Origin of the sequence: Psychrobacter sp. 2Y5, assembly GCF_051847375.1 — a bacterium.
Classification (GTDB): Bacteria; Pseudomonadota; Gammaproteobacteria; order Pseudomonadales; family Moraxellaceae; genus Psychrobacter.
The window spans coordinates 173,015-228,453 of the sequence record NZ_JBPYDA010000005.1; the positions used below are offsets into that span (position 1 = coordinate 173,015).

Genomic DNA, 55,439 nt, shown 5'->3' on the forward strand with positions numbered 1-55,439 from the left:
CACCAGCCGCTGCCCTCAATCACTGTGCCATCGGTCGCGACTCGGCTGCCTTGTTTGGCGCGTAAGATATCGCCCATCTTCACCTCAGCTAGCGGCAGCGCTTGAAAACTGCCATCCGCCTGCTGTAGCTCGACCTCATCTGGGGTTAAAGATAGCAGTAAATCAATGCTATTCAAGCTATGCTTTTTGGTACGCTCCTCTAGGTATTTACCGGTACGCACAAAGGCAATGACCATCACCCCAGCTTCAAAATAAACGCCCAAGCTGTCTGCACCATGACCGCTAGCATGTCCACTTTGCAATAAACTATTTAATGTTCCATCGCCATGTGTCAGCCACAGATAAGTAGAATATCCCCAAATGGCTAGAGTGCCGATGACGACTAGCACATCCATATTAGCTAAGCCGCCTTCGATCGACGCCCAAGCGCTACTATAAAAAGGCAGTGCTAGACCAAACTGGACGATAGTTGCAAGTATAAACTGTATCCAAACCGGCGGCATCCACGCCATACCAAAGCCTGTCAGCATACCCGCCATGCCGACTAAAAAAGGCGCTAGACAGACCCAAAGTGCGATTAAGCGCCAAGGCCATTTAGTCGCGGTGTCTTCATCGGTTTTGGCAAATAAGCTATCGCCTGCCTGCAAATTGGCAACAAACCCAGTCTTATTGACCCATTCAGTGATTTGCTCAGGCGTGGTCTGCTCCGGGTTATAATCAACGTTCGCCGTCTCGCCAGCAAAGTTGACATTGACCTCGTAAACCTCATCCCTTTTATTCAGCACCTTTTCAATACGTGAGGCACAAGCCTGACAAGACATACCATCAATCGCCAGTTGCAAATGCGCGCGCTCTGGCTGCAAGGCGGTATTGGCCTGAATATCAGTATCTACTTCATAAGGCTCATCAGTAGCGGTGCGGGAAGAATCAATCATGGGATCACTCATTTAGCGATAATTAAAGAATAAGTATATTGTAGTGGTTATGAGATTAGGCTTTTTAGACTATTTTCAAGTGACATTAGGCGGTTGAATACCCTCAGTCGCTTAGCACTAAGCGCTTAGAGACGAGACGGTTTAATACAAGGTATAAAACAGTGAGCTATAAAAAAACCAGCTATCTAAAATAACTGGTATTCCTATCAATCAAAACTATACTTATGAATTAGCGACGGTAGCGTCAAATCCAGCATCATCGATAGCGCTAGCAATCTTATCAGCGCTAGTTTTTGCATCATCAAAAGTAACCGTTGCTAAGTTATCTGCTAAGTCAACCGCGATACTTACTACCCCGTCCATACCGACAGTCGCACCGTGTACGCTCTCGACACACTTCTCGCAAGTCATGCCATCGACTTTAATGATTCTCGTTTGATTTGCCATGTTAGGCTCCTTGTTATATTTGATTAATTATATTTGGTTGATTATTTTTGATTCATTATCGTTTGCTATTTTCCGGCTCATTATTTAAATGAGCTTTCGCTATCTACGTTAAGGGTTATCTTTGTTAACTACAAGAACAGTTGGTTATCAATTTATTAAGCGCTTAATAACTTGTCAGCTCAAAACAGCTAAACTAAACAAATCCTGGCAGTATTTAAAATAACCAATTGCTCAATCTGCTTGCAATCAGTCAGCCACTAATCCAAGTTGCGCGGATTTTGCGGCGCATCGATAGGAAAGGGCTGAGTAACGTAGTCCACCATCGTAATCGCTGCTGTCAACGCATGAATGCTAGTATCAGTATCTTCATAACTTACCAAAGCGGTTTTGGCCGCCGCATCAAGCTCGATTGCGGTAACCCCATGGATGTTTTTGAGCGCGGTCATTACCCCATCGATACCCTCTTGATCATCAATATTTTCGATACTGACTTTTGCGACCTGAATAGCCATAACCTTATCCTTCTAAACGGTTGAATAATTGACGTGTGCCTTATTGAGTATCTAATATCGCAAAGCCTTTGACCAATTCATCAATCTGCTTTAACTGACGCAAGAACGGCTCAAGCTGACTGGTACGCAGCGCGCAAGGGCCATCGCATTTAGCCGCCTCAGGATTGGGATGGGCTTCTAAGAACAGTCCAGCAAGCCCTGTCGCCATACCGGCCCGAGCTAACGTGGTTATTTGCTCACGGCGACCGCCTGCGCTATCACTACGCGCGCCCGGCTGCTGCAAACTATGGGTGACATCAAAAAATACTGGCACATCCATCTGCTTCATGGTATCGAAGCCCAGCATATCGACGACTAGATTGTTATAACCAAACGCGCTACCGCGCTCACATAGGATGAGCTTGTCGTTGCCAGCTTCCAAGCATTTATTCATAATATGGCGCATCTCATGCGGCGCGAGGAACTGCGCTTTTTTGATATTAATAATAGCGTCCGTCTTGGCCATCGCTTCGACTAAATCCGTCTGACGCGACAAAAAAGCAGGCAGCTGAATGATATCGGCCACCTCAGCGACAGGCTGCGCTTGATACGGCTCATGCACGTCAGTGATGATTGGCACTTGGTACTTTTCTTTGATTTGTCCGAGCCAATCTACGCCTTGCTCGAGACCTGGGCCACGAAACGAATGTAGGCTTGAGCGGTTGGCCTTATCGAAGCTAGCTTTAAACACATAGCCAATCCCTAGACGCTCGCAAATATCGATATACTGCTCAGCGATCTCAAACGCTAGCACCTTGGATTCCAAAACATTCATGCCACCAAATAATACAAACGGCTGATCGTTGCCGATATTAATGATGTCGTTATCACTTTTTTTAAGCTCGATATGCGACTGCGCAGTTAATAAATTATCCATAAAGTCGTTACCCTCGTTATTGTTATCTCTAGCTCATATTGTAACCGATAGCACATTAAAGAAAAGTGCTTGATTGCAACAGATAAACTTTAACCACAAAATAAAAGCTACGTAGCTAAATATAGTTCATTCACTTTGAAAACGATACAGTGCGGTTGGGATGGATTTTGCGCAGCATCGAAAGATAACAGCACGCAAGGAAAATTGATACCAACTACACGATAACATTAGGGTGTCGATTTTATTTCGAACTGACTATAATACATATGCTCTAATATAGGTCATAAAAAAAGACCAATCCGAAGATTGATCTTTTGGTCAAGCCTATATTTAAACCATTATTTGCTAGCGCTGTATTTCTTCGAGGCATTCACAAAGCTATTAAATAGCGGATGACCACCGCGTGGCGAGCTAGTAAATTCTGGATGGAACTGTACAGCAATAAACCAGGGATGCTCGCTAATCTCAACCGACTCTACCAAATGCTGTTTGGCTGAATAGCCTGAGATCGTCATGCCTGCTTGCTCTAGAGGCTCGATATAGCGATTGTTCATCTCATAACGATGGCGATGACGCTCGGTGATCATATTGGCACCATAAATCTGGCTCAGCTTGCTACCGGCAACCAATTCCGCTTGCTGCGCGCCTAGACGCATAGTACCACCAAGGTCGGAGTCGTCAGTACGAATTTGTAGCTCGCCGCGCTCATCCATCCATTCGGTAATTAGGCCGATAATCGGTTCGCTGCTTTTACGATCAAACTCAGAGGAGTTGGCATCGATGCTCATGACATTACGCGCAAACTCGATCACTGCCAACTGCATACCTAAGCAGATGCCAAGATATGGTACATGATTTTCGCGCGCATAAGTGATCGCTTTCATTTTACCCAGAGTGCCGCGCTCACCGAAGCCGCCCGGTACTAAGATGGCATCCGCTTTTTTTAATTGCTCAAGAGCGGTGTCATCATCTTCTAAGCGCTCCGCATCGATATAGTCGATATTAACCTTAGTTTGATGGGTAATGCCGGCATGGAGTAAGGCTTCGTTGATAGATTTATAAGCATCAGGTAGCTCAACATATTTGCCGACCATAGCCACAGTGACCGTAGATTCTGGATTGAGCTGTGCTTCAACGACTTTGTCCCAATCACTTAGATCTGCTTCTGGCAAATCCAGACCAAAGCGCTCACAGATAAGATCATCGAGATCTTGCTCGTGCAGAGTACGCGGGATTTGATAGATGCTTTGGGCATCTTCACACATAATGACCGCGCGCTCTTCCACGTTAGTAAATAGCGCAATCTTACGGCGATTGTCAGGTGAGATATGATGATCTGAGCGGCAGATTAAGATATCAGGCTGCAGACCGATAGAGCGTAGCTCTTTGACCGAATGCTGAGTAGGTTTCGTCTTAGTCTCGCCAGCACTTGCAATATAAGGCACTAAAGTGAGGTGCATAAGCATAGCCTTATTACGGCCTAACTCCACCTGCATCTGACGCACCGCTTCCATAAAGGGTAATGACTCGATATCACCGACGGTACCGCCAATCTCAATGATGGCAACATCATAGCCTTGACCACTGGCAATAATCTTGCTTTTGATCTCATCAGTGATGTGCGGAATCACTTGTACGGTACCGCCTAAATATTCGCCGCGGCGCTCTTTATTCAAGACGTTCTGATAAATACGGCCACTAGTGAAGTTGTTACTCTTACTCATCTTCGAGCGACGTAAAAAACGCTCGTAATAGCCCAAGTCCAAATCAGTCTCAGCGCCGTCTTCGGTGACGAACACTTCGCCGTGTTGGAATGGGCTCATCGTGCCTGGATCGACGTTGATATACGGATCCATCTTAGTCATAGTGACATTGACGCCGCGCGCTTCTAAGATAGCAGCCAAGGAAGCCGCCGTGATACCTTTTCCTAGTGAGGACACTACCCCACCGGTCACAAATATAAACTTGGTCATAGTACTCATCAACAATTGGTAAAGAAGGATTTTACTAAAAATACGCCATAAAATATAGGGCAAAAGCTAAACTCAGCTAAATTCTCAAGTTTTGCGAGCCGCTTATGGACTATTGTCTAAACAAATAAAAAAAGCTCATCCATAAGATCAGCTTTAATGCGCTATCGCCAGCTTAAAATAAATACTCTAAACCCGCACCAACGGCAAACACTTCAATATCTGCTACAGAATTAGTTGGATCAGTGGGACTGGTATAATCTGCCCTGTTCTGACCGATATAAGCATGAGCAATCATATTGTCTTTGAAATTATATTCACTACCGATTACGATCTGATCAGAATCATTATTGCTAATGCCATTGAGGTTATCGGTTTTATTATACTGAATGTATATCGAAGCTGGATGAGATAGGTGGTTTAGACCGATTTTGCCACTGAGTATCAGGCCCTTTTCTTTATCAGAACCTCTAAAATCATAATCCGCTTGCTGATACACCGCTCCTAAAGTCAACGGAGTCGCTATGTCTAGATAGCTATCTACATCAAGCGTTAGCGTCCCACGAAGGGCGTCACCGCCATAACTAATACTTTCAATATTATTACCCTCATTCACAAGGTCTAAGGTATCAATACTACCGCTAGCTTCAATATCTTTGCTGTAGGCAATACCTGCCGTATAACCCGTGCCTTTATCAAACTTTAGCGCTGCTCCATAGCCATTATCGCTACTCTCAAAGCTCTCATCAGCAGCATACTGCATGATTAGCTGCAGACCTTGATACTTAGGTGCAATCCATAGTGCCGAATCTTTTGAGCGCGTATAGTCGAGCATGTTTAACGCGGCGACGTTCTCATTATCACCAAGCGTTCTGGTTCCTAGGTTATCCCAGTATCCTCTATTGACAATAGGACCATACAGATAACTAAAAACAGATGAGTTATGACCAAGCCGTAGCTCGCCGTAAGCTTCGTTCTTTAGACCTAAATAGGTATCACGGCTTTGCAAGATTTGACTGTCGTCGCCATCGATATCTGCCCCATACTCTAAACGATAGATAACGTCTGTGCTGTCCGTAATGGCTTCGGTTCCTCTCAAACCTATACGTGAGAAATGCGAGTTAATCTGCAGCGCATTCTTATCTGCATCCTTTGGAGTATTGTTTTGGTCCTCATAGTCCGCTTGTTGATCCACATAGTCAACCATCATAAAAGCCTTGCCGTAGATCTCCGGAGCCGCTTGTGCCATAGGAATATATACAACGGAACTCACTAGAATAAATAGTACTTTTTTCATAATAGACCTTCACTTCAAGATCAGCTAAGAATAATATTGAAAGGGTTTTAAGGATTAATTGCTATATCTACCATACAAAAAAACTCACCCCGAAGGATGAGTCTTTTTATAAGCTGTGTCAGATGTCGATATTAGAATAAGTATTCTAGACCTGCACCAATAGCTAATACATTAGAATCGCCTTTACCAGCAACACGTACAAACTCAGAGTCGCCTTTACCAACCTCAGACTCTCTCACAAAGAAAGTGTCGTTGTCTAAGTCAGCAGAGTTATAGCCCGCGTAAAGATGCGCAATCATATTGTCTTTAAAGAAGTACTCACCGCCGACTACAAACTGATCCGAGTCATTGCCGTCAAAGCCGCTTAAGTTTTCTGTTCTGTTGTACTGAGCGTAAACAGTGGCCGGACGAGCAAAGTTGCTTAAGCCCATTTTGGCACTAACCATTAGACCGTCTTCTTCACCAGCATTGTCATAATCCGCTTGCTGATATAACACACCTAATGTTACTGGATAAGCAACGTAGTTGCTTAGATCAACACTAGCAGTACCACGAAGGATGTCACCGTTGATACTCATATCTTTATCCAAAGCAATACCAGCTGCGAAGCCTGTACCTGGATTGAAGTTTAACGCTGCGCCATAACCTGTATCACGATCATTGTTGTCGTCAACGAAAGTCTCATCAGCACCATACTGCAACGTTAGTTCTAATGGTAGATCGTTGTATTTAGGGGCAAACCAAATGATAGAGTTATTGATACGGCCGCCATCAGTTAGCGTTAAAGCTTCAGCTGCTGAACCAGTATTCAGGCTGCTTGCACCAATATTATCCCAATAGCCTTTAGTGACAGGTACGCTATTAAGAATATAATCGGTTACTGAGTAGTTGCGACCAAAACGAACTTGACCATACTGCTCATTGGCTAAACCAAGATAAGTATCACGACTTCTAAAACCTACGTTGTCATCGCCGCTATCATCGATGTTAATGCCATACTCTAACTGATAAACCACGTCAGTATTAGCAGTGATAGCTTCAGAACCTTTGAAACCTAGACGTGAGATATTTGAGTTAATTTGTAATGAGTTTTTATCTTCATCGATGTTTTGGAATTCACCATTAACACCTACCGCTTCTTGAACGTCCAACTCTGCGTTAACGTAATCGGTAGTGATGAATGCTTTACCATAGACTTGTGGCGCGGCATTAGCTGCAGATACAGATAGAGCGGCAATGGCTGTAGCTAAAAGTAACTTTTTCATGGGATATCTCCACTTTACAATTTTAGTAATGAGCGTGCTTTGATTAGCTTTTACTCATAAGGGTATCGTCACAAATCCTCAAAGATATAATGTGTAACTGGCTACCAAGTTTAGTCAGAAACAAGTATGGCGAAGTTTTATTACCGTAATATGAAAAAACCCTAACTTACATATAGAAAGCATTAACGTAACTTGTAATGTAACTACCATGTAAACTTAAGTCTTATGCGTCCTACTGCGTAACATCCGTTACCAAACTCATACTTCGAGTACAAGCATAACAACTTTGACATAATTTGCAACATTTTTTTGACATTTAGTCTTAATTCTTTCAATTTTTATTCCAATGCTTATGAAGATAAATTCGAGGATTCTAGTTCAGAGTTAGCGAGGATTAGGCAGTCATTTAAAGCCGTTGGTTGAGAGATAAAATAGCCATAAAAAAGCACTCCTATAGTGTTGATAGGAGTGCTTTTAATAGCGATTTAACATTATAAGCATTAACTCCCCTACTCATCTCATTGAGCGACTAGGAGGGTTATTAAAGCGTCACATAGAGTGATTAACCTAAGAGCTTATAAAGCAGCTTTTGACAGCTTTGATTAACAAGTGCTGCTAGCTTTTAGATCACGGCGCGCTTGATGCAATAGCGGCTCAGTATAGCCACTAGGCTGCTCGCGACCTTTGAATACTAAATCACAAGCTGCTTGGAACGCATAAGAGTTATCGAAATCAGGTGCCATATTTTGGTAGCTAGGATCGCCCGCGTTTTGCTCATCGACCACTTTAGCCATACGCTTCATCGTTTCCATGACTTGCTCTTCGCTCACCACATCGTGATGCAGCCAGTTAGTGATATGCTGGCTTGAGATACGTAGGGTCGCGCGATCCTCCATTAGGCCGACGTCATTGATATCTGGCACTTTTGAGCAACCTACGCCTTGGTTTACCCAACGTACGACATAGCCTAAGATACCCTGAGCGTTGTTCTCGAGCTCTTGACGCTTCTCTTCCTCACTCCAATTAGCTTCACTGGTCAAAGGAATAGTCAAGATATCATCGACATTGGCGCGGCTACGCGATTTTAGCTGGTCTTGTACGTCTTTGACGTTAACTTGATGATAGTGCATGGCATGTAAGGTTGCACCTGTTGGTGAGGGTACCCAAGCGGTGCTAGCGCCTGACTGCGGATGCGCGGCCTTAGTCTCCATCATCTCTTTCATCTCATCAGGCTTAGCCCACATGCCTTTACCGATCTGAGCGCGGCCTTGCAGACCTACCTCAAGACCGACATCGACGTTCCACTGCTCGTAAGCAGGCTGCCATGCTTGCGACTTCATCTCGCCTTTACGTACGAATGGCCCTGCATTCATACTGGTATGCATCTCATCGCCGGTACGATCCAAGAAGCCGGTATTAATGAAGATGACGCGCTCTTTGGCTTGACCAATAGCGTTCTTTAGATTGACCGTCATGCGGCGCTCTTCGTCCATGATACCTATCTTTAAGGTATTACGCTCAAGACCTAACAAGTCCTCAGAGGCGTTAAATAAGTCATTGGCCATCTTCACTTCATCAGGGCCGTGCATTTTTGGCTTAACGATATACATAGAGCCTTTACGTGAGTTTGACAGCTCAGTCTTGCCTTTTAGGTCATTTAGGCTTAGTAACGGGGTCACTAAAGCGTCCATGATACCTTCAAATATCTCTTCTTGACCGTTTCCTAAGTCAACTAAGATGGCTGGGTTTTGCATTAAGTGTCCGACGTTACGCAGTAGTAGCAGTGCACGACCAGGAAGGACCAACTCGCTGCCATCAGGCGCAGTATAAACGCGGTCTGGGTTTTGCTGACGGGTACGAGTCTTGCCGCCTTTCTCAAAGGTCTCTTTCAGATCGCCGTTCATTAGGCCAAACCAGTTGCGATACACTTCGACTTTTTCTTCAGCATCGACCGCGGCGATAGAGTCTTCACCATCTTGAATGGCGGTGATAGCCGATTCGAGTAGCACATCTTTGATACCGGCCGCATCGTCTTTACCGATTGGGCTATCTTTATCGATTTGAATCTCGGCGTGCAGATTATTGTTCTTGAGAAGCACCGCCGTTGGACTGCTTGCATCGCCCATGTAACCTGCGAATTGCTCTGCATCTTTGAGCTCAGTGCTACTGTCGCCTTGATTGATTTGTAGCTTGCCATCAACCACTTCAAAACCAGTCACCTCAGTGTAAGAGCCAGATGCTAGTGCAAAGTTCTCATCTAAGAATTGCTTGGCGTAAGCGACAACGGCAGCGCCGCGAGTAGGATTGTAACCGCCTTTGGCCTCTTGACCGTTTTCATCACTGATGACGTCCGTACCATATAGCGCATCGTATAAGCTACCCCAACGCGCATTAGTTGCGTTCAAGGCGTAGCGAGCATTACGAACTGGGACAACTAACTGTGGCCCTGCGATATGAGCGATCTCGTCATCGACATTCTCAGTTGAGACTTGAAAGTCCTCGCCTTCTGGTAACAGATAGCCGATCTCTTGTAAGAACTGCTTATATTTTGCAAAATCCACTTCGCCGTTGCTAGTGGGGTTGTCTAGATGCCATTGATCTATTTTTTCTTGCATCTCATCACGAGTAGCAAGTAGGGCTTTATTACGCGGAGTGAATTCTTTGACTACCTTTTCAAATCCTGACCAGTAGCTTTCTGAATCAACGCCTACTTTTGGTAATACTTCGTTTTCGATAAAATCATACATCTGCTTATCGATAGCAAGGCTGCCTTTTTGAATGCGATTGGCGTTTGAATCCTGACTCATAATGATATCCTTGTAATAGGTTTAGTGAGGCGCTCGAGCAATAAAGGAAGGTTAACTGATATTATCGTTAGACCTTTATAGCTAACAAGCATTTAGAAGTCTTATAATCAATGTTCTTATAATGAATTATAGGCTCATGCTAAAATAATCTATGACATAATTATTCTAAAATCAAAGATTATCCTACTATCAAATCAGGAAATTAACAAGAATGCACTATTTAGTAGCTAAATAGTCGCCTTGTACAGATATGATAGCCTTTACTAGGGCTTGTTTAACTCGTATAAAGAAGCGCTAGGGCGCTCATGACTTATGAGTATGATTAAACTGTAAGTAATCATTTCTGCTGAACGAAGCTGGCAATGATAAAATCTACTGAACTATCCACTTTACATGATTAGACTATGACTGATACCGAAACCAAATCAATAAACGAAGATGCAAAACTAAATAAAACAGCTTCTGTAGCCAAGATGAATAATAGCGCTAGCTTAAATCCCCAATACACCTCGTCTGCTCAGACCTCAACTTTAAATATCGATCTATCAGCGATTTATGCGTTTTTATCAGGTCGAACAACACGCGCGTGGATAGATACGGCAATCAACAACTTGCCTATTATTATTCAAGATCATGCTAACTGCGAAAAAAAAGCGGCAGGTACCGCAATGAATCTAATGTTTCGCTATGAGTTCTCGCATGACTTGCAATGCAAACTGGCCCAGTTAGTCCGGGAGGAGATGCTGCATTATGAGCAAGTATTAGGGATTATGAAGGAGCGTGGTCAAGAGTGGCAACATCTAGGCGCAGGCCGTTATGCAAAAGGCATGCTAAAACACAAACGCACCTATGAGCCTGCGGCAATGGTCGATGTACTCATTATTGGGGCTTTTATAGAAGCGCGATCGTGTGAGCGTTTCGCTGCGCTTGCAGAGGTAATAGAAGATGAGCGCTTGGCCAAATATTATCGTTATTTGCTCAAGTCTGAGAGTCGTCATTTTGAAGATTATTTACAGTTAGCACAGTCACTAGCGACCGAGAATATCGATGAACGCGTGGCTTTTTTTAGAGCGGTAGAGGCTGAGCTTATTACCAGTCCTGATAACGAGCTACGCTTTCATAGCGGCGTGCCTGATTAGTCTTTAGTTTCAGTAACATTGGTATCGTGCTGTTTATGCTCTTTGGCAATATTATGCGGATCATGATCGCTCGAAGCTTGCTCAGCAGCGGCTGGATTTACCTTTTGTAGCGCATCATCTGGCACGATACCTTCATTATCATCCGCGTCTTTTAACTTATAGTCTTTGTTATCATTTTTCATGAATAATCCTTTTCAATAATTTATTTTAAACCCTAATGCTAGAGCATATCTTCGATACAGATAAATGAGCAATTCAACTACTCAACTTAATAATACGCTCAAACCTTATTGGTAAGACATTTAATCTTTTTCATCAGGATTCAAAATGCGAGTTTGCGCGTTGTCGATGCTTGCGTAACGGTTCATATCGTTAAGCTCTTCGCTCTGAGGCGCTTCACTACCCACCGTTTGATCGTTGACGCCTTCATCAAAAGCGCTACTGCCATTCTGATCACGGCGATCCGGTTGACGCGCTGGATTATCGCCATCATTGACGTGTTTTGAGTCTACAATCTCATCTTCAAAAGTATCGGTACCTTTATTAACAGTGGTATTGCGCTCAATATCTTCATGGTTTTCTACGGAACCTTCACGAGGCACATTCGCATCATCCCTGACAGTAGCAGCGCCATCTGCTCTGTCACTAGCACTCACTGTCTCATCCATCTGGCGCTGCTCGCGCTCAGAATGTTTAGGATCTTTGTTGTCATTTGTATTTTCGACCATTTCACTTATAGCGTCATGGCTACTAATAGGTGTCTTAGTTAGAGCTGGATCTTTAGTTTGCATGGTTTCATCCTTTGTTGTAATTATAGATGTGGACGTCGTTTAAATAAGTAAGGTAAAAGCCTTCTATACAGCTATCTATACAAGACAAGCGAGTACAAATTAAATTTGGTTATTGTCTTTACTTAAGTCGTGCGCATTTAGGTCAGCTACATTTTTGCCACCTGCCGGAAGGTTCTCTTCTCTGCGAGGGTCGGCATAGACTTCATCAGTTTCCTGTGAGGCTTGTTCAGGACCATCTATATTTGGCTCATGCTTCCGGCCTTCATAGCTATCAGTTGGATTCTCCCGCTTAGCGTCTACTGGGTCATCGATAGGAACGATCTCTTCGTCGTTAGGCCCAATATTATCCACTGCCGTTTGTGTTTTATTATCCGTAATCGTTGATTTGTTAACCATGATATTTCCCTCTATCGATTATTTTGACGACTCTCTACTCCTTTAGCAGCTCATTACTTATCAGTGCGAGTTTGGTCATCTATAAAGGAAGTTTTTTCATTTTCTGATAACTCTTCGGGTGTCCCTGAAGTGTTATCTTGCTCTAAATTTTTTTCAATTTTGTCAGCGTCAGCTTTATTTGCGGCTTGCTGAACATCAGATTTATTATCGTTAGTGTTACTCATAGTGTGATTCCTATTCTTATAATTGAATGGTAGGTAAGAACTACCTTTGATTATAGAAAAAAGCACAAACCATGCACCAGTGTACTGCCGTATCAATATGTGAATAAATGTGAGGTTACAAGACAGTTTGTAACCTTTACAGGATAGAAGAGCGTGATTAGTGTTTATTCATCAACGTGATTGATGACATTGAGTAAATGGTTTTGCGCAATATGCGGCAGAGCGTTCTGCGCCGGACTCAACTGCTGCCAACGACCGTCTCCTGCTAGCGTCCAAGCTTGTACATTATCCTTAAGGTAGTTTTGCAGACCGTCTTGATAAATTTGCGCGAAGAGTTTCTTATCCTCAATAGGATAGGCAACTTCGACGCGGTGAAATAAGTTGCGATCCATCCAGTCGGCACTGCCCAAATACAAACGCTCATCACCGCCATTATGGAAGTAATAGATGCGCGTATGCTCCAAAAAACGTCCCACGATTGAGCGCACGGTGATATTTCCAGATAGCCCTTTGACTTGCGGACGCAGACAGCAAATTGAGCGTAAAATAAGCTCGATTTTGACCCCAGCTTGTGAGGCATCGTAGAGCTTGCTAATCAGTCGGCGCTCGGTTAAGGCGTTGACTTTGATAATCATATGTGCGCGTTTGCCTGCTTTGGCATGAGCGATTTCATCATCAATAAAGCTCATCAATTTATCATGCAAGGTAAAAGGTGCGTGTAGCAGTTTTTTGAGAGTGGCAGGCTTACCCATTCCCGTCAGCTCTTGGAAGATTTTATGCACATCCTCTGAGATATCAGGGTCAGCAGTGAATAGCCCATAATCCGTATAGACTTTGGCATTAGCAGCGTGATAGTTACCCGTACCAAGATGCACATAACGACGAATGCGATCGTCTTCGCGGCGGACGATAAGCATCAGTTTGGCGTGGGTCTTGTAGCCGACGATACCGTATACAACGACCGCGCCCGCTTCTTGTAAGAAGTTTGCAACCGCGATATTGGAGGCTTCATCAAAACGTGCGCGCAGCTCAATCACCGCCGTCACTTCCTTGCCATTACGAGCAGCAGCGGCTAAGGCTTGGACAATCTCAGAATTGGTGCCTGAGCGGTACAAGGTTTGCTTAATCGCTAATACTTTAGGATCGCTTGCCGCTTGCCATAGCAGATTCACAATCGGCGAGAAGGCATGAAAAGGATGATGAACGAGCACATCCCCTTTACGCATCGCGCCAAACATACTAGTCGATCTATCGAGCTTATCGAACTCACGGCGAAACGGCTTGGGTACGATATGGGTAAAGGACTGATAACGCAACTTGGGAATATTAAAATCAAATAATAACCGCGTTAAGTTCACTGGGCCATTTACCCGGTACAGCTGATTATCATGCAATTCAAATTCGTTCAGCAGATAATCGCTGATAGGCGTTGGGCAATCGGTAGTGACCTCAAGCCGAACTTTATCACCAAAGCGGCGGTTTTCAAGCTCGCCCTCCAGTGCTTTGGCAATATCATCGACATCGTCCGCAAGATCGAGATCGGCATTTCGAGTCAAACGAAACTGATGGCAGCCGGTGACATTCATACCGGGGAAGAGCTCGCCCACATGCTCATGGATGATGGCTGAGAGCATGACATGGTGCTCTTTGCCGTCCGTCAGCTCATCAGGCAGGCGGATGACACGCGGCAGACTACGCGGCGCAGGTACAATCGCTAAATTGATATCGCGGCCAAAGGCATCTTTGCCCTCTAAAGTAGCAATAAAGTTAAGGCTTTTATTAACTAGTCGCGGGAATGGGTGCGCCGGATCAATACTAATCGGAGTCAGCACCGGCGAGACTTGCTCAATAAAGTAGCGCTTCATCCACGCCGATTGCTCGGCATTCAGCTCATCACGGCGCAGATAGCGAATATCCTCTTTTGCTAGCGCTGGCAGGATATCTTGGTTCAAGATACGATACTGCTCATCGATAGCCTCATGAGCCACCGCTGATATCTCACTTAGTATCTCACTTGGGCGCATACCATGCGGGCTGCTAGGGACATCGCCTATATTGAGCTTTTGCATGATGCCCGCCACGCGAATCTCAAAAAACTCATCCATGTTTGAGGAAAATATGATCAAAAAGAATAGCCGCTCAAGGAGAGGATGACGAGGGCTTGCCGCTTGCGCTAAAACGCGTAGATTAAACTGCAATAAAGACAGATCCCGATGAATGTAAGCGCTCGATGAATAGCTGCCATCATCAAAGCGTTGCCAGTTTAGTTCAGTGAGGTGATCATTGGCTGAGCGCTCGTGGCTTAGTGTCGTGGTTTGCTTTTTATCAATGGCATTACGAGTATTTTTTGCTTCGTTGGGATTATCAGCCATCTCACTACTCCTTGTTGTGATTAAAAATACTAGAACGCCTTTATATTAGCGTCAATAAATAGCTTTATTAGCCTTGTACTAAAAGCTTGTAAATCATTAATAGCGGTTATGCAACTTGTGGTAATACGGCATTTTTCATTCGGTTTTTGATAATGCGCTGCTTATTACGCAGACGTTTATTGCCCTGATTGTCCTCATAATATTTTGGATTGGTCAGCATACTAATGAGAAGTGCTGACTCATCACGATTGAGATCAGCGGCAGATTTACCATAATAATGTCTAGCTGCGGCTTCGATACCGTAGATACCGTTACCAAACTCGGCGACATTTAAATAAGCGGTCAAAATGCGCGGTTTGTCCCAAATCGTCTCAATCATCACGGTGATGACCGCCTCATCGGCTTTACGCACATAAGAGCGATGCGAGGTCAAAAATAAGTTTTTGGCCAATTGCTGAGTAATCGTCGAACCACCAGCAGTCGCCTTACCTGAAGCTTCATTCTTTTTTTGCGCCTCTTTGATACCTTTCATATCGAAGCCATTGTGTTGACTAAAAGTCGAGTCTTCACTGACAATAGCCGCTTGCTTAGCGGACTTAGCGATTTGATCATATTCTACCCACTCTTGGGTGACCTCCCCGCCGGTCAGACGATGAGTCAGCATAAACATACTATTGTTAATGGGCTGGCTCTTCCATACCAGTAGCAAAGCGGCAACTAGTATATGAAAAGCGACGATTATTAGTATAATCGCTCCTAACAATCGTTTAAAAAAACTAGCAAAACTTGTCATGCGCAAGATATCCGAATAAGTAAGGATGAAGCGTTATAAAAATTTACCAAAACTAAAAAAGCTTGAAATTGTCACTCAAAGCATTCATTTGCATCTGCAATCTAAATCGTCAGCGAGCAAGCTATCTTACCCAATCTCACAATCGCTGTCACGGCTACTGTTATTATAGGCAAGATTTCTCTATCATATGACTATTCTCTATCTTATACCGCTAAGGGCATAAGCTAACCTAAAGCCCAAAAATTTATGATGTTTGTAAAGTTAAATACAAAGATGAGTCTAGCTATGCCCAATGACGACCTACAACACTATCAAACAGACAATGACGATAATAGTTACAATAATAATGCCACTCACCATAAAACCATCAATGCGCTCAGAGAACGTTTGATAGAAGCGTTACCCAGACTTTCCAGTAACGACATCCGTCATCAAGCATGGTTACTCGGCACGACAGGCTGTCACTTGTGTGAGGTCGCTGAGAGCCTAATGAATCAGTTAGCAGCGGTGCAGCCTGTCACTTATCATTATATAGATATCAGCGACTTAAATGAGACGCTGATGATGGACTTTGCCACCACTATCCCCGTGGTACTCACGCCTCTCCAGCGCTTAGATTATCCTTTTTCAGTATTGGATTTGCAGCAGTTGTTGAGTGAAGAATCGCTTAAAACTAACGAATAATAAGCACCATAATAAACAGTACCTTACTATCGAGACTACGATGAAAGACTTATCTAAGATAACCGAAATCGAAGATCTGCGCCGCGTTGCCGAGCGTAAAGTGCCGCGAATGTTTTACGATTATGTCGATTCAGGCTCATGGACGCAAACCACCTATCGTAATAACGAAACCGATTTTGATCGTATTAAGCTGCGTCAGCGCGTGCTCGTCGATATGGAAAACCGCTCGCTTGCGACTACGATGATTGGTGAAAAAGTCAAAATGCCGGTCGCCATTGCGCCTACTGGCTTCACCGGTATGATGTGGGCGGATGGTGAGATACAAGCCGCCCGCGCTGCGGAGAAATTCGGCGTACCATTTTCGCTATCGACCATGAGTATTTGTTCGATTGAAGATGTGGCTCAAAATACTAATACGCCGTTTTGGTTTCAGCTCTATGTGATGCGTGACCAAGAGTTTATGGCCAATTTGATTCGCCGCGCAAAAGATGCTAATTGCTCAGCGCTGATATTGACTGCCGATCTACAAGTGCTCGGTCAGCGTCATAAAGACATCAAAAATGGACTCTCTGCGCCGCCAAAGCCAACCCTCGCTAATATCCTAAATCTAATGACTAAGCCTGAGTGGTGCCTAAATATGCTGGGTACCAAAAGACGTACCTTTGGCAATATCGTCGGTCATGCCAAAAATGTCGAGGATATCTCCTCCTTATCGGCATGGACAGCGGAGCAATTCGATCCTGGCCTAAGCTGGAATGATGTGGCGCGCATCAAAGATCAATGGGCCGGCAAGCTGATTATCAAAGGTATCATGGAGCCTGAGGATGCTATCTTAGCCGCGCGTAGTGGCGCTGATGCTCTAGTAGTTTCTAACCATGGCGGTCGTCAGCTCGATGGTGCGCCCTCCTCTATTGCCGCACTTAGCGATATAGTACAAGCGGTACGAGCGGAAAATAGCCAGATTGAGATTTGGCTCGATAGTGGTATTCGCTCAGGACAAGATGTGCTCAAAGCGATGGCGTTAGGCGCTAACGGCACGATGATCGGAAGAGCGTTTCTCTATGGACTGGGCGCTTATGGTGAAGACGGTGTACGCCGCGCACTGGAGCTGATCTATAACGAATGCGATATCAGCATGGCATTCTGTGGTCATACCGATATCAATAAAGTCACCGAGGATATCTTAGTGAACGGCACTTATGAGCAGCTCAAATCAGCTCTGCCTTATCTTGCACCGATGCGTTGGTAGTAAGGATGCGTTGATAGCATCAAATATAGGAGCAGTTGATAGTATAAATAGTATTCCTAGTTGCCAAAGCTAAAGACAGCGCTTAGATACATAGGTATTCTTTTTTATAGCAGCGCAAACCTTTATACTGCTCATCCTTACTTATCATCAATATAACTTCATTTATGACTATTAAGCAGCTCTTTAGCACCGCGCCTGTCACCACTATATTGCTTATCAGTTTTATCGGTCTGTTTGTTATACAACTACTGACTGGAGTGGATGCTAACAATCCCTCTACAGAGGCGCTACTCAATTGGGGCGCGAATGCTTTGCCTTATACGATGGGCGAAGATCCTTGGCGCTTAATCAGTAGCGGATTTTTGCATATTGGCCTGATGCACTTGCTGTTTAACAGCTTTGCGATGTATTTTTTTGGTCAAATCGCTGAGCCGATGTTTGGCTCCAGTAAGTTCTTGGCGCTATTTTTACTAGCGGTAATCGGCGGTAACGTCCTCAATAACCATGTGACTTGGCAAGCAATTATAGATGGCAGTGGTCAGCCTGGTCTATCCGCTGGCGCATCAGGCGGTATCATGGGCATCGGTGCAGCGTTACTAGTAGCAGCGTTTTTTAAGATGTCAGTCAATGGCATGATGATCAATCTAAAAAGCCTAGTCATCATTATGGGTATCAACTTAGTGTACGGATTTGCGGTTCCTGGCATCGATAATGCCGGTCATATCGGCGGCGCGATTACCGGCTTGCTCATCGCGCTGCCTATTGCCTTCGCTTATCGTCAGCGGGAGCTAGCACAGCAAGCGGCTATGGCTGGTGCGCAACAAGCTTATCAAAACGCGGTTCAAGACAGCTATTCAAGTAACCATCAGCATAGCTATCAAACTAGCCTGCAAAACACTCATCGCGATAATCCGCCCCTTACCAATATATTTGCTGATAATGATAGCCAAATCCCTGTAAACTTAAATAATAACGCAGATAGCGCTAATTTAGAGCGAAGTGGTGACTATATTAATCAGTATCCCACTTATATTGATCCAAAAAGGTTTGTGCCAGAGCCGATTAAAATTAGCCTCATTTGGCAATTACTGCCTTGGATAGTCATGCTTATTATCACGGTTAGTTTCATCTGGTGGTGGCAAGATATCCATAACCAAATACTGCAAATATTGGCAGCTACTGAATAACAAATTAAGTTAATATTAACGTAATCGATAACGCTAAACCAATTCCCGACCTTACCTTCCCTGCTCATGAGACACGACTATGTTTAAACTATCCGCTCCAAGCATTACCTATCGCGCTGTACTCACCACCTTCGCAGCCACGATGCTCTTGAGCGCTGCTGGCACAGCAAGCGCTGCTCCTTTCAAAAACCTGGCTGCCGATCAAGACGCTCAGCTCAGCGTAGGCGTCAACGTGCTCTATTCCAATAGTGCTTATGATTTGGACGACAACGAAGTGCGGGTATTACCGGGCGTATTTTATGACAATAATAAAATCTACGCGCGCGGAGCTAGTGCTGGCGCTTATCTGATTAACGATGGCACCAACCAGCTATCCGCCTACGCTCAATTAGCAGGCAATTCATTCGATCCTGATGATGCCAATGGCGCGCTGCAAGGTCTCGATGAGCGTAAGATATCTGCCGCAGCCGGTATCACTTATCTACGTCGCACCCCTGTTGGCGGTTTCCGTATTCAAGCCGCTACTGATATCTTAGATCGTAGTGGCGGTAATACTGCTCGCTTAACCTATCTAGCGCGTATTACTAAAAATAAGCTCACCGTCTATCCAAGTATAGGTTTTGAATATTATGATGACGACTACAACGAATACTATTATGGCGTCAGTGATAAAGAGTCAGCTAAAACAGGCGTCGCCGCTTATAAATCCAATTCAAGCTTGAATCCTTACATTAATATTAGTGCCAACTACGACATCAATGAGCGCTTTGCAGGATTCTTTAATCAAAGCTTAAGCTACTTGCCGAATGAGCAATACGATAGCCCGATGGTTGACTCGCGTACTGATGCTACAACCACGCTTGGTTTGCTTTATAAGTTTTAGTATTTAAAAGTTGCGAAAATTTGATATAGGAAAGCTGAGCATTTTGCTTGGCTTTTTCTGTTTTGAATGGGATGAATGTTAGGGTCGTATGTTGCACATCAGTTGTAGAAAAATGAAACTGATTTTGAATTTATATCTTATGTCACTCATTCTTTATAAGCTCTTCTCTTCTATTGCCAAGAGGATGTAGAACTGAGTTATCTCCTTGCTCTTTAGCTTTGCGATACCAACTTAATGATTTTATATGATCGAAATTAACGCCTAAGCCATTTAAATACATCCAACCTAAATTTACTTGTGATTTTGAATCACCTTGTTCAGCAGCAGTAGTGAACCATTTTATGGCTTCAGAATAATTTTTTTTGACTCCTTTACCTTCAAGATATAACAAACCTATGAAGAATTGAGCATTAATGTTGCCTTGTTCAGCAGATTTTCTAAACCACTTCGATGCTTCTAGATAGTCTGAATCTATTCCTAACCCTGAGCTATAGATTGAGGCCAAGGCATACTGAGCATTTGGCTCTCCTTGATTAGCAGCTTTCAGGAACCATTTTCTAGCTTTAGTATAATCTCTATCAACATTTACACCTTCAAAATAAAGTGCTCCTAAAATGTACTGAGCATCAATATCATTTTGATTGGCGGCTTTCGTAAACCAAGCAATAGCTTGATCATAGTTCTCAGCAACTCCTTCGCCATTTAAGTACATTGCACCAACAATGTATTGTGAAACTGCATCACCGTCATTTGCTGATTTAAGATACTTGTGAACTCCTTCTGGGAAGTTTTGTTCAACCTCATCACTTGACTGGTACTCTTGCTTAATAGAATAATCTAAATCAAAAGCTTGTTGCGTTTCAAGTGCTTCAGTAGTCATTGCAATTTGCGCTGAGGCTAATGTAGAGAGTCCGATCAATAAAAATATTAATAAACTACTCTTCGTAACTATTTTAACAAATTTATAATTTTGAAGCATAAAAATCCTTAATGGTTCGGCCATTTTATCAGTCAAAAAAGTAGCTATATTAAGCTAAAGAACTATCCACAATTTATTAAACATACTCAATATCGTCTAAAAACGCTAAGTCATCGGTCTCAACTAAACGTAGCTCATAAGTAGATTGTAAATTTAACCAAAACTGCGGGCTATCGCCAAAATACCTTGCCAATCTCAGCGCTGTATTAGCGGTAACACCTCGCTTTTCACGTACGATTTCGTTTATACGTGCAGGAGTAACCCCAAGCTTATTTGCTAGCGCATAGGCACTCATGTCTAGTGGACCAAGAAAATCCTCTTCTAAAACTTTAACGGGATGAATGGGACGCATACCGTTTTTGATCATAGTGTTTCTCTTTAGTGCTCAATAAATTTTAAAGTTTAGATAACTTGTAGGGTGCCGCCCTGCGCACCGATTCTAGGGATAGCTCTCAATCATGGTGCGCGGGGCGACACACTACCAAGACCTCTTTAGTTTAACTTCTCATCAAAACTTTATAGATTAATTTTTATTACTTCATTTATATTTGTCAAATCATTAGGTGTCGCAAGCTCCACACCAACCTACGAATTGAGCACTTTTAAGCTTTATAAAATATTAAAGCTTGAACTACAAAAGCTCTACGCAAAATCAAGATGTCGCCGCTAGCCCTGATTGCAGCGGTATCCTGCTGGTTTGGGTGAGTTGCGGAAGCTAGGTTTTGGAGTGGCTCGCGGAGCAAGAGACACCACAAACCGTAGCCACCGCCTCAGCTAGACTAGCAGATACAAGCACAAAGCGGGAATAGCTCCCAGCTCTAAAAACAAAAAAACCTTGCCATATAACATGACAAGGTCTTCTTAGTTGAAATCAAATCGGTGGCGCTTCGCTAACCACACCCTACTCGCTAGCCTTTAATCTTCACAATAGAAGCCACTTCACAGCCTTTATAGACGATTTCGCTCTTAGCGTTTTGAATGTTGGCTGATGAGGTGTGGTAATTATTCAGACGCAGTGGTCCGGTCATAATACTAAAGTTGTCTTCATCGCCAAACACGGTTGAGACGTTATCCGTACGAGCTAAGTTAATCGGTAAAAACCTTGTTTTACCGTTTAGAGTAGCCTCAGCAAAGGTAGGCAAATACTGCTTATTAAAGCCGTAAGTCACGCTGATTTTATTATTATTTTGGCAAGTATAATTCACTTGTCTATGCTTAATCGCGGTGTCGTAACTCTCACTTGGTTCCATGACGTTATCTGAGTAAGCCAATGCAGAACCCGAGCCCAACGCTGCCATCATAATAGCCGCTGATGATAATGCTACAGTTAAATTTTTCATGATAGTACCTCTGTAATTTATTAAAATAGTTATAGATAGTCAGAAAATAGCCCTAAAGATTTTATTTAGTGATTATTTTTGTTTTATTTTGAGACTTTATAGCGCTTTTATCTTGATCGTCATCTATCCCTCTAGTCTAACTGAAATAGTATTCTTAGCTGTTATAACGATGAGTGAGCTTGTTGTCAGAGCGTAAGATATTGTTTCGCGCGTTGGATTGACTTCACATAATGGATAAAAAAAAGACCTTGTCAAATCCTGATATAAAGGACGACAAGGTCTTTTTATTAATCTTAAGCAGTAAATCTAAACTAAGAAGGATGCACCATATCCTCTGGCGTGACCCACTCATCAAACTGCGCTTCGGTCATTAGATCAAGCTCAACCGCAACTTGCTTAAGGGTTTTATTTTCTTTATAAGCAGTCTTAGCGATTTTCGCGGCGTTCTCATAGCCAACATGACGATTCAATGCGGTCACTAGCATGAGCGAGTTATGCAAGAAGTCATCGATTTTTTCTTTAACAGGCTCGATTCCTACCGCGCAATTGTCGTTAAAGCTATTGCACGCATCGCCTAATAACTTAATAGATTGCAGTAAGTTAAAGGCAATCACAGGCTTATAGACGTTCAGCTCAAAGTTACCTGATGCGCCTGCCATGCTGATAGTCGTGTCATTACCCATCACTTGTGCCACAACCATAGTCATGGCTTCTGACTGAGTTGGGTTGACTTTGCCCGGCATGATGGATGAGCCTGGCTCATTCTCTGGAATAGTCAACTCGCCGAGGCCACAACGAGGGCCAGAAGCCAACCAGCGCACATCATTAGCGATTTTGTTTAAGCTACCCGCTAAAGTTTTGAGGGCACCAGAAGCAAAAACTTCGGCATCACGCGCGGCTAGTGCTTCAAACTTATTGGGTGAAGTAACAAACGGCAAGCCTGTTAGCTCTGATAATTGCTCAGCCGCTTTTACCGCGTAATCAGGGTGAGCGTTGAGACCTGTACCAACTGCTGTACCGCCTAGTGGCAGCTCATATAGGCCTTGTAACGCGTTATCAATGCGAGTCAATGAATGGTCAAGCTGACTGACATAACCGCTGAACTCTTGGCCTAGCGTTAAAGGTGTAGCGTCTTGTAGATGGGTACGACCGATTTTAACGATGCTATCGAATTCTTTGGCTTTAGCATCTAGGGTATCGCGTAGGGCTTTGACCGCTGGGATAAGTAGGCTGTTAATTTGACGAGCAGCTGCGACACGGATAGCGGTTGGGAAGCTGTCGTTAGTAGACTGAGCATGGTTGACATGGTCATTGGGATGAATAGGCGTATAGCTACCACGATCGTTTCCTGCAATTTCATTAGCACGATTCGCCAATACTTCGTTCATGTTCATGTTCGACTGTGTACCAGAACCCGTCTGCCATACGACTAATGGAAACTGATCTTGCAGACCGCCATTGATGACTTCGTCAGCTGCCTGCACGATCAAGTCGCGCTTATCGTCTTCGATACGCTCTAGGCTAGCATTGGTAATCGCAGCGGCTTTTTTGACTAGCGCCATTGCTTCAATCATCGGACGCGGTAGAGTCTCGCCACCGATTTTGAAGTTCTCGCGGCTACGCTGCGTTTGCGCGCCCCAATAAGCGTCTGCGGGTACTTCAACGTTACCCATGGTGTCTTTTTCGGTACGAGTTGCCTGATTCTGTGACATAACTATCCTCTTTTATTAGTGATAAATAACTGGTTTATTATAAAAAGTGCAACTAAGGCTGCACATAAGGAAAATAGGCTGTAAAGTGGGGTTATGATAGCATGGCTTATCATAAATTTCTCCAAGCTGATGCGAGTATTTATAGCTAGAGATAATCTGTAATGACCATCATTACCCTAAAGTTTTTTTATTGAATAATGCCTTAATACTATGATTACTAATCCATCCAGAAAGCAATTCACTCGCCAGCGCCGTCAGCTCTCTACTACTGAGCGTAGACATTTAGCTCAAGCGGCCAGCTTACACTTAGTCAAACTCCAGCAGCGTTTGCCTGCTCATACGCGTATCGGCATTTATTATGATGACTTTGGTGAGTTGCCTACTCAGCCACTATTAGACTGGTGTCAGCGTCTGCAATATCAGGCTTACTTGCCCGTAGTTGGTTCACTAGGTCATGAGGATAAACGTCTGCGTTTTGTACCGATTTATCACAAAAAACTTATCAATGTGCCGACTCGTATTCATAGTCTTGGTATGAAACAAAATCACCATCGTAAGCTACTATGGGCAACGGATTTGGACGTGATTATTTGTCCCTTAGTTGCTGTTGATAAACAAGGCAATCGCATGGGTATGGGTGGCGGTTTTTACGATACAACGCTTGGTAAAAGCTATCGATCAGGAGTAAAAAAACCTTTACGTATTGGCTGGTGTTATGACTTTCAGGTGGTTGAAGAGTTGCAAACTCAACCTTGGGATGTGCCTTTAGATGGCTTGATTACGCCAAGCGGACTGCGTTGGTTCAACCCTACTCATATCAAAGAAACAGAACCAGAAACCTCTAGCGCTGATACCGTTGATAGCTACTTGCAAAATATTGGCAATGATGATTTTAGAGAGAAGCTTTATTACAGTCAGGAACAGACTTTTAGCGGTGATGAGTTGGCTAGGGTTATTAATGAGGCGCGTTTGAATGAGTTACTAGCGCAAAGTGATGATTTTTTGAATAGTTTAAGTGATGAGATAGAGGGTTTTGAGGACGACAGTAATTAATATTTATTTTTAATTAGACAGAACTATTGTTTAAATCCAGAGTATATTTTATTATACATAATAATGATTATTATTAACAAATAGGATGTCTATTCTGGTGATAGCCCACTATACTAAGAAATCTAGATCATTTTATGTGCTGACAGCTGCCCTATTTTTTTGGATAGGAGTAGCCATGTTCGGTATTTACTTCTGGGAGTATGATGAACCTGAAAGCTTAACCTCCTTCCTTTACTTTCTCTCCACTTGTGCTTTGTTTATTATCGTTAGCTATAGAGAAAGGCAGCTAGAAAAAAAGCGTCTATATGATAATGATTTGTTATCCGTCAATACCTTCTCAGCGCAACCGGATAAAGAGAATGAGCAACTGCTTTTAATTTCCGATAAAGATTTTTTAAGGTTATCAACTTTCACATTTTACGCTATATTAATCCTATTAATATTTTCCGTAGGTTTTCTTTTATACCATTATATTAATGGTGATATAGACTATGGCATCCTTGTCGTTGTTTATCTTGAACTGTTCTCTATGTATTCTATTCATAAAAGCATTAAACAAATAAAGCAGTGTATCTATGACAGAGAAATATCTTAGAGCCGTAGAGAGTGACCTACTCGCTACGCATATACGTTACTAATCACAACACCATCGCTGCAATCCAACCAAACGCCAGTAGCGGAATATTATAATGTAGGAAAGTCGGCACCACGCTGTCCTTGATATGATCATGCTGCCCATCGATGTTTAGTCCAGACGTCGGCCCCAATGTTGAATCTGACGCCGGAGAACCTGCATCACCCAAAGCCCCAGCAGTACCGATAATGGCAACGGTGGCCAATGGCGAAAACCCTAGCGAGATACACAGTGGCACATAAATCGCGGCAATAATTGGAATGGTTGAGAATGACGAGCCGATACCCATTGTCACCACTAAACCTATGCTTAACATCACCAGTGCCGCAATGGCTTTATTCCCAGCAAACAAGTTAGTCGCGCCATCAATCAGCGGCGCAATCTCTCCTGTCGTTTTCATGACCTCGGCAAAGCCCTGCGCGGTAATCATAATAAAGCCAATCATCGCCATCAGCTTGATACCGTCGTTAAACACGGTATCCGCTTCGCGCCACTTTACCACGCCCGTTGCCATAAAGACGGCAAAGCCAAACATCGAGCCGAGCAATAGCGAGTCGGTATAGAGCTGCACCACAAAGGCAGTGACAATGGCTGCCAAAGCGACTAACGTTTTAAGTTTACCTTGCGTGGGCGCACTCACTGCTGTTTTGCTCAAGTCGTCGCTAGTAGATTTTTTATCGATCGCGGCATCGCGGGCATCTTTATCTATCGTTAACTGCTGATACTGACGCGGCTTGCGATAGCTGATAAATATAGCGGTCAATAGGCCAATAAACATCCCCAGTGCCGGAATCGCCATCGCCTTAGTGACGGAGATATCAGTGATATCAATACCCGCTTCACCGACGTTTTTGAGCATAATTTGGTTGAGATAAATATCACCAAAGCCGTAAGGGATGAACATATAAGTAGTGACAAGGCCAAAAGTAATCAGGCAAGCAATGAGCCGTCTATCAATTTGCATGCGATTAAAGGCAAGTAGTAAAGGCGGTACGAGCAGCGGAATAAAGGCAATATGAATAGGAATGAGGTTTTGGCTAAAACAGCTCATCATCACCAGACCTGCAAACAGCGTGTATTTAATCATGCCACCTGCTTTTATACCTGGGCCACCAGCATCGATACGCTTAATGACTGAACTCGCCAAAGACTGCGGCAACCCTGAATGCGCAATCGCGACCGCAAAAGCGCCCAGCAGTGCGTAAGACAAAGCAATTTGCGCGCCATTGCGGATACCTTCTTGAAAGGCTTCTAAAGTTTCAGTAACCCCTAAACCCGCTAGCAACCCGCCTGCCAAAGCGCCGATGAGTAAACTGAGTACCACATGAACTCGCGCCAGTGACAGCCCAAGCATAATCACTACTGCTAGTAGCACCGCATTAATGGTCATACTCTTTGCCCCTTTTTAGACTCAATATTACTCTTTGCATCATCAAAAACTTTAACATTAACCTGTCTATAAGACGGGCGCTATTTTACCTGATTATACCGATAAAGCCTATGCGCAAAACCTAATAGACAGTGCTAAGCCTATAGCTACCGTCAAAAACTACGCCATCATCTGTCCTACACTTATTTAAACTGCGTTAATGGATAAGCCTTGCAATTTAATCTAAGAACACCATTTATCTATCATGAAACACTAACTTGACTGAACAAGTCTAGTGAATAAGGAACGAATATATGACTGACTATAATATTGATAAAGACAATATCGACATCGATGTGTCAGCAGCAACGCCTGATACTGATGAACAAAATGTCGATAAAAACACTACCGATAATGGCTCAGACAATCATTTGCCACTATTGGCACTACGCGACGTGGTCGTTTATCCGCACATGCAAATCGCGCTATTTGTAGGCCGCACCCCATCCGTAAAAGCGGTGGAGCTGGCGCAAGCGAAATATGGTGATAAAGTACTCGTCGTCGCGCAAAAAGACTCGCTGACCGAAGATATTGACCAAGACAACCTCTATCAATACGGTACGGTTTGCCGCATTGTCAGCACGATGCCACACGATAGCGATGAGAACTGCATAAAGGTGCTAATCGAAGGCCAGTATCGTGCCCGCGTTGATGCTATAGAAAACCATGCACAGAGCCATGATGACGTCTTGATGGCGACCTTTGAGCGCGCTGATCTTGAGGTTAAGCTTGACGATAGCCAACAAAAAAACACCATGAAAGCGCTAACCGGACTGTTTGAAAGCTACGCCGATGCGCGTCTACGTAATGCACGTGAGTTGACTCGCGTGGCGAAACGTATCGATGACTTGTTGGAGCTGATGTACTTTATCTCTACTCGGGTCTCGATGGATTTGGACGTTAAGCAATCGTTCTTAGAAAAGGACGATCTCAAAGCGCATATCAATACCTTGACGGAGTATCTCGTTAAGCAAAGCGCTGAGCAGAATATCGAACAAGACATCCAAGATGCCGTGCGTCAGCAGATGGAAGACAATCAGCGCGAGTACTTCTTAAACGAGAAGATGAAAGCGATCAAGAATGAGCTGTCAGATATGAATGATGGCGCGTTTGATGGTGAAGATGATGTCAGCGAGCTTGAGCAGCGTTTAGAAGAAGCTGATCTGCCAGAAGACGTCCGCAAAAAAGCAGAGCAAGAGCTGAAGAAATTAAAAATGATGCCACCTGCATCCAGCGAGTCTTCGGTCGTGCGTAACTATATTGAGTGGATATTAGATACGCCGTGGAATGCCACGAGCAAAGTATCTATTAATTTAGAAAAAGCCAAAAACGTCCTCGATGAAGATCACTATGGTCTGCAAGATGTCAAAGATCGCATCTTAGAGTATCTCGCGGTACAGTCGCGAGTGAAAAAGCTTCGTGGTCCGATTCTGTGTCTCGTGGGTCCTCCAGGTGTCGGTAAAACCTCGCTTGGTGAGTCTATCGCACGGGCAACCGGTCGTAAGTTTGTGCGTATGGCACTGGGCGGCGTCCGTGACGAAGCTGAGATTCGTGGTCATCGCCGGACTTATATCGGCGCGATGCCGGGTAAAATCGTGCAGTCGCTAGCCAAAGTCGAGGTTAAAAACCCGCTATTCTTATTAGATGAAGTCGATAAGATGGCGCAAGACTTCCGCGGTGATCCAGCTTCAGCCTTGCTTGAGGTGCTCGATCCGTCACAGAACGATAGCTTCAATGATCACTATCTCGATATGGATTTGGACCTCTCACAAGTGATGTTTATCTGTACCGCCAACAGCATGGATATCCCACCAGCGCTACTCGACCGTATGGAAGTGATTCGTCTGCCCGGCTATACCGAAGAAGAAAAAGTCAATATCGCCCAGAAGTACCTCGTGCCCAAAGCGATTAAGCAGAATGGTCTAAAAGACGGCGAGATTGAGATTGTTGAAGCGGCTCTGCATAGCATCGTGCGTAGCTATACGCGAGAAGCAGGGGTGCGTAATTTGGAGCGTGAAGTCAATAAGATCTGCCGTAAAGTGGTTCGCGGCTCGGTTGAGAGTCATGGCGCGCGTGCTCCGAAAAAAGATGATCGTGAGCTCGTAGTTGTCGATGATAGCAATATCAATGACTATCTAGGCGTACATCAGTATGACTATGGTCTTGCTGAAAAAGATGCAGAGATCGGCCGGGTCACCGGTCTGGCTTGGACACAAGTCGGCGGTGAGCTACTCACTATCGAAGCGGTAGCGATGAAAGGTAAAGGTGAGCTGGCCTTTACCGGTTCTCTCGGTGACGTGATGAAAGAGTCGATTCGCGCGGCAATGAGCGTTGTACGAGCGCGCGGTGATAGCTTAGGTATCGATTATGAAACCTTTAAGACCACTGATGTTCACGTACATATGCCAGAAGGCGCGACACCGAAAGATGGTCCGTCAGCGGGCGGTGCATTGACGACAGCGCTAGTCTCAGCGATCACCGGCATCGCTATTCGTCCTGATATTGCGATGACTGGTGAAATTACGTTACGCGGTAAGATCCTGCGTATCGGTGGTCTCAAGGAAAAACTACTAGCGGCGCATCGCGGTGGTATCAAGCACGTGTTGATTCCAGCGACTAATGAGCGCGATTTGGCGGATATTCCTGATAACGTTAAGGAAGGTCTAACCATTCAGCCGGTAGCGACTATCGATGAAGTACTTAAAGCGGCCTTGGTCAGTATGCCAACACCGCTAAAGCCTGCTAAAGTGACAGTGGATACTACTTCAAAAAAGTCATTGCATAGCTAAGCTGATTTAGATCTAATTAAACTTTAATTCTAAGAGCCGTTTACTTTAGAGTAAGCGGCTTTTTTGTATCCTTAGCTTTTTTATAAATCAATTTAATTCAAAGCTGTGCTATATTTTAAACAAATGTTTATTTGGTAACTTTGATGACGCTATCCTTTATAAAACTACCGTTGATTTTTATCACCTCAATTATAGTAACAGCATTAACAGGTTGTCAGTCCCCTTCTGTTTCAAGCCCCCAACAAACAATTGCAACTAGCACAGATGCTATTCAAAACCACTCTAGACTTACGGGCGAGACGGCAGTAAAAAATGCCTTTCCTACTCATACTGACTTATCTATTACTAACGAGCTGTTAGAGCAATATCATTGGCAGCTTGTGAGCGCTATGAGCAATACCTATGATGACAATAAGCAATTAACTAGAGCGCCTATAAGTGACTTTTATCATCCTGACTACCCTGTTTCAGTAAGCTTTGGCCATAGTCTCGACAGTCAAACGGTTCACTTTAGCTCAGAATGTAATGGTTCTGGTGCCACCTACACTTTATTAGCAGATAATACCTTTAAGGTTGATAGTATCGTCAGTACTGATATGGGCTGCTCTCAGACAGGTAATCGCATTGAAAGCGCTTTGTTTGCTTTGATGAATGGTAGCAGTAGCAAACTGACCTTAAGTTTGCATTCCTCAGATAAGTTAAAGACCTTAAATGCTCAAAACAGCCATCCGCGCTATAACTTATTGCAAACTATGGAATCTGGCGAAGCTCTGCTCTGGCAAAATGAGCAAAAAGAGTCTCGCGAATAAAGTAGACCTCTAAATAAATAAAGTTTAAGGATAACGACTATGACGCCTTTCATAAATAAAATGCAGGTTATGACGTTGACCTTAGGGTTTGCTGTAATAGGTTTGGTCGGCTGTCAAACGATCAATAATGCCCCTTCCGCTTCTATAGTAGTAAAAGCTCATAACCCCACCGAACCTATTGCAGGTCTGCCCATAACTTACGAATTATTAGGGCGTTATCGTTGGCGACTGGTCAGCGCCGTCGATCGCGATAACCAAGCAATTACAGAGCTCAGTCGTCCCGGTTTTCCAGTAGTGGCTCATTTTGGCTATGTATTTAACGATGAGCATCACGTCGGCTTTAGCTCCGACTGTAATGGTGTCGGCGGTCCCTACACTTTGAACGCTGATCATTCATTAATCATAGGATCAGGGCCACAAACCTTGATGGGCTGCGGGCCTAAACGTGAAGCGGCAGAAGATAAAATAAGAGCGCTTGAGCAGTCCAGTCAAAGTCAGCTCACCTTGACACAGCTTTCAAATAACAATATCGACAATCCAAGCTTGCCTTATTACTTACTCACACAAAAAATGGCTACTGGTGAGACTCTGATTTGGAAAAACAGCGCTATCGTTAATAATTAGACAGCATACAGACTCGCTGTCTCATTAAAATGAGTCCTTAACAACTTACATTTATTAACCGATTGTTGCGCTTTTGCCCAATAGTTGTGGACGCTCTCTCGCTATACTATTTTTGACATCAACGTATGTTGCCCTAAATACAAAAAAGAAAATAATTACAACTGGAGAGAATAATGAATAAATTAATGCTTACAAGTGCCCTATTATGTGGTTCAGCTTTAGCAGTGACAGGTTGTCAAACCGTCGAAGGTCAAATGCAAACTGGTAATCCTATCGATCAGCCTACGCTGCAATCCGTTATTAAGACTACAGATGCAAGCAATCGCGAGATAGGTCAAGTTTATTTACGTCCAGTAGAAAATGGCGTGCAAGTCTACGGTAAGCTTATGAATATAACGCCAGGTAAGACCGTATCACTACATATCCATGAGACCGGTAGCTGCGCTAATATGGGTAAAGCAGCAGGTGGACATTTCAATCCTGATAATAACCCGCATTCAAACCCAGATGATATGGATGGTCATGCCGGTGATTTGCCAACTCTAACGGCTAACGAAGACGGTGTGGCGACAATAAACTATGTCAGCAAAAAGATAGCAGCCACGCAAGCGGGTAAATATAGTGTCAATCGCTTAGCCTTTATCGTTCATGGCGGCGTTGATGACTATACGAGCCAGCCTGCTGGTGATGCAGGTGCTCGCGTAGCTTGTGGTATTATCGGTACCGTCTAATATTACTTTTTATATTAAATAGCACAAAAAAACCTCTTAGCTAAGAGGTTTTTTTATTGACTTCAACAAATGTTAAATGATAAAGAAAAGATACAAAGGATATTGTTACTCTTCTACCCACTCGCCTTTACGCCAGTAGACCCCCCAACGCGTGGCCTTACCATTTTTCTCGGAGCCGATGTATTGCTCTTTTTTCTTACGCGACCAGCGCAGAATGGTTGGGTTACCATCAGGATCCTCGTCCGGGCCTTCGAACAGATACTGGAACTCATCTTCCATCTTATCCTTTACCTCTCGCAGCTCAGCGAGTTTGGGTGCCCGCGTTTCTCGAACTTTAGGAAACTTGGAAGCCGCTAAGAACATGCCTGCTGCCCCTTCGCGCAGGATAAAATAATCATCATGCTTAGTCGATTTAAGATCCGGCAGATGAATAGGCTCCATCCGCGGCGGTGCCGGCTCGCCTGTCTTTAATACTTTACGGGTGTTGTCGCAGTTCTGACAAGCAAAGTAAGGACCAAAGCGTCCAGTCTTTAGCTCCATTTGCCCATCACATTTATCACAGTCGATAGTAGGCGCATCAGAGCCGGGTACTTCAAACTTACCTTCTTCAAGAATATAACCGTCGCAGTCTGGATTATTACCGCAGACGTGCAATTTGAGACCACCATCAACGATATAGCCATTCATCGCTGTACCGCATTTCGGGCAGCGTTTTTTCTCCATCAAGTCTTTGACTTCAGCGGCTTCGTCATCAGTGTCGCTATCATCGAGATTAGCGAAAGCCTCGACTGGCATGAGATTCTTAGTGCCTTTACAGCGCTCTTTAGGCGGTAGGTTATAGCCGGTACAGCCTAAAAATACGCCTGTTGAGCCGGTCCGCAATTGCATAGGACGATCGCAGATATCGCAGTGCACATCGGGCACATCGGTGGGATCATTAGGACGCATACCGTCTTTATCTTTGGCGTGCTCGACTTTTTTCTTAAAGTCGCCGTAAAAATTATCTAGCACATCTTTCCAGTCGCTATCGCCTTCGGCAACATGATCGAGCTTGTCCTCGAGCGCTGCGGTAAAGGTATAATCCATCAAGTCAGGGAAGCTATCGGTCAATCTATCGGTGACGATATCGCCCATCTTTTCGGCGAATAGACGCTTGTTTTCAAGCTTGACATAACCACGATCTTGAATGGTCGAGATGATAGAAGCATAAGTCGAGGGACGACCGATACCTTTTTTCTCAAGCTCTTTGACGAGGCTTGCCTCGGTATAACGCGGCGGCGGCTTGGTAAAGTGTTGGCTCGGATCGAGCTTATCTAGCGTCAGCTGATCGCCTTTTTTGACATCAGGGAGTAGCGTATCGTCAGTTTTGGCTGGCGCTAGTACGCGAGTATAGCCATCAAAAGTCATAGTACGACCGCGCGCTTTTAGCTCGACATTACCCGCTTGCACCAATAAATTCACTGATAGATACTTAGCAGGTGTCATCTGACAGGCTACAAACTGCCGCCAAATCAGCTCATACAGACGAATAGCATCGCGCTCGACACCTTTTAATTGCGTTGATTTCATATTGACATTAGAAGGGCGAATGGCTTCGTGCGCCTCTTGCGCATTTTGTTTATTGCCGTAGAAGTTTGGCTTTTCGGGTACGTACTTTTGCCCAAAGCTATCATCGATAAAACCGCGCGCTGCTGCTAAAGCGTCTCCTGACAAGAACGTTGAGTCAGTACGCATATAAGTAATGTGACCGGCTTCATACAAGCGCTGCGCTAAAATCATGGTCTTTTTGACCGAAAATCCTAAACGCGTACTCGCCGCTTGCTGCAAAGTCGAGGTAATAAAAGGCGCACTCGGGCGCGACTGAGTGGGTTTTTCTTCACGCTGTTTGACGATAAAATCGTTGTCTTTGAGGACGGCTAATACTTTATCCGTCTGCTCTTTATTGACGAGCTTTAGCGTTTTGTCGTTTTGCTTAGTGGCTTCTAAGCGAATGCCGTTTTCATCGCTATTTTTTTTGCTGGTAGCAATATGGGTATCAGCATGAATCTGCCAGTATTCTTCGGGTATAAAGGCGCGAATCTCATGCTCACGCTCAACAACCAAGCGCATCGCCACAGACTGCACGCGTCCTGCCGACAGACCGCGAGCGACTTTTTGCCAAAGGATTGGCGAGACCATAAAGCCGACGACGCGATCCAAAAAACGTCTTGCTTGCTGAGCATTGACGCGATCGATATCGAGCTTAGAGGGCTGCTTAAAAGCGTTTTGAATGGCGTTTTTGGTAATCTCGTTAAACACCACACGTTCGTATTTACTATCCGCGCCGCCAATGACTTCTTTGAGGTGCCAAGCAATGGCTTCCCCTTCTCTATCCATATCCGTTGCTAGATAGATTTTGTCCGCATCTTTGGCTAGAGACTTCAGCTCTTTAATCACTTTAGTTTTATTGGGCAGTACTTCATAGACCGCCGCCCAACCGTGCTCCGGATCGACGCCCATGCGGCGGACGAGCGCTTGCTGCGCCTTCTCTTCTTTAGATAGGCTCTCATCTTTATTCGCAGCGGCTTTTTTGGTGCCTTTACTAGCGCCTACGGGTAGATCACGGACATGACCAATACTTGAGCGTACCACGAAGTCCGAGCCCAAGTACTTATTAATCGTTTTGGCTTTGGCTGGCGACTCGACAATCACTAGTGATTTGCCTTTAGAGTCAGCACTGGCAGTAATAGCTTTTGCGTTAGCCGCTTTGCTAGCCTTAGCTTTTGTCGTTTTGGTAGCGGTAGTCTTCGCGGCTGCTTTGCTAGGTTTGTTTTCGCTAGCAGCAGACTTAGTTGTTTTTTTTGTTGTGGTTTTTGCCATATTTGACGACACCATAATAAAGGGTAAAAATGAAATAGGAATTGGCAGCCAAGCTTTTTATGCTTACAAATAGGCTTATCTTAAGCGCTGCCTATAAAAATGGTTATAAAATGTAAAATAACTGGTAAATATCAATAAAATAGGTTCAGGCCTATAAGGAAGTTACACTGCTAAGCGCCAAAATGTCAACTTATTAAATAAAGCGCCTAGCAAACTATCCATCACTCGCTCTATCAAAAAGCTGTCAGCATTACTACTAATGAGTAGAGTTATCAGCTGTAATACTTATATCATGGATAGTATTATTAGAATGAGCTGGTGATTTTTTTAACTGTTCTGCCCACTCCTCAAGCTTTAATTTTAGGGCAAGCAAGTCCTCTTCGATCATTTTGGCGCGGTAGCTTGGATTGGTAATAGGTCGCACGTAGGAGACATCTTCCCAGTATATAATGACGCTATTGGCCTTAGTCCACAGGCCTTTGACAAAAGGTTCAATGCTCACAGGTAGATCTAGGGGCGTCTTATCTAAGCCAAAATTAACCTTGCTAATAGTGCTCTTATGATTGCCAGAAGGGTTACGAATAGCGCTTGGAATATTAAGCGTGACCGCATCAACACTCTCATCGACGAAACGACTATCTGGACGCCACTGGCCATCTATCACCCGATAGCGCGTATGCGGCAGCTGCACGTTTTCTAGTACCAAACAATACTGGCCCATCATACCGCGGCCATATTCATCATCTCGGCCGGGGATCCACTCAGGACAAGTCACAAGCTTTGGGTTTAGCTGTAAGCGCCGTGCGGTCATGCGTAGTTTGTCCAAACGCTGATCGATACCGTTAGGCTTGAGCGCCATCATACTCCCTAATACAAAAAGTACAATAAGGATAGCAATCCATATTCCCATAAATTCTGCCCTTTTGGCTAAATGAGCGTTGTAGCAAAGAAGCGCTGTAAAAAATAGTACACGCTACTGATAATGGCGACGCCTGACGATAATAAGTGCTATTCATAATAAGTACGAAAGTTAAAAAATCAAGCTCAGCTCTCTATAGACTATTGATATAGCGTCGCTGATTGATAATCATTTTAATCTTATTATGCTTTAAATATCATAAGCTTAGTTCATAAAAAACACACTTATCTCTAACACAAACTCGAGGGCTAACATTATAAAAGGTGCTATCATAACCTATATTATGACCTGTTCAAGCGAGAAAGTTTATGATGACTTATCTATCCAAACGCGATTCAACTTCTTTTTTATTGCCAATGAAAACGCTTGGTAAAGCTAGCGCTACCATTTCGCTCATTACGGCGACCATTCTAACCTTATCAGGCTGTGCCACTACGCAAAGCCTAACCCCTCAGCAATGCCAGACTAGTAACTGGCAGGAAGTAGGTTATGCCGATGGCTTACGTGGACGCTCAGGCGCTTATTTCGGTCAATATGCCAATCAATGTGCTAGCGTAATTGGCGCTACGCCCAACCGAGAGCTATGGGAGCAAGGGCGTCAGCAAGGTCTAAAAAATTACTGTACCGAGCTAAATGCCTATAAGCTTGGCCGTGAGGGTTATGATTGGCAGCCGGTCTGCCCGCTTGCAGGCATCGAAAAGCTAGAAGAGGCTTACTCGCAAGGGCGCTACTATTATATTCGTCAGCGTGATCTGGATTATCTGCGCTCGCCTTATCCATTTGGCTATGGAGGCCGTTTTGGTTACAGCCCTTTTTATAGACCCTTTGGTTATGGTTGGTAAAAAAGGCACAGAACAAAACCCCAGTAATGAATAAGTACGGTTGGAGATTGCCCTTATTATTCTAATATTTTTTATGCTTATACTCGTGATATTTCTACTACTGAGCTTATTGGTCTATATCGGTAGTCTGTTTTTCTGACGGCTATTGATTGTACTATTTATCCACGAATTAACTGCAAAAACACCCTTCGTCCATATAGCCTGACGCTATACCGTCAGTATTCGAGCAACTACATTATATAGACTCCCCGCCTTTATCCGTCCGCAATTGCAGGCGTTCAGGACTCTATCCAAATTGACTTAGATACAAACTATGATACAAATGACAATCATTATCATTGATAAAGTTCCTGAGTTACTTTATCATGAGCTTCTATTCACAATTTTTAGCGATTGATACTTTTTAGCGTTTATATATTAAACGCCAGTTTATCAATCCACAAAGTCGGGTGCATTTTTTTAGTTCTTGATCAACGAGCATTGCTCTAACGCTTTTTCATCGGTGTTAGGCGGGCTCTTTTTTATTTTCTATTGGCTAATAGCTTTTATATCCCTTCAAGCTGTATTTTTTAATAAATCACGATATTCCGAGTTTCTTATGTCTAATAATAATATTACTGCTCAAACCTCTTTATTTAAACGTCCATTATTAGCGACTATGACGGCCGCGCTGCTGGTTGGTATCAGTTTGACAGGCTGCTCTTCTCCTGACGCCAGTGAAACTGACGATACTAAAGTAGAAAACCACACCGCTGACGCTGCCTCTAACGTAGCAGATAATGACGCTGTTTCGGTCAACACTATCGAAGTGGATACCGTACGAGGCGATGTCAGCTTACCGATTAATCCCTCGCCGCTCGTAGTCTATGACATGACATTGCTCCAAGATTTAGCAGCGCTTGATGTCGCTGTCGCTGGGATGCCAAAAGATCTAAAACTAGACAATCTACACTCTGAAACTCAGCCTGATCCTGAAGAGGTGGGTACGGTATTTGAGCCTGATCTTGAGGCTCTAAACGCTATGCAGCCGCAAGCGATCTTAGTCGGTTCGCGTATGGCAGAGAAATACGATGAGCTTGCAAACATCGCTCCAACCTTAGATATGACTATTGATACGGCTAATATCTATGAGTCCAGTAAACAGCGTCTACATGACTTAGGCGCATTGTTTGGTAAAAGTGCTCAAGCGGCCAGACTACAAGGAAATATCGATGATCTCATTGAGCAAACCCAAGTCGTGACCAAGGATAAGGGGAAGGGTTTAGTGGTGATGGTCAACGGTAATAAACTGTCCACCTACGGTGATAAGTCACGCTATGGCTTTATTCATACGGTATTAGATATTCCAATGGCCGATGATCAAATCGCCGACGCGCGTCATGGTCAACCGATATCTTTTGAGTATATCCAAAAGGTCAACCCAGATTGGCTGTTTGTACTAGATCGTAGCGCTGCTATTGGGGAGGACAGCATCGGTGCTAAAGCGGTACTCGATAATCCGCTCGTCGCGCAAACGAATGCTTGGAGCAAAGATCAAGTGGTTTATCTAAGCCCAGACTCTTATCTTGCTTTTGGCGGCTATAACCAATGGATGCAAGATTTGACGACGATCAAAGACGCTTTTACTAAAGCGAATTAAGCGTCAACAACCGCTATATTGGATTGGTCCTCAGTTGGTGCTAGGGCTGGAGTTGTTGAGGCTGTGGCTAGCACTTTATAGCTATTTAAATATTTATTATTAAGCTTGTAGCCGTTATGTCCTTATTTTCACCTCGTGCTCATGCCCATGGAAAAACCGCTAACCTCTCCTCTACAGGAGCTGCAAACTGGCGTACCTCTAGGAGTTATGGCACTAGCGCTAAACAGCGTCATGCTGCGATACCGCCGTGGCTGATGAATACTGGTAGCTTAGTGCTGATGGGGCTGCTGGTTTTAATCAGCTTATCGATTGGGGTAGCCGACTTTTCTTGGTCTGGGGTTTTACAAAGCCTCATAAATCATAGCGCCAATGCTGATAGCTCGCTGATGCTAGTCAGCCGGCTACCGCGCACTATCGCTATTATTTTGACCGGTATCTCGATGGCGGTGGCAGGCATGATCATCCAAGTGGTGCTCAAAAACCGCTTTGTCGAGCCTTCTATGGTGGGCGCGACCCAAAGCGCAGCCCTAGGCCTACTGATGGTCAGCTTACTGTTCCCGGCCAGTGCCCTTATTGTCAAGATGAGCGTCGCCACTGTCTCAGCAGTGGTTGGCATGATGTTATTTATGCTACTCATCCGCCGCATTCCGCCTACAGATTTTTTGATGATTCCGCTGATTGGTATTGTGTTTGGTGGAATCATCGAGGCGGTGACGACCTTTATCGCTTATCAAACCGAAACCCTGCAGATGCTCAGCGTTTGGCAATTTGGTGATTTTTCTGGGGTGTTGGCAGGGCGCTACGAGCTGTTATGGCTAACGGGAGCGTTATGTATCATCGCTTATATTATCGCCGATAAGCTTACTATCGTGGGCTTAGGGGACAATATTGCGCTCAACTTAGGTATCAGTAAACGGCAAGTCACTTGGCTTGGCGTCGGCATGGTGGCGGTGATGAGCGCGGTCGTAGTGGTCACGGTTGGGATGATTCCCTTTATCGGACTTGTAGTACCTAACATTGTCAGCCGTATCATGGGCGATAAGCTGCGTCGAAGTTTGCCTGCGGTTGCGCTACTTGGCGCCTCAGCGGTGCTCTTGTGCGATATCATCGGCCGCTCTATTCGCTATCCTTTCGAAGTACCAGTAGCAACGGTGTTTGGTGTGGTGGGCACGGCAGTCTTTTTATGGCTGTTATTACGTGCGCCTAGCCAGTCTTAACGCCCTCTCTCCTTTTATTTATAAGATTAGCGTATGCTCTCCCCTTCCTCATCAACTGTCAAAGACACTGATAATAAAGCTGATAGTTCATTATCAGCGCGCTTACTCTTGCAAGTTTGGCAAGCTATTACTCAATATCCGCGCGTCGTAGCGGCTGTTATTTTAGTGCTATCAGCGGCTTTATTTTTGACGCTTAACGTTCATGGTCATTGGGACTTTGCTCTACCTTTGCGCGGCAAAAAACTGCTCGCCCTGATAGTCGTCGGTTATGCCATTGGGGTGTCGACGTTACTGTTTCAAACCTTAACCCATAATCCCATCTTGACGCCGTCGTTGCTAGGGTTTGACTCGCTATATGTGCTCTTACAAAGCTTACTGGTGTTCTTTTTGGGCGCGATTAGCTTTACGAGTATCAGTCCTGTTTTGAAGTTTGGGCTTGAGCTTGGGTTGATGTTTGGTGCGTCCTTATTACTCTTTAAGCTTCTATTTTCTAAGAGCAGTCAGGATTTGACTCGGCTTATCTTAGTCGGGGTTATTTTTGGTGTGCTGTTTCGTAGCTTGTCAGCGCTAGTAGCACGGCTGATTAATCCAGATGATTTTGTGGTGGTACAGTCGGCCAGTTATGCTCAGTTCAATACTGTCAATCCGCAGCTATTAGGCATCAGTATGGTCATTTGTGTGCTAAGTGCTCTTATCGTTTGGCGCTGGCGCTTCCAGTGCGATGTACTGATGCTGGGTAAAGACCAAGCGATTAACTTAGGCGTCGATTATCAGCGGCTCGCTTTTGGGTTATTAACGGTCATTGCGGTATTAGTCGCGACGGCTACAGCACTAGTGGGGCCAGTGACCTTTTTTGGGCTCTTGGTTTGTGCGCTGACCAACAGGCTCACGCGCACTATGGCGCATAGCCAGCGGCTGATATTAGTGAGCCTGATCGCGATGATTTGCTTGGTATTGGGTCAGGCTATCTTTGAGCAAGTCTTAGGTATGGCAGGTATATTAGCAGTAGTTATCGAATTAGCAGGCGGCTTAGTATTTTTATTATTGATATTTATGACTCACCGCCGCCGGGTGTAAAGCTACTTTTTATTAAAACCAAATATAGTAGAACCAGACAAACTATGATCAAAATAAACAACGTCTCTCATCATATTGGCAAGCAGCAAATCTTACACGATATCAGTTTATCGTTACCACCTGCACAAGTCATTGCCCTCATTGGTCCTAATGGTGCCGGTAAATCGACGCTATTTTCGCTGTTGGCGCGTTTGCAACCGCTGCAAGCAGGGCAAGTAAGCTTTGCGGTAGATGATGAGGCACGCGATATTGGCAGCTGTGAGGCGCGTACGCTTGCCACCACAGTGGCGATGCTCAGTCAAGATAACCAAGTTCAAGGGCGGCTGCGCGTGCATGAGCTGTTGATGTTCGGGCGCTATCCGTATCATCAAGGCCGACCAACGGCTAACGATCAGCAACAGGTAGATGAGATTATCAAGCGTTTTGAGCTTGAACCGTTAGCCGATAGGTTCTTATCCACTCTTTCAGGCGGTCAGCGTCAGCGCGTACTGATTGCGATGATTGTCTGCCAAGATACGCCTTACCTGCTTCTTGATGAACCACTCAATAATCTCGATATGTATCACTCTGGGCGCTTGATGCGTGAGCTGCATGCGCTGAGTCATCAACAGCAAAAAACAGTCGTCATCGTCCTGCACGATATCAACCAAGCCGCGCAGTTTGCCGATACCGTCGTGACTATGAAAGAGGGCCGCGTAGTTGCGACAGGACATCCTGTCGATGTCATCACCCAAGAGACCATCAAAGCGTTATATGACGTCGATGTCGCGGTATTAAACCATCAAGGCCGCCCTGTGATTGTCGATACGGCTTAAGCAAAAATTATAAACTCTCTTCTGCATCCTGACGTTTGACAACCTTATGCTCATCTTCACTACTATCAAGCTTCCAGTAACTTGAGATATAAAGATGGCTTTTGGCCACCTGTTTTTCTTGCTTAAAATATTGGCGCAAAGCGCGCATACTATTGAACTCACACGCTATCCACACTGCCATCTCACCGTCTAGCCAGTCTAGCGTCTTAACCTTATCTAATAAAGGATAGCGGCTCTCGGTGGTCACCGTATTTACCACCCACTCAATAGTGATATTTTCTGGTTTTTGTAGCAGCTGCTTATCGTCTTCACTTAATACTTCTATAACGGCATAACCAGCCGCATCTTTAGGCAGTTGTGCCAAATTCACGGTGATGGCGGGTAATGCGCTCATATCGCCAGCTAATAAAAACCAGTCTGCCTGAGGGTTGATTAATTTTTTGGCACCAGGACCGCCGATCAAAACACTATCGCCTATGACACAGGTTTTTGCCCAGTGTGAGGCAGGACCTTCGGCGCCTTTATGATTAAGTCCATGTAAGACAAAATCAACATCTATCTCATCATCGCGCTGCTTGATAATAGTATAAGTACGCATGATTGGCTTTTCGTTTTGCGGCTGTGGAAACATCAACTTGATATAAGCACTTTCTTGATCTACTGGGAAATCTTTGATCCCCTGGCCGCCAAGTGTAATCCGGCGCATATTGGGCGTAATATCTTTGATACCTTTAACGTCTAAAACTCTTGGTTCCGGTTTGGCCATTTTTTATTTTCCTATTATCTATCAACTTATATAGTCAAAATTTCAGTTTATTACGCTATAATTACAAAAAACCAGCCCTCTAAATTTAGAGGACTGGTTTTATCTTTAAATCATAAAGGCTATTGAAAACCGTTATTTAAAGAAACGACTAAACTATCAAAACTGATACGTTAATGAAGCTTTAATATTACGGCCCGGCTCAAAATCAGTGCTTTCATCGCTAATTGCATTGTAGCGTGAGGCGTGACTGGCATAAGTTTCATCAAATAAGTTATAGACCCCAACTGTGGCTTTGACGTTCTCAAACTGACGCGGTACGTAATTCATATAGATATCATGCACATCATAGTTTGGCTTAGTTTCTCCCTGATTATCGGTAATAGAGGCCACATAAGTGCTGCGCCAGCCCAAATCAACGACCTCGTTGGGGGCATAATCTAAGTTCACCATGTAGCGATCGCCTGAGTCGGCACTACCGCCTGTCACTGAAGGGATGCTATCGCCTGTTTTGTCGCCTTCGCTACGCGCACGCGCATAGCTAAGACCCATACCAAAGTTATCAGTACTATAGTTGGCTGCAAGCTCAACCCCTTTGATCTCGTAATCTTCATCGCTGTTGATCATCCCTTGACAGTCTTGTAAGTTGCCGGGCGAACCGCGTTCACCAGTAGTACAGTTTAGGCCATAGCGACCAGCACGGTTTCCGGTTCTGACGTACTGCTGAAAGTTTTCGATATTAGAGCGAAAGTATTTGGCGCTGAGTTGCAAAGCATCATTAGCGGTAGTCAATCCGCGCAATGTGGTTGCGACCCCAATCTCAGAGTTGTAGCCTTCTTCTGCTTCGAGATCGTTATTGACATAGATGTCGGAGCTATTGCTATTGAATATCGCTTGCGCAAGATCCGGCCCATTAAACAGCTGCGTGTAGCTAGCAAAGACTTGGGTACTTGGGGCGATCTCATAGCTGGCTGCTAATGCGCCAACGACATTATCATAGGTCTCACCGCCCGATACAAATTCAGGCGACTCATAGCGATCGTAACGCACGCCTGGCGTTAAGCTAAATTTGCCCATTCGCCACTGATCTTCTAAATAAATAGAAGTGGTTTTTGCGCTATCGGTATTGGCACTAAGATTATCTCTTACCATATCTGATTCTTTTTTATAGTGCTCCACGCCGGCAATCAGCTTATGCGTGCCTTTGATACCTTCAAAGGTACTGCTATCGATAATACTAGTGTTTTCAATTTTAGCGCCAGTGGTCTTGACCTGAGCCTGCCAGTCATAACCGGGTGAGACTTCGGACTCATTGTCACGCAAAATCTCTGTTTCAGTTTTATAAATAGTAGCGTTAACATCCACTAAAGCGTTTATCGGGTCGAAGTCGTAATCCACGGTATAGGTATCACGCTTAATCTTTTGCGGGATTGGATCGGCCCTTGTGCTACTAGGAAAGTCAGGACGAAACGGGAAAATACCTTCTTTTTCAGTACGGCTAAAACTTGCGCCGACGCGGTGATCATCATTAATAAAAGCGCCCGCCTTTAATAAGATATTTTCGCTCTCACTGTCCTCAAACAGCTCACGACCATCGCCATCCTCGCCAGAATCCGTGTCACGCTTACCATAATAGGCGAGCAAATCTATATCGTCAGTTGGTGCGCCATAGACGGTTGCTGAGGTCAATAGCTCATCATTATTACTACCGTAGCCAACATTCAGTTTGGCACCGACTTTTTGACCTGGCTTAAGCAGGTCAGCTGCATCTATGGTCTCAAAAGCTACTGCACCGCCTAGGGCATCATTCCCTAGCGTGACTGAGTTATTACCGACTGATACCTCAGCGCGTTTTAGCAAATCAGGATCGATAGTAATATCGCCCATGTGATAAAAAAGCGTACCTTCTTGACGAGCACCATCGATAGTGACTTTTAAGTTAGTATCATCAAGCCCACGTATGCGCACTCGCTGATTCACAGTTGAAGTCCCACCGACCTCAACTCCAGGGATCACATCTAAGAAGTCACTCAAGTGACTGGCCTGCGCGGCGGGCGTGTAGTCGTCAATATACACCGCCTCTTCCTGCACTTTGTCGCGTATCGAAGTATTCGCCGTTACCGTAACCGTCTGCAAAGTGGTGCTAGGCACGCCATTTATATCAGCAGCATTGGCCATCTGTGATAATAATACTGCGGCTATGCCCATCGATAAAACGCTTAAACGACTAGAAAACGCTGCTACACCCATAAAATACTCACTTTATTTTGCTATCAAATTTATGCTCAAGAGTTAGCGAGTGATGTGTAAAACAGCAAAGCCACTCTATTGAGCGACTTTTATGAATGACTTTTGTCACTCATGGGATTAGCTGCTATAACGACTCACTATTATTTTTAATAATGTTAAGAATGTTAACGATAACTATTATCATTAACATTCTGGAAGGCATAATAGCGAAGTATTTATAATTTAGCAACAATGAATCAAAGCTTTTATTCAAAAAGTAAGCATGATGCCAAGTCTAGCATTAGCGCTTACTTTGAATAAATGCCGTATTTAAGTAAAAAAAGCTTTGCAATAGTTAACCCTTTCACTATATCCTACATATAGCTGACTAAATGGTCAGGTTATTTCATTAATGTTTGATAGAGAAATTGAACAGTTATTCTTGGTTTATTAGCATACGGACAAGTGCGACTCTTTGTTCCAGAGGACTGCAAAGTTCATATAAAAGGAAATTATCATGAGCGAAACGACTGCAAAGACGCAAGGAAATCCCGATTTATTATACGGACTCCATGATCGCCCCGCCCCTGCAAAAGCCTTCTTAGGCGCTGTCCAGCACGTCCTTGCAGCTTTTGTCGGTATTATTACCCCCTCCTTAATCATCGGCGGAGCGTTAGGTTTAGGGCAGCATATCCCCTATCTAATCAGTATGTCCCTGATGGTATCGGGTGTGGCTACTTTTATTCAGACTCGCAAAGTGGGTCCTATCGGCTCAGGGCTTATGGCGTTACAAGGTACTAGCTTTGGTTTTTTAGCAGCCGTACTAGCTGCCGGTTTTGTGGTAAAAAATCGCGGTGGTAGTCCTGAGGAGATTTTATCCGTAATCTTCGGCGTTTCGTTCTTAGGCGCCTTTGTGGAGATCTTTTTAAGCCAGTTTATCACTAAGCTCAAATCTTTGATGAGTCCCATCGTTACCGGCTGCGTTATTGTCACTATTGGTCTGTCCTTGACTAAGGTTGGTCTGACAGATCTGGCAGGCGGCGTTGGTGCAGAGGATTTTGGGAGTGTGCCAAATCTATTATTGGGCGGCGGGGTGTTAGTCAGTGTGGTGCTGATTAGTATTGTTAATAATAAAGTCATACGCTCAAGCGCTATCTTTATTGGTCTCATGCTCGGTTTGGTTGCCGCTATGTTTATGGGTAGGATTGATTTCTCATTAGTCTCAGAAGCGGCGGTCTTTACGGTTCCTGTGCCTTTTAAGTTTGGCTTTAGTTTTGACTGGCAAGCGTTTATTCCGATTGCCTTTATGTATGTCATTACTAGTATCGAGACCTCTGGCGATCTGACCGCAACCTCGATGATTTCAGGTGAGCCGATTAAAGGCCCAGTCTACGAGAAACGTATCAAAGGTGGGGTATTGGGTGATGGTGTCAACTCTTTGATTGCCGCTGTATTCAATACCTTCCCGGTGACGACTTTTAGTCAAAATAACGGTGTGATTCAGATGACGGGTATCGCCAGCCGTTATGTTGGTTTTTTTGTGGCGGCTATCTTGCTCACAATGGGTCTATTTCCGATTCTTGGCGCGATCTTCACTCAACTGCCAAAGCCAGTAGTAGGCGGTGTTACGCTATTAATGTTTGCTACCGTAGCGACAGCGGGTATTCGTATTCTATCGACGGTCGACTTTACCCATCGTAATATCCTTATCATTGCCACTTCATTAGGTCTTGCTATGGGTGTGGCCTTCGTACCTGACGTGTTCGCGCAAATGCCGCAGTTCTTTCGCAATATCTTCGGTTCGGCAGTCACCGTGTCTGGCATCATAGCGATTGCGCTTGATATGATCCTACCTAAGAATTATGGTGTCGAGTTCGATACCCCTGAACAGCATATTGACGATGGCCTAGAGCATAAACTCAAGCCAGTTCGGGAGTTGCCTTAAAAAGCTAATAAAAAGGCGCTGATAATTGGTTCTGACAGCTTATTCTAGACCGCAGCCGCGCAAGATAAACGGTACTAAAAACTCGGCGGCTCGGTCTTCATCGTCCTTCCCATAAGCCTCTTTTTGTAATAAACCGACAATTTCGGTTTCAAATTCAGCATAACGCTGGGTGGTCGCCCAGATCAAGATCAATAAGTGTAGCGGATCTTTGATCCCTATCTTGCTTTGCTCATGCCAGGTCTTCATCACTTGCGCTTTATCAAGCGCCCAGTCTTGCATCGTATGCGACATAAAATCATGCAAATGCGGCGCGCCGCCGATGACTTCAAGGGCAAAAAGTTTATGACGATTGGGATGAGCAAAAGCTTGATGCAGTTTAGTTCTGACAAACTGTTCAATGACCGTTTTTGGGTCGCTATCTACCGTCATCGTCACTAAGCCTTCGTTCCACTCCTCGATAATAGCGCGCAGTACTTTTTCATATAGGTTTTTTTTATTCTTAAAATAATAATGCACATTGGCTTTTGGCAACCCGGCACGATCTGCAATACCTTGCATGGTAGCGCCGCGGAAGCTTTTTAGCACGAATTCCTCTTCGGCGGCCTTTAGGATAACGGCTTGATTATGAGCACGAATGTCTTGTTGGCTGCGATGAGTATCATTGTCTGCGGTACTCAACTCATTTTCGGTAGTAAAAGTCATAAATTCATCCAGTAAAAAGGGGGGATAATGACAGCTTGGTGGCTGACTATTGCTTATAAAGCTTAAATTATTGCGTACTTAACGCGATAAATTATGATATATTGCATAAAGTAGTTGACCAATTGGTCAGGTTTAAGCAAAATAGCCAATATAAACCAATTGGCTTTTAATTTATACTTTTATTATTACTCTCATGCAATAGCACTTTAGCATACGAATAGGCCGCCAAATATTTAAGGCGTGTCCTCATTTTGAAACGTTATGAGGCTTCTACCCTACAAGAAAAGGACTTCATCGTGAGTTTAACCCTAGCGCAATTCAACGACTTTGACCAAGCCCAAGCAACCTCAACCCTCCTCACTTGCTGTACTAGCTCTCGCTGGGCACGTGAGGTAGCCAGCGCTCGGCCGTTCGCTACGCTAGAGGCCCTAACCGCTCATAGCGATGCGATATGGGCCAAAGTACAACAGCAGGAGTCAGACTTGTTAGAGGCGCTTGATGGCCATCCACAAATCGGTAATGTCGCCACTCTAAAAGAAAAATATCGCGACACCCAAGATAGCGCCGCTCATGAACAATCAGGAGCGAATGAGGCAGAAGATGAGGTTCTTGAGGCTTTAGCACAAGGTAATCAAGAGTATCTCGATAAGTTTGGCTTTATTTTTATTGTCTTTGCAACGGGTAAGAGCGCCCAGCAAATGCTCGATTTACTACTAGCGCGTTTGCCGAATGATCGAGCCACTGAGCTTGTCAACGCTGCTACTGAACAAAACAAAATCACGCGCTTGCGTTTAAACAAATTATTTGAACAAGCTGTTTAGCTCAATAAACCGCACCCTTAAAATATAAAAGGACTCATTATGTCAGCCACTCTTTCCTCACACATCTTAGACACCCATTTGGGCAGACCTGCCGCCGATATCGCGGTCGCTCTACACCGAGTCCATAACCATTCAAACGCGACGCTTTTGGCTCATGGCACCACCAATAGCGATGGCCGCGTTAGCCCGGATAGCTGGCAGTTTGATGAGGACATTAGCGCTGTTGATCGTGAGCTGAGCACTGGTCGCTATACTTTGACTTTCGATACGCAAGCCTATTTTGACACTCAAGAACTAACGGCTTTTTATCCACAAGTCATCATCGACTTTGTGGTTAGTGATGACAGTCACTATCATGTGCCCCTGTTACTAAGTGCTCACGGTTACAGCACTTACCGCGGCTCGTAATTTATTTTTTCGTATTAAACGCAGTATTTAAGACATCGTATAAAAGGACAGTAGTCGCATGGGTGCATATCTTCTTGATTGGGTCGCTTTATTTTTTCGCTGGTTTCACGTTATCGCCGGCATAGCATGGATTGGTGCTTCCTTTTATTTTGTCTGGCTCGATCTCAGCTTACGCAAGCCGCCGCAGTGGAAAGCCGATAAAGGTATCTCTGGCGATTTGTGGGCCGTACACGGTGGCGGGTTTTATGAAATCGCGAAATACAAGCTCGAACCTGAAGAGATGCCAAAGACGCTGCATTGGTTTAAGTGGGAAGCTTATACCACTTGGCTGACTGGTGCGGCGATGATGGCGATTGTCTACTATGCCAATGCGACCGCTTATCTGATCGACCCAAGCAAAGTCGCTTTTGGTAGCAATATCGGCGCTATCTCGACCAGCTTACTCTTCTTGTTTGGTAGCTACTTTGTCTATGAGGTTATCGTCCGTAGCCGTATCGGTAAGAATGCGTTAGTGTTTAGCTCTACTATCTTTATACTGCTAGTGATTGCTACTTGGGGCTCATACCAGCTGTTTAGTGATCGCGCCTCCTTTATCCATGTCGGTGCTATTTTAGGTACTATCATGGCAGGTAATGTCTTTTTTGGGATCATGCCCGCTCAGCGCGCGCTAGTGGATTGTGTCCGTAAAGGGGAAAAACCGGGTAAAGACGTCGCGGATTTGGCACTAATGGCCAAGAACCGCTCTTTAATGAATAACTATTTTACCCTGCCGCTTATCTTTACTATGATTAGTAATCACTACCCTATGATGTATTCACATGCACATGGCTGGTTAGTGCTAGTGTTTGTAGGGGTCATTACCGCGCTCGTACGTCACTATTTTAACCAAAAGCACTTGGGCAATACGCAGACAAAATTCCTATGGATTCCGGCTTTATTAACCGTTTTATTGATTATCTGGATGCGCCCTGCACCTATTGAACCGCTCCCAGTGCCGCCCGTGCAGTCTGCTGTTCCTGTTACAGCCAACCCTGAAACAGATCCTAACACTACGCCGCCTGCTGCTACTGAATCAACATCTGCCGCTGCTAAGACGACAGGTACTGCTACCGATGCAGTTGCAGTGAGCGCTGCTACTGACAACCCAATTATGGATATTGTGCACACCCGCTGTAGTACTTGTCACGCCGCGCAGCCAACACAGCAAGGCTTCAATGCCCCGCCTGCTGGTATTGTCTTACAAACCCCTGAGGATGTGAAAATTCACCAAGCTAAAGTGGTGACTGCAGTACAAACCGGCTATATGCCATTAGGTAATATTACTGAGCTGAGCGATACCGAGCGCCAGCAACTCGTGGCCTATGCCTCTGGACTTTAAACTAAACCTAAACGCTGTGAATGAGTCATAAACATAAATCAAATAATTGTCTTGACCAATGCCTTAGACATCCTTAAAGTGTTAACAATTATTCTATAAAGTGTTAACAATCTTAGTTCAGATTGATTTCAATCCAAAAGGAGAAAAGGATGTCTACTGCTAATGAGCAAGCAGGTCAGGCCAGCAACCAGCCGAATAGTGCACTGTATGATTGTAATACTTTCGATCCAGAGCGCAAAAGCTCCAGATTATACAACGAGGATCTTGCTCCTTTACAGCCTGAAGATCGCAACTGGGGTTGGTTTTCGATATTTAATGTCTGGTCTAATGACATCCAAAGCCTATTTGGTTATACCCTCGCTGCCTCCTTGTTCTTAAGCTATGGACTCAGTGGCTGGTGGGTGATGGCGGCTATCATTTGCGCCGGTTTCATCGTGATGCTGATGGTCAATCTGACGGGTAAGCCTAGCGTCAAATACGGTGTCCCTTTCCCTGTACTCATTCGCGCTAGCATGGGGATCAATGGTGCCAATCTGCCTTCGTTATTACGAGCGATCATTGGTATATTTTGGTATGGGGTGCAGACCTATTTTGCCTCAACCGCTGTGGCTATTTTGCTCGCCGTATTTATGGGTAGCTCGGATACTACCTTTTTAGGGCTCAACGGTACGGCATGGCTAGCGTTTGTCATCGTTTGGCTGTTTCAAATTATGCTATTTTGGGCGGGTATTGAGCCTATCAAGCACTTTTTGAACTGGGCAGGACCACTGGTTTATGTCGTAATGGTGGTGCTGATGGGTATGATTTGGTATCAATCAGGCTCTGAGCTGTTACCCGCAATCAACTCCATTTTTACTAGCGGTAGCGATTACGCTGGTACCTCTGTGCAAGCCTTTACTGCTATTGTCGGTACGATGGTGGCTTATTTTGCGGCAGTAGTGATTAACTTTGGCGACTTTTCACGCTTTTTATGTAGTGAGCGCGATATGCGTAAGGGTAATCTGATTGGTCTGCCTATCAATATGGTGTTCTTCTCCTTTATCGCGCTGATTATCACCGCCGGTACTTTAGTGCTCTTTGGCGAAGCTTTAACTAACCCCTCAGATATCGTAGAAAGAGTCGACTCGCTACCGCTGACTATTGTGGCTGCTCTCACCTTTTTTGCGGCGACTGTTGGTATTAATATGGTTGCCAACTTTATACCGCCCGCTTATGATTTGGCCAACTTGTTCCCAAGACACATTAACTTTCGCCGTGGCGGCTTAATTACGGCAATCATTGCCTTCTTTGTAGGAGCGCTTTGGTTATCCGTTATCAGTAAAATTGGTATCGTCGGTTTTGTAAACGTCGTTGGCGCTATCATCGCGCCGTTCTTTGGGATTTTGGTCATCGATTACTACATTATTAGACGCCAAAACATCAACATGAACGACTTATTTTCTGCGCAGCCCACTGGCGCTTATTATTATACCAAAGGCTGGAATATACGCGGTCTTGTCGCTTTTGCTATCGGCGCGTTATTTTCTGTGGCGACAGTACTCGTGCCCAGTTTGGCAAAATTCGAAGGTTACGGTTTCTTATTAGGCGCTGCGATAGGAGGGTTAATTTACTGGTTACTCATGCGCAAATATGGCATTGAGCTTAATAAAACTTTAGCGCACAAATAAACACTCTGTACTTTTAAGACCCTAATAAATAACGAGATGGTTAGCAAACAGTACGAATAGAAGGAAAAATATTATGACGCAAAAAATTACTAGCGACTTTGATCACTCCGCTTATCCTCGCGACTTAAAAGGCTATGCTGACACTCCTCCTAAAGCAAACTGGCCGGGCGGCGCTAGAATCGCCGTGCAGTTTGTCCTCAATATTGAGGAAGGTGCAGAAAATAGTGTGATGCATGGTGATGGTCAATCAGAACGGTTTTTATCTGATGTCTTAGGGACTCCTGAATTTACCAATCGTCATCAGTCTATCGAATCCGCTTTTGAATATGGCAGTCGCGTTGGCGTTTGGCGCGTGCTCGATACGTTTAAAGAATATGGTTTGCCCATTACCACGTTCACTTGTGCCGCGGCGGCTGAAAAGACCCCGCACATTATTGAGCGCGTCTTAGAAGACGGCCATGAAGTAGCAAGCCATGGACTACGCTGGATCACTTATCAGTATATGTACCGCGAAACGGAGCGCGAACACGTGCGCGCCGCTACCCAAATTTTCGAGCGTATGCTCGGCAAGCAGCCACTAGGCTGGTATACTGGTCGTGACAGCCCTAATACTCGCGAATTAGTCGCTGAGCAAGGCGGTTATATTTACGACTCTGACTCTTATGCTGATGAGCTCCCCTATTGGCTCAATGTCAAAGTAGAAGACGGCAACAACCTAACTCGCAAGCCGCATCTAGTCATCCCCTATACCCTTGAAACTAATGATATGCGCTTTGCTTCAAGTCCGGGCTTCACTAATGCTGAACCTTTTTATCAGTATCTAAAAGACAGCTTTGATACGCTTTATGAAGAAGGTGCCAAAGAAGGCAAAAACCAGCCTAAAATGCTAACTATTGGCTTGCATTGCCGTATCATTGGTCGCGCAGGTCGTATCACTGCTCTTAAACAATTTTTAAAATACATCACCAGTAAGCCTGATGTTTGGGTCTGCCGGCGCGATGAAATCGCTAAGCACTGGTATGAAAACCATCCAGCCACCGAAAATAACATCGCCAACTGGATGTAGCCATTCATGAGACGTAGAGGCGTATCATCATCTTTTTATAAGCACTTAAATATGAGCTACTTACGTATGTGCCACGTCCGTATTAGCCACCTATATAGTAGCAACCACAGAAGCTAACTGATGATACGCTCAAGACGGTTAATGCCTCACTACTGGGCTCTGTCTAAATATTTTAACTAGCTTTGCCTCTCAAGCAAGCGCTACGTGGTTTGGTGTCTTAACGAAAGCCTTAGCCAAACGGGTATATTTCCCTTTCACTTTACAGGCTTAGACACTATTTATCGCGGCACACAACTACTAAGGATTATAAATCATGTCAAAAAAAAGTACTTATTACGCACCAACTGGTGGATTGCCGCCACAAACACAGCTCCTATCTGATCGCGCTGTCTTCACCGAAGCTTATGCGATTATTCCCAAACGTGTCCTAACTGATATTGTGATTAGCTACCTGCCCTTTTGGGAAGGTATGCGTATGTGGGTGATTGCTCGTCCGTTAAGCGGTTTTTCAGAAACCTTCTCCCAATATATCGTTGAGGTCGCACCCAATGGCGGCTCTGATAAGCCTGAGCTGGATGCTAAAGCCGAAGCGGTATTGTTCGTCGTTGAAGGTGAGATGGATATTACGATTGAAGGAGAGACGCATCATATGGAAGCCGGTGGTTATGCATTTTTACCCCCTGGCTGCAAATGGACACTGAAAAACAATAGCGACTCCAACGTTAAATTTCATTGGATCCGCAAAGCTTATCAATTTGTAGAAGGTATCGAGGTACCTGAAGCCTTTGTCACTAGCGACCATGAGGTCGAAGCTATTGAGATGCCAGATACCAATGGCGTATGGAAAACCACTCGATTTACCGAGCAGTCTGATATGCGTCACGACATGCATGTGAACATCGTCACTTTTGAGCCGGGCGGCGTGATTCCATTTGATGAAACCCATGTGATGGAACACGGCTTGTATGTGCTAGAAGGTAAAGCTGTCTATCACTTGAACGCTGAATGGGTAGAGGTTGAGGCGGGTGACTTTATGTGGCTACGCGCATTTTGCCCCCAGTCTTGTTACGCGGGTGGCCCTGGTCCCTTTAGATACTTACTCTATAAAGATGTGAATAGACATATGCCGTTTATTCGTCCAGAATAATAAGTCATCTAGAATAGTAAACAATATCAAGTATAAGCATTCATTCGGATATACTATTTACTCCTAAATAGTGATTTAAGTCGCCTGCAAGTTTATGATAAGTTTGCAGGTAGTCATAATAAAAGTAAGGCAAAGTCATGAGTACTACGATCGTTGCAAAACCTTTAACTAAAGCTGCGTTTGCTCCCTATGGCACGGTGATTGAACCTTATGATGATGAGCAACAAACGCCTGATAATTGTTATCATATCAACCGAGGTTATGCTTGTCGTCATCACGCTATTACCAAAGTAGCGCTAGATGGTGGTGAAGTCGGACTAAGTATCTTTCGCGCTAAAAAACGTGATTTTCCTATTACTTTATCAGTGATGGAATATCACCCGTTTGGCACGCAAGCCTTTTTTTCAATGAATGGTCGAGACTATATTGTAGTGGTTGCTCCTGCGGGCGAGCCACCGCAGTCAGCAGATGACTTAACGGTGTTTTATGCTAAGTCGCATCAAGGCGTGCAATACAATAGAGATGTCTGGCACCATCCGCTACTCGCGCTGAGCGCCGACTGCGACTTCTTAGTCGTTGATCGCATCAATGGTCCTGGCAACAACTGTCACGAGCTAAACATTGATGATTGGGGCGTACGCATTGAGATTGAAAATGAGCAACCTAATCCTAAAGCACAGTCAGCAGAACAAGCGTAAGTTTAGCTTGGTGCACTAAATAATGCTTTAGGCTAGTTCATGACTAGTTCACTTAAATGGCGTTAGGTTAGATAACGTCCCTTAGCAGCATTAAGAAGGCAGCCTAAACGGGGTTGTCTTTTTTATGTAGGACTCTCATTCATATTTTAGCTCAAGACTAATCATCACTATAGACTCTCGACGCTATATTTTAGGAGTGAAAACACCATGACCCAAAGTAGTCTGTTAGCCAAGCAAGGGCGGATACAAGGATCAGGTCAGTGGTTAGGGACTATTCAAATTATCACCGCTGCTGTCTGTTGGGGCACGCTTGGGATATTTTCGACTTATCTTAATCAGCTAGGCTTTAGTGGTTGGCAGATTACTATTTTGCGAATCGTGACTGCGGCTTTAATCATCCTTGTCATGCTACCCAAGCTATACGCGCAGCTGCTCAATCTCAGCCCGAAACAATGGGGCGGCTTGGCACTGCAATCGCTAATTGGCGTACTGGGTATGTCGCTCTGTTACTTTTTTGCGGTCATTTATGTGGGTGCTGGGGCAGCAGTCGCACTGCTATATACCGCGCCAGTATTTAGCTTATTGTTTGCCGCGATTTTCCTTAATGAGTCTATCACTCGTCAGTCAGCATTGCTCGCTTTAGTCGCCGTATTTGGCGTAGGCTTGACGATGGCTGGAGATGGCGCGCAAGTCAATTGGGGTATTGTATTAGGACTACTAGCAGGGGTGTGTTACTCATTATATGGCGTGCTTGGTAAACGCGCTATGCACTACGCGCACCCTGCGCCTTTAGTGTTTTTTACCTCCATTGTTATTAGCGCCAGCGTGCTGTTATTAATACCTGAGACTTATCAGACTTATAGCAAGTTATTGAGTTTACCGATACTGACTTGGGGCTATGCTTTAGGGCTAGCACTGATCGGTACCGTCGTGCCTTTCGCGCTATATATGAAAGCGCTAGAAAAACTTCCCGCTTCGCGCGCTTCGGTATTTACCATCTTTGAGCCGTTGACTGCTATTGCTCTAGCTATTTTATTATTAAACCAGTCGCTAACGATTATTCAGTATCTAGGCGTATTGCTAATTTTACTCGCCGCCCTTTTTAATGCCCTGTTAAACGGCACGACTACTCGAGTGCCACGGTGGTTGAAAAGACGGCAAAAAGTCTAGTATTTATTAATCGTTATCAAAAAAGCCCCAACCTGAACTGACCCCCATAAGTTGGACACAACTTATGGGGTATTTTTATGCGTTACGACCTAGACTTTAAGATGCAAGTC

49 protein-coding genes (1 of these 49 cut by a window edge) are annotated in these 55,439 nt (G+C 44.5%); 25 read left to right on the forward strand and 24 right to left on the reverse strand.

Annotation, left to right across the window (positions count from 1 at the left end; translation table 11 throughout):
• From ACS8E3_RS07185 to ACS8E3_RS07220, 8 genes are all read right to left on the reverse strand, one after another.
• A protein-coding gene (locus tag ACS8E3_RS07185; protein ID WP_439242704.1) for a heavy metal translocating P-type ATPase crosses the window boundary here: on the reverse strand, positions 1–935 show its 5' portion. The gene continues 1,420 nt to the left of window position 1, outside the view; only the first 935 of its 2,355 coding nucleotides appear in the window; it begins with the start codon at positions 933–935; the stop codon falls past the left edge of the window.
• 222 nt (positions 936–1,157) lie between these two features.
• Positions 1,158–1,382 (reverse strand): heavy-metal-associated domain-containing protein, encoded by a 225-nt coding sequence (locus tag ACS8E3_RS07190; RefSeq protein ID WP_439242706.1) that lies wholly within the window; start codon positions 1,380–1,382, stop codon positions 1,158–1,160.
• 257 nt (positions 1,383–1,639) lie between these two features.
• Positions 1,640–1,894, reverse strand: coding sequence for a cation transporter (locus tag ACS8E3_RS07195; protein WP_439242708.1), 255 nt, complete (start codon positions 1,892–1,894; stop codon positions 1,640–1,642).
• A gap of 40 nt (positions 1,895–1,934) precedes the next feature.
• The gene (gene kdsA, locus ACS8E3_RS07200) at positions 1,935–2,810 is read right to left on the reverse strand and encodes a 3-deoxy-8-phosphooctulonate synthase (protein ID WP_439242710.1); all 876 of its coding nucleotides are present in this window, start codon (positions 2,808–2,810) and stop codon (positions 1,935–1,937) included.
• Between the two features lie 338 nt (positions 2,811–3,148).
• On the reverse strand, positions 3,149–4,783 hold the full coding sequence (locus ACS8E3_RS07205; protein ID WP_439242712.1) for a CTP synthase: 1,635 nt from the start codon (positions 4,781–4,783) through the stop codon (positions 3,149–3,151).
• A 172-nt stretch (positions 4,784–4,955) separates the two neighbouring features.
• Entirely contained in the window at positions 4,956–6,077 is a 1,122-nt protein-coding gene (locus tag ACS8E3_RS07210) for a porin (protein WP_439242714.1), read from the reverse strand.
• A gap of 131 nt (positions 6,078–6,208) precedes the next feature.
• Positions 6,209–7,342 (reverse strand): porin, encoded by a 1,134-nt coding sequence (locus tag ACS8E3_RS07215; RefSeq protein WP_439242716.1) that lies wholly within the window; start codon positions 7,340–7,342, stop codon positions 6,209–6,211.
• A 602-nt stretch (positions 7,343–7,944) separates the two neighbouring features.
• Complete coding sequence (locus tag ACS8E3_RS07220) at positions 7,945–10,149, reverse strand: malate synthase G (protein WP_439242718.1); 2,205 nt, start codon at positions 10,147–10,149, stop codon at positions 7,945–7,947.
• A gap of 473 nt (positions 10,150–10,622) precedes the next feature.
• On the opposite strand from ACS8E3_RS07220, the gene ACS8E3_RS07225 reads away from it, so the two are divergent.
• Positions 10,623–11,288 carry a MiaE family protein gene (locus ACS8E3_RS07225; RefSeq protein ID WP_439242805.1) on the forward strand — a complete coding sequence of 222 codons (666 nt, stop codon included), beginning with the start codon at positions 10,623–10,625 and terminating at the stop codon, positions 11,286–11,288.
• On the opposite strand, the gene ACS8E3_RS07230 is transcribed toward ACS8E3_RS07225, so the two are convergent.
• The 6 genes from ACS8E3_RS07230 to mtgA form a co-directional block, all read right to left on the reverse strand.
• A complete protein-coding gene (locus tag ACS8E3_RS07230) occupies positions 11,285–11,470 on the reverse strand; it encodes a hypothetical protein (protein ID WP_439242720.1) in 186 nt (61 codons plus the stop codon). The two genes, ACS8E3_RS07225 and ACS8E3_RS07230, sit on opposite strands and share 4 nt — an antisense overlap.
• Positions 11,471–11,590: 120 nt before the next feature.
• A complete protein-coding gene (locus tag ACS8E3_RS07235) occupies positions 11,591–12,079 on the reverse strand; it encodes a hypothetical protein (RefSeq protein WP_439242722.1) in 489 nt (162 codons plus the stop codon).
• 99 nt (positions 12,080–12,178) lie between these two features.
• Entirely contained in the window at positions 12,179–12,475 is a 297-nt protein-coding gene (locus ACS8E3_RS07240) for a hypothetical protein (RefSeq protein ID WP_439242724.1), read from the reverse strand.
• Positions 12,476–12,528: 53 nt separating this feature from the next.
• Positions 12,529–12,699, reverse strand: a complete 171-nt coding sequence (locus ACS8E3_RS07245) for a hypothetical protein (protein ID WP_439242726.1) — start codon at positions 12,697–12,699, stop codon at positions 12,529–12,531.
• Between the two features lie 164 nt (positions 12,700–12,863).
• Positions 12,864–15,071 carry a polyphosphate kinase 1 gene (ppk1, locus tag ACS8E3_RS07250; protein WP_439242728.1) on the reverse strand — a complete coding sequence of 736 codons (2,208 nt, stop codon included), beginning with the start codon at positions 15,069–15,071 and terminating at the stop codon, positions 12,864–12,866.
• 106 nt (positions 15,072–15,177) lie between these two features.
• Positions 15,178–15,864 carry a monofunctional biosynthetic peptidoglycan transglycosylase gene (gene mtgA / locus ACS8E3_RS07255; RefSeq protein ID WP_439242730.1) on the reverse strand — a complete coding sequence of 229 codons (687 nt, stop codon included), beginning with the start codon at positions 15,862–15,864 and terminating at the stop codon, positions 15,178–15,180.
• 285 nt (positions 15,865–16,149) lie between these two features.
• Here mtgA and ACS8E3_RS07260 point away from each other — a divergent pair, with 285 nt between their 5' ends.
• The 4 genes from ACS8E3_RS07260 (at position 16,150) to ACS8E3_RS07275 (ending at position 19,867) form a co-directional block, all read left to right on the forward strand.
• Positions 16,150–16,548, forward strand: a complete 399-nt coding sequence (locus ACS8E3_RS07260; protein WP_439242731.1) for a glutaredoxin family protein — start codon at positions 16,150–16,152, stop codon at positions 16,546–16,548.
• 40 nt (positions 16,549–16,588) lie between these two features.
• Entirely contained in the window at positions 16,589–17,797 is a 1,209-nt protein-coding gene (locus ACS8E3_RS07265) for an alpha-hydroxy acid oxidase (RefSeq protein ID WP_439242733.1), read from the forward strand.
• A gap of 164 nt (positions 17,798–17,961) precedes the next feature.
• A complete protein-coding gene (locus ACS8E3_RS07270; protein ID WP_439242735.1) occupies positions 17,962–18,984 on the forward strand; it encodes a rhomboid family intramembrane serine protease in 1,023 nt (340 codons plus the stop codon).
• Positions 18,985–19,063: 79 nt separating this feature from the next.
• Positions 19,064–19,867 (forward strand): MipA/OmpV family protein, encoded by an 804-nt coding sequence (locus ACS8E3_RS07275; RefSeq protein WP_439242737.1) that lies wholly within the window; start codon positions 19,064–19,066, stop codon positions 19,865–19,867.
• 142 nt (positions 19,868–20,009) lie between these two features.
• Here ACS8E3_RS07275 and ACS8E3_RS07280 read toward each other — a convergent pair whose 3' ends face one another.
• The 4 genes from ACS8E3_RS07280 to fumC form a co-directional block, all read right to left on the reverse strand.
• Positions 20,010–20,846 carry a tetratricopeptide repeat protein gene (locus tag ACS8E3_RS07280; RefSeq protein ID WP_439242739.1) on the reverse strand — a complete coding sequence of 279 codons (837 nt, stop codon included), beginning with the start codon at positions 20,844–20,846 and terminating at the stop codon, positions 20,010–20,012.
• 76 nt (positions 20,847–20,922) lie between these two features.
• Complete coding sequence (locus ACS8E3_RS07285; RefSeq protein ID WP_439242741.1) at positions 20,923–21,213, reverse strand: HigA family addiction module antitoxin; 291 nt, start codon at positions 21,211–21,213, stop codon at positions 20,923–20,925.
• A gap of 541 nt (positions 21,214–21,754) precedes the next feature.
• Positions 21,755–22,186 carry an ACP-like domain-containing protein gene (locus ACS8E3_RS07290; protein ID WP_439242743.1) on the reverse strand — a complete coding sequence of 144 codons (432 nt, stop codon included), beginning with the start codon at positions 22,184–22,186 and terminating at the stop codon, positions 21,755–21,757.
• 311 nt (positions 22,187–22,497) lie between these two features.
• Positions 22,498–23,898, reverse strand: a complete 1,401-nt coding sequence (gene fumC, locus ACS8E3_RS07295; RefSeq protein WP_439242745.1) for a class II fumarate hydratase — start codon at positions 23,896–23,898, stop codon at positions 22,498–22,500.
• A 210-nt stretch (positions 23,899–24,108) separates the two neighbouring features.
• On the opposite strand from fumC, the gene ACS8E3_RS07300 reads away from it, so the two are divergent.
• A complete protein-coding gene (locus ACS8E3_RS07300; RefSeq protein WP_439242747.1) occupies positions 24,109–24,951 on the forward strand; it encodes a 5-formyltetrahydrofolate cyclo-ligase in 843 nt (280 codons plus the stop codon).
• A gap of 175 nt (positions 24,952–25,126) precedes the next feature.
• Entirely contained in the window at positions 25,127–25,546 is a 420-nt protein-coding gene (locus ACS8E3_RS07305; RefSeq protein WP_439242749.1) for a hypothetical protein, read from the forward strand.
• 43 nt (positions 25,547–25,589) lie between these two features.
• On the opposite strand, the gene ACS8E3_RS07310 is transcribed toward ACS8E3_RS07305, so the two are convergent.
• Positions 25,590–26,975, reverse strand: a complete 1,386-nt coding sequence (locus ACS8E3_RS07310; RefSeq protein WP_439242751.1) for a Na+/H+ antiporter family protein — start codon at positions 26,973–26,975, stop codon at positions 25,590–25,592.
• Between the two features lie 452 nt (positions 26,976–27,427).
• Between ACS8E3_RS07310 and lon the strand changes: the two genes are divergently transcribed.
• The 4 genes from lon to ACS8E3_RS07330 all read left to right on the forward strand — a co-directional run bounded on the left by lon (position 27,428) and on the right by ACS8E3_RS07330 (position 31,967).
• Entirely contained in the window at positions 27,428–29,803 is a 2,376-nt protein-coding gene (gene lon / locus ACS8E3_RS07315) for an endopeptidase La (protein WP_439242807.1), read from the forward strand.
• Positions 29,804–29,946: 143 nt separating this feature from the next.
• Complete coding sequence (locus ACS8E3_RS07320; protein WP_439242753.1) at positions 29,947–30,612, forward strand: META domain-containing protein; 666 nt, start codon at positions 29,947–29,949, stop codon at positions 30,610–30,612.
• A 39-nt stretch (positions 30,613–30,651) separates the two neighbouring features.
• Entirely contained in the window at positions 30,652–31,236 is a 585-nt protein-coding gene (locus tag ACS8E3_RS07325; protein ID WP_439242755.1) for an META domain-containing protein, read from the forward strand.
• A gap of 173 nt (positions 31,237–31,409) precedes the next feature.
• Positions 31,410–31,967, forward strand: a complete 558-nt coding sequence (locus ACS8E3_RS07330) for a superoxide dismutase family protein (RefSeq protein ID WP_439242757.1) — start codon at positions 31,410–31,412, stop codon at positions 31,965–31,967.
• Positions 31,968–32,072: 105 nt separating this feature from the next.
• On the opposite strand, the gene topA is transcribed toward ACS8E3_RS07330, so the two are convergent.
• Positions 32,073–34,826: a type I DNA topoisomerase gene (topA, locus tag ACS8E3_RS07335; protein WP_439242759.1), complete on the reverse strand. Its 2,754-nt coding sequence runs from the start codon at positions 34,824–34,826 to the stop codon at positions 32,073–32,075.
• A gap of 256 nt (positions 34,827–35,082) precedes the next feature.
• Entirely contained in the window at positions 35,083–35,736 is a 654-nt protein-coding gene (locus tag ACS8E3_RS07340; protein WP_439242761.1) for a hypothetical protein, read from the reverse strand.
• 317 nt (positions 35,737–36,053) lie between these two features.
• Here ACS8E3_RS07340 and ACS8E3_RS07345 point away from each other — a divergent pair, with 317 nt between their 5' ends.
• The 5 genes from ACS8E3_RS07345 (at position 36,054) to ACS8E3_RS07365 (ending at position 41,335) form a co-directional block, all read left to right on the forward strand.
• Positions 36,054–36,587: a DUF2799 domain-containing protein gene (locus ACS8E3_RS07345; protein ID WP_439242763.1), complete on the forward strand. Its 534-nt coding sequence runs from the start codon at positions 36,054–36,056 to the stop codon at positions 36,585–36,587.
• Positions 36,588–37,185: 598 nt separating this feature from the next.
• Complete coding sequence (locus ACS8E3_RS07350) at positions 37,186–38,226, forward strand: siderophore ABC transporter substrate-binding protein (RefSeq protein ID WP_439242765.1); 1,041 nt, start codon at positions 37,186–37,188, stop codon at positions 38,224–38,226.
• A 254-nt stretch (positions 38,227–38,480) separates the two neighbouring features.
• Positions 38,481–39,443: an ABC transporter permease gene (locus tag ACS8E3_RS07355; RefSeq protein WP_439242809.1), complete on the forward strand. Its 963-nt coding sequence runs from the start codon at positions 38,481–38,483 to the stop codon at positions 39,441–39,443.
• Positions 39,444–39,476: 33 nt separating this feature from the next.
• A complete protein-coding gene (locus ACS8E3_RS07360; RefSeq protein WP_439242767.1) occupies positions 39,477–40,520 on the forward strand; it encodes an iron chelate uptake ABC transporter family permease subunit in 1,044 nt (347 codons plus the stop codon).
• A 44-nt stretch (positions 40,521–40,564) separates the two neighbouring features.
• Positions 40,565–41,335: an iron ABC transporter ATP-binding protein gene (locus ACS8E3_RS07365; RefSeq protein WP_439242769.1), complete on the forward strand. Its 771-nt coding sequence runs from the start codon at positions 40,565–40,567 to the stop codon at positions 41,333–41,335.
• Positions 41,336–41,342: 7 nt separating this feature from the next.
• On the opposite strand, the gene ACS8E3_RS07370 is transcribed toward ACS8E3_RS07365, so the two are convergent.
• Complete coding sequence (locus ACS8E3_RS07370; protein ID WP_439242771.1) at positions 41,343–42,101, reverse strand: siderophore-interacting protein; 759 nt, start codon at positions 42,099–42,101, stop codon at positions 41,343–41,345.
• Between the two features lie 156 nt (positions 42,102–42,257).
• Positions 42,258–44,348 (reverse strand): TonB-dependent receptor domain-containing protein, encoded by a 2,091-nt coding sequence (locus tag ACS8E3_RS07375; protein ID WP_439242773.1) that lies wholly within the window; start codon positions 44,346–44,348, stop codon positions 42,258–42,260.
• Between the two features lie 496 nt (positions 44,349–44,844).
• Between ACS8E3_RS07375 and ACS8E3_RS07380 the strand changes: the two genes are divergently transcribed.
• The gene (locus ACS8E3_RS07380; RefSeq protein WP_439242775.1) at positions 44,845–46,272 is read left to right on the forward strand and encodes a uracil-xanthine permease family protein; all 1,428 of its coding nucleotides are present in this window, start codon (positions 44,845–44,847) and stop codon (positions 46,270–46,272) included.
• Between the two features lie 39 nt (positions 46,273–46,311).
• On the opposite strand, the gene ACS8E3_RS07385 is transcribed toward ACS8E3_RS07380, so the two are convergent.
• Entirely contained in the window at positions 46,312–46,974 is a 663-nt protein-coding gene (locus ACS8E3_RS07385; protein WP_439242777.1) for a TetR/AcrR family transcriptional regulator, read from the reverse strand.
• 251 nt (positions 46,975–47,225) lie between these two features.
• Between ACS8E3_RS07385 and uraD the strand changes: the two genes are divergently transcribed.
• The 8 genes from uraD (at position 47,226) to ACS8E3_RS07425 (ending at position 55,329) form a co-directional block, all read left to right on the forward strand.
• The gene (gene uraD, locus ACS8E3_RS07390) at positions 47,226–47,795 is read left to right on the forward strand and encodes a 2-oxo-4-hydroxy-4-carboxy-5-ureidoimidazoline decarboxylase (RefSeq protein WP_439242779.1); all 570 of its coding nucleotides are present in this window, start codon (positions 47,226–47,228) and stop codon (positions 47,793–47,795) included.
• 39 nt (positions 47,796–47,834) lie between these two features.
• On the forward strand, positions 47,835–48,203 hold the full coding sequence (uraH, locus tag ACS8E3_RS07395) for a hydroxyisourate hydrolase (protein WP_439242781.1): 369 nt from the start codon (positions 47,835–47,837) through the stop codon (positions 48,201–48,203).
• A 58-nt stretch (positions 48,204–48,261) separates the two neighbouring features.
• Positions 48,262–49,581, forward strand: coding sequence for a urate hydroxylase PuuD (locus tag ACS8E3_RS07400; protein ID WP_439242783.1), 1,320 nt, complete (start codon positions 48,262–48,264; stop codon positions 49,579–49,581).
• Positions 49,582–49,730: 149 nt separating this feature from the next.
• Positions 49,731–51,248 (forward strand): NCS1 family nucleobase:cation symporter-1, encoded by a 1,518-nt coding sequence (locus ACS8E3_RS07405; RefSeq protein ID WP_439242785.1) that lies wholly within the window; start codon positions 49,731–49,733, stop codon positions 51,246–51,248.
• A gap of 73 nt (positions 51,249–51,321) precedes the next feature.
• A complete protein-coding gene (gene puuE / locus ACS8E3_RS07410) occupies positions 51,322–52,314 on the forward strand; it encodes an allantoinase PuuE (RefSeq protein WP_439242787.1) in 993 nt (330 codons plus the stop codon).
• Positions 52,315–52,627: 313 nt separating this feature from the next.
• On the forward strand, positions 52,628–53,461 hold the full coding sequence (locus ACS8E3_RS07415) for a bifunctional allantoicase/(S)-ureidoglycine aminohydrolase (protein ID WP_439242789.1): 834 nt from the start codon (positions 52,628–52,630) through the stop codon (positions 53,459–53,461).
• A 137-nt stretch (positions 53,462–53,598) separates the two neighbouring features.
• The gene (locus ACS8E3_RS07420; protein ID WP_439242791.1) at positions 53,599–54,159 is read left to right on the forward strand and encodes an ureidoglycolate lyase; all 561 of its coding nucleotides are present in this window, start codon (positions 53,599–53,601) and stop codon (positions 54,157–54,159) included.
• A gap of 207 nt (positions 54,160–54,366) precedes the next feature.
• On the forward strand, positions 54,367–55,329 hold the full coding sequence (locus ACS8E3_RS07425) for a DMT family transporter (RefSeq protein ID WP_439242793.1): 963 nt from the start codon (positions 54,367–54,369) through the stop codon (positions 55,327–55,329).
• The last annotated feature ends 110 nt before the right edge of the window (positions 55,330–55,439 follow it).

What these genes read in the sequence shown, in the direction of transcription:
- ACS8E3_RS07350 (WP_439242765.1), top strand. Translation starts at nt 37,186, where the DNA reads ATGTCTAATAATAATATTACTGCTCAAACCTCTTTATTTAAACGTCCA.
- ACS8E3_RS07365 (WP_439242769.1), top strand. Translation starts at nt 40,565, where the DNA reads ATGATCAAAATAAACAACGTCTCTCATCATATTGGCAAGCAGCAAATC.
- ACS8E3_RS07300 (WP_439242747.1), top strand. Translation starts at nt 24,109, where the DNA reads ATGATTACTAATCCATCCAGAAAGCAATTCACTCGCCAGCGCCGTCAG.
- ACS8E3_RS07305 (WP_439242749.1), top strand. Translation starts at nt 25,127, where the DNA reads ATGTTCGGTATTTACTTCTGGGAGTATGATGAACCTGAAAGCTTAACC.
- ACS8E3_RS07360 (WP_439242767.1), top strand. Translation starts at nt 39,477, where the DNA reads ATGCTCTCCCCTTCCTCATCAACTGTCAAAGACACTGATAATAAAGCT.
- ACS8E3_RS07225 (WP_439242805.1), top strand. Translation starts at nt 10,623, where the DNA reads ATGAATAATAGCGCTAGCTTAAATCCCCAATACACCTCGTCTGCTCAG.
- ACS8E3_RS07355 (WP_439242809.1), top strand. Translation starts at nt 38,481, where the DNA reads ATGAATACTGGTAGCTTAGTGCTGATGGGGCTGCTGGTTTTAATCAGC.
- ACS8E3_RS07405 (WP_439242785.1), top strand. Translation starts at nt 49,731, where the DNA reads ATGTCTACTGCTAATGAGCAAGCAGGTCAGGCCAGCAACCAGCCGAAT.
- ACS8E3_RS07420 (WP_439242791.1), top strand. Translation starts at nt 53,599, where the DNA reads ATGAGTACTACGATCGTTGCAAAACCTTTAACTAAAGCTGCGTTTGCT.
- ACS8E3_RS07190 (WP_439242706.1), bottom strand. Translation starts at nt 1,382, where the DNA reads ATGGCAAATCAAACGAGAATCATTAAAGTCGATGGCATGACTTGCGAG.
- ACS8E3_RS07240 (WP_439242724.1), bottom strand. Translation starts at nt 12,475, where the DNA reads ATGGTTAACAAATCAACGATTACGGATAATAAAACACAAACGGCAGTG.
- ACS8E3_RS07375 (WP_439242773.1), bottom strand. Translation starts at nt 44,348, where the DNA reads ATGGGTGTAGCAGCGTTTTCTAGTCGTTTAAGCGTTTTATCGATGGGC.
- puuE (WP_439242787.1), top strand. Translation starts at nt 51,322, where the DNA reads ATGACGCAAAAAATTACTAGCGACTTTGATCACTCCGCTTATCCTCGC.
- ACS8E3_RS07285 (WP_439242741.1), bottom strand. Translation starts at nt 21,213, where the DNA reads ATGATCAAAAACGGTATGCGTCCCATTCATCCCGTTAAAGTTTTAGAA.
- ACS8E3_RS07245 (WP_439242726.1), bottom strand. Translation starts at nt 12,699, where the DNA reads ATGAGTAACACTAACGATAATAAATCTGATGTTCAGCAAGCCGCAAAT.
- kdsA (WP_439242710.1), bottom strand. Translation starts at nt 2,810, where the DNA reads ATGGATAATTTATTAACTGCGCAGTCGCATATCGAGCTTAAAAAAAGT.
- ACS8E3_RS07320 (WP_439242753.1), top strand. Translation starts at nt 29,947, where the DNA reads ATGACGCTATCCTTTATAAAACTACCGTTGATTTTTATCACCTCAATT.
- ACS8E3_RS07205 (WP_439242712.1), bottom strand. Translation starts at nt 4,783, where the DNA reads ATGACCAAGTTTATATTTGTGACCGGTGGGGTAGTGTCCTCACTAGGA.
- lon (WP_439242807.1), top strand. Translation starts at nt 27,428, where the DNA reads ATGCAAATCGCGCTATTTGTAGGCCGCACCCCATCCGTAAAAGCGGTG.
- ACS8E3_RS07380 (WP_439242775.1), top strand. Translation starts at nt 44,845, where the DNA reads ATGAGCGAAACGACTGCAAAGACGCAAGGAAATCCCGATTTATTATAC.
- ACS8E3_RS07230 (WP_439242720.1), bottom strand. Translation starts at nt 11,470, where the DNA reads ATGAAAAATGATAACAAAGACTATAAGTTAAAAGACGCGGATGATAAT.
- ACS8E3_RS07210 (WP_439242714.1), bottom strand. Translation starts at nt 6,077, where the DNA reads ATGAAAAAAGTACTATTTATTCTAGTGAGTTCCGTTGTATATATTCCT.
- ACS8E3_RS07270 (WP_439242735.1), top strand. Translation starts at nt 17,962, where the DNA reads ATGACTATTAAGCAGCTCTTTAGCACCGCGCCTGTCACCACTATATTG.
- ACS8E3_RS07400 (WP_439242783.1), top strand. Translation starts at nt 48,262, where the DNA reads ATGGGTGCATATCTTCTTGATTGGGTCGCTTTATTTTTTCGCTGGTTT.
- ACS8E3_RS07290 (WP_439242743.1), bottom strand. Translation starts at nt 22,186, where the DNA reads ATGAAAAATTTAACTGTAGCATTATCATCAGCGGCTATTATGATGGCA.
- ACS8E3_RS07215 (WP_439242716.1), bottom strand. Translation starts at nt 7,342, where the DNA reads ATGAAAAAGTTACTTTTAGCTACAGCCATTGCCGCTCTATCTGTATCT.
- ACS8E3_RS07275 (WP_439242737.1), top strand. Translation starts at nt 19,064, where the DNA reads ATGTTTAAACTATCCGCTCCAAGCATTACCTATCGCGCTGTACTCACC.
- ACS8E3_RS07370 (WP_439242771.1), bottom strand. Translation starts at nt 42,101, where the DNA reads ATGGCCAAACCGGAACCAAGAGTTTTAGACGTTAAAGGTATCAAAGAT.
- fumC (WP_439242745.1), bottom strand. Translation starts at nt 23,898, where the DNA reads ATGTCACAGAATCAGGCAACTCGTACCGAAAAAGACACCATGGGTAAC.
- ACS8E3_RS07345 (WP_439242763.1), top strand. Translation starts at nt 36,054, where the DNA reads ATGATGACTTATCTATCCAAACGCGATTCAACTTCTTTTTTATTGCCA.
- ACS8E3_RS07235 (WP_439242722.1), bottom strand. Translation starts at nt 12,079, where the DNA reads ATGCAAACTAAAGATCCAGCTCTAACTAAGACACCTATTAGTAGCCAT.
- ACS8E3_RS07325 (WP_439242755.1), top strand. Translation starts at nt 30,652, where the DNA reads ATGACGCCTTTCATAAATAAAATGCAGGTTATGACGTTGACCTTAGGG.
- ACS8E3_RS07310 (WP_439242751.1), bottom strand. Translation starts at nt 26,975, where the DNA reads ATGACCATTAATGCGGTGCTACTAGCAGTAGTGATTATGCTTGGGCTG.
- ACS8E3_RS07220 (WP_439242718.1), bottom strand. Translation starts at nt 10,149, where the DNA reads ATGAGTCAGGATTCAAACGCCAATCGCATTCAAAAAGGCAGCCTTGCT.
- ACS8E3_RS07340 (WP_439242761.1), bottom strand. Translation starts at nt 35,736, where the DNA reads ATGGGAATATGGATTGCTATCCTTATTGTACTTTTTGTATTAGGGAGT.
- ACS8E3_RS07330 (WP_439242757.1), top strand. Translation starts at nt 31,410, where the DNA reads ATGAATAAATTAATGCTTACAAGTGCCCTATTATGTGGTTCAGCTTTA.
- ACS8E3_RS07280 (WP_439242739.1), bottom strand. Translation starts at nt 20,846, where the DNA reads ATGCTTCAAAATTATAAATTTGTTAAAATAGTTACGAAGAGTAGTTTA.
- topA (WP_439242759.1), bottom strand. Translation starts at nt 34,826, where the DNA reads ATGGCAAAAACCACAACAAAAAAAACAACTAAGTCTGCTGCTAGCGAA.
- ACS8E3_RS07385 (WP_439242777.1), bottom strand. Translation starts at nt 46,974, where the DNA reads ATGACTTTTACTACCGAAAATGAGTTGAGTACCGCAGACAATGATACT.
- ACS8E3_RS07265 (WP_439242733.1), top strand. Translation starts at nt 16,589, where the DNA reads ATGAAAGACTTATCTAAGATAACCGAAATCGAAGATCTGCGCCGCGTT.
- uraH (WP_439242781.1), top strand. Translation starts at nt 47,835, where the DNA reads ATGTCAGCCACTCTTTCCTCACACATCTTAGACACCCATTTGGGCAGA.
- ACS8E3_RS07260 (WP_439242731.1), top strand. Translation starts at nt 16,150, where the DNA reads ATGCCCAATGACGACCTACAACACTATCAAACAGACAATGACGATAAT.
- ACS8E3_RS07195 (WP_439242708.1), bottom strand. Translation starts at nt 1,894, where the DNA reads ATGGCTATTCAGGTCGCAAAAGTCAGTATCGAAAATATTGATGATCAA.
- ACS8E3_RS07425 (WP_439242793.1), top strand. Translation starts at nt 54,367, where the DNA reads ATGACCCAAAGTAGTCTGTTAGCCAAGCAAGGGCGGATACAAGGATCA.
- mtgA (WP_439242730.1), bottom strand. Translation starts at nt 15,864, where the DNA reads ATGACAAGTTTTGCTAGTTTTTTTAAACGATTGTTAGGAGCGATTATA.
- ACS8E3_RS07415 (WP_439242789.1), top strand. Translation starts at nt 52,628, where the DNA reads ATGTCAAAAAAAAGTACTTATTACGCACCAACTGGTGGATTGCCGCCA.
- ppk1 (WP_439242728.1), bottom strand. Translation starts at nt 15,071, where the DNA reads ATGGCTGATAATCCCAACGAAGCAAAAAATACTCGTAATGCCATTGAT.